The sequence below is a fragment of the Streptomyces sp. NPDC002306 genome (assembly GCF_053593435.1).
The window spans coordinates 57,672-114,355 of the sequence record NZ_JBSFCK010000014.1 but is presented as its reverse complement, the minus strand read 5'-3'; the positions used below and the strand labels follow the sequence as shown (position 1 = coordinate 114,355).

General features: G+C 71.9%; 46 protein-coding genes, 1 tRNA gene, 3 pseudogenes and 1 riboswitch (2 of these 51 cut by a window edge). Of the genes and pseudogenes, 19 read left to right on the top strand and 31 right to left on the bottom strand.

Going from position 1 to position 56,684, the window contains the following annotated elements; translation table 11 throughout:
* The 3 genes from ACWCQK_RS25830 to hutU all read right to left on the bottom strand — a co-directional run.
* Positions 1–433 carry the start of a formimidoylglutamate deiminase gene (locus ACWCQK_RS25830; protein WP_451158706.1) on the bottom strand. 914 nt of this gene lie to the left of the window's left edge, so 433 of the gene's 1,347 nt are visible here — the first part of the coding sequence; it begins with the start codon at positions 431–433; its stop codon lies off the left edge, out of view.
* On the bottom strand, positions 430–1,632 hold the full coding sequence (locus tag ACWCQK_RS25825; protein ID WP_451158815.1) for an allantoate amidohydrolase: 1,203 nt from the start codon (positions 1,630–1,632) through the stop codon (positions 430–432). Before ACWCQK_RS25825 ends, ACWCQK_RS25830 begins: the two co-directional genes overlap by 4 nt.
* 92 nt (positions 1,633–1,724) lie before the next feature.
* Positions 1,725–3,389, bottom strand: a complete 1,665-nt coding sequence (hutU, locus tag ACWCQK_RS25820) for a urocanate hydratase (protein WP_451158704.1) — start codon at positions 3,387–3,389, stop codon at positions 1,725–1,727.
* A 116-nt stretch (positions 3,390–3,505) separates the two neighbouring features.
* Here hutU and ACWCQK_RS25815 point away from each other — a divergent pair, with 116 nt between their 5' ends.
* The 5 genes and pseudogenes from ACWCQK_RS25815 (at position 3,506) to ACWCQK_RS25795 (ending at position 7,624) form a co-directional block, all read left to right on the top strand.
* Positions 3,506–4,957 carry a diaminopimelate decarboxylase gene (locus ACWCQK_RS25815; protein WP_451158702.1) on the top strand — a complete coding sequence of 484 codons (1,452 nt, stop codon included), beginning with the start codon at positions 3,506–3,508 and terminating at the stop codon, positions 4,955–4,957.
* Between the two features lie 169 nt (positions 4,958–5,126).
* Entirely contained in the window at positions 5,127–5,534 is a 408-nt protein-coding gene (locus ACWCQK_RS25810) for a hypothetical protein (protein WP_451158700.1), read from the top strand.
* Complete coding sequence (locus ACWCQK_RS25805) at positions 5,531–6,376, top strand: transcriptional regulator (RefSeq protein ID WP_451158698.1); 846 nt, start codon at positions 5,531–5,533, stop codon at positions 6,374–6,376. Before ACWCQK_RS25810 ends, ACWCQK_RS25805 begins: the two co-directional genes overlap by 4 nt.
* A 46-nt stretch (positions 6,377–6,422) precedes the next feature.
* Positions 6,423–6,998: pseudogene (locus tag ACWCQK_RS25800) on the top strand (roadblock/LC7 domain-containing protein); the annotation flags it as partial.
* Between the two features lie 251 nt (positions 6,999–7,249).
* Complete coding sequence (locus ACWCQK_RS25795) at positions 7,250–7,624, top strand: roadblock/LC7 domain-containing protein (RefSeq protein WP_152890494.1); 375 nt, start codon at positions 7,250–7,252, stop codon at positions 7,622–7,624.
* Positions 7,625–7,752: 128 nt separating this feature from the next.
* On the opposite strand, the gene ACWCQK_RS25790 is transcribed toward ACWCQK_RS25795, so the two are convergent.
* From ACWCQK_RS25790 to ACWCQK_RS25780, 3 genes are all read right to left on the bottom strand, one after another.
* Positions 7,753–8,355, bottom strand: coding sequence for a hypothetical protein (locus ACWCQK_RS25790; RefSeq protein WP_451158696.1), 603 nt, complete (start codon positions 8,353–8,355; stop codon positions 7,753–7,755).
* Between the two features lie 76 nt (positions 8,356–8,431).
* Positions 8,432–9,316 (bottom strand): MurR/RpiR family transcriptional regulator, encoded by an 885-nt coding sequence (locus ACWCQK_RS25785; RefSeq protein ID WP_451158694.1) that lies wholly within the window; start codon positions 9,314–9,316, stop codon positions 8,432–8,434.
* Positions 9,316–10,830 carry an aromatic amino acid ammonia-lyase gene (locus ACWCQK_RS25780; RefSeq protein ID WP_451158692.1) on the bottom strand — a complete coding sequence of 505 codons (1,515 nt, stop codon included), beginning with the start codon at positions 10,828–10,830 and terminating at the stop codon, positions 9,316–9,318. Before ACWCQK_RS25780 ends, ACWCQK_RS25785 begins: the two co-directional genes overlap by 1 nt.
* A 141-nt stretch (positions 10,831–10,971) precedes the next feature.
* Between ACWCQK_RS25780 and ACWCQK_RS25775 the strand changes: the two are divergent.
* The 3 genes and pseudogenes from ACWCQK_RS25775 to ACWCQK_RS25765 form a co-directional block, all read left to right on the top strand.
* Positions 10,972–11,100, top strand: a pseudogene (locus tag ACWCQK_RS25775) (ATP-binding cassette domain-containing protein); the annotation flags it as partial.
* 2 nt (positions 11,101–11,102) lie between these two features.
* A pseudogene (locus tag ACWCQK_RS25770) lies at positions 11,103–11,789 on the top strand (ABC transporter substrate-binding protein); the annotation flags it as partial.
* 224 nt (positions 11,790–12,013) lie between these two features.
* Positions 12,014–12,436 (top strand): hypothetical protein, encoded by a 423-nt coding sequence (locus ACWCQK_RS25765; RefSeq protein WP_451158813.1) that lies wholly within the window; start codon positions 12,014–12,016, stop codon positions 12,434–12,436.
* Positions 12,437–12,832: 396 nt separating this feature from the next.
* On the opposite strand, the gene ACWCQK_RS25760 is transcribed toward ACWCQK_RS25765, so the two are convergent.
* A complete protein-coding gene (locus ACWCQK_RS25760) occupies positions 12,833–14,221 on the bottom strand; it encodes a cystathionine beta-synthase (RefSeq protein ID WP_451158690.1) in 1,389 nt (462 codons plus the stop codon).
* 148 nt (positions 14,222–14,369) lie between these two features.
* Here ACWCQK_RS25760 and ACWCQK_RS25755 point away from each other — a divergent pair, with 148 nt between their 5' ends.
* The 3 genes from ACWCQK_RS25755 (at position 14,370) to ACWCQK_RS25745 (ending at position 17,967) form a co-directional block, all read left to right on the top strand.
* Complete coding sequence (locus ACWCQK_RS25755; protein ID WP_451158688.1) at positions 14,370–15,395, top strand: SGNH/GDSL hydrolase family protein; 1,026 nt, start codon at positions 14,370–14,372, stop codon at positions 15,393–15,395.
* A gap of 243 nt (positions 15,396–15,638) precedes the next feature.
* Positions 15,639–16,859: an acetyl-CoA C-acetyltransferase gene (locus ACWCQK_RS25750; protein WP_451158686.1), complete on the top strand. Its 1,221-nt coding sequence runs from the start codon at positions 15,639–15,641 to the stop codon at positions 16,857–16,859.
* A gap of 322 nt (positions 16,860–17,181) precedes the next feature.
* On the top strand, positions 17,182–17,967 hold the full coding sequence (locus ACWCQK_RS25745) for a hypothetical protein (RefSeq protein WP_451158810.1): 786 nt from the start codon (positions 17,182–17,184) through the stop codon (positions 17,965–17,967).
* A gap of 13 nt (positions 17,968–17,980) precedes the next feature.
* Here the strand turns inward: ACWCQK_RS25745 and ACWCQK_RS25740 are convergent, their stop codons facing one another.
* A complete protein-coding gene (locus ACWCQK_RS25740) occupies positions 17,981–18,292 on the bottom strand; it encodes a hypothetical protein (protein WP_451158684.1) in 312 nt (103 codons plus the stop codon).
* 103 nt (positions 18,293–18,395) lie between these two features.
* Here ACWCQK_RS25740 and ACWCQK_RS25735 point away from each other — a divergent pair, with 103 nt between their 5' ends.
* Positions 18,396–18,626 carry a DUF4287 domain-containing protein gene (locus tag ACWCQK_RS25735; protein ID WP_152890507.1) on the top strand — a complete coding sequence of 77 codons (231 nt, stop codon included), beginning with the start codon at positions 18,396–18,398 and terminating at the stop codon, positions 18,624–18,626.
* An 89-nt stretch (positions 18,627–18,715) separates the two neighbouring features.
* Here ACWCQK_RS25735 and ACWCQK_RS25730 read toward each other — a convergent pair whose 3' ends face one another.
* Both ACWCQK_RS25730 and ACWCQK_RS25725 read right to left on the bottom strand, forming a co-directional pair.
* The gene (locus ACWCQK_RS25730; protein ID WP_451158682.1) at positions 18,716–19,627 is read right to left on the bottom strand and encodes a Bax inhibitor-1/YccA family protein; all 912 of its coding nucleotides are present in this window, start codon (positions 19,625–19,627) and stop codon (positions 18,716–18,718) included.
* A gap of 199 nt (positions 19,628–19,826) precedes the next feature.
* Complete coding sequence (locus ACWCQK_RS25725) at positions 19,827–21,002, bottom strand: 4-hydroxybenzoate 3-monooxygenase (RefSeq protein ID WP_451158680.1); 1,176 nt, start codon at positions 21,000–21,002, stop codon at positions 19,827–19,829.
* A 304-nt stretch (positions 21,003–21,306) separates the two neighbouring features.
* Between ACWCQK_RS25725 and ACWCQK_RS25720 the strand changes: the two genes are divergently transcribed.
* Complete coding sequence (locus ACWCQK_RS25720) at positions 21,307–21,639, top strand: hypothetical protein (protein ID WP_451158678.1); 333 nt, start codon at positions 21,307–21,309, stop codon at positions 21,637–21,639.
* 139 nt (positions 21,640–21,778) lie between these two features.
* On the opposite strand, the gene ACWCQK_RS25715 is transcribed toward ACWCQK_RS25720, so the two are convergent.
* A tRNA-Leu gene (locus ACWCQK_RS25715) sits at positions 21,779–21,861 on the bottom strand.
* A gap of 392 nt (positions 21,862–22,253) precedes the next feature.
* Between ACWCQK_RS25715 and ACWCQK_RS25710 the strand changes: the two genes are divergently transcribed.
* Entirely contained in the window at positions 22,254–23,054 is an 801-nt protein-coding gene (locus ACWCQK_RS25710) for an ABC transporter ATP-binding protein (RefSeq protein WP_451158676.1), read from the top strand.
* A gap of 79 nt (positions 23,055–23,133) precedes the next feature.
* Positions 23,134–25,662, top strand: a complete 2,529-nt coding sequence (locus ACWCQK_RS25705; RefSeq protein WP_451158674.1) for an ABC transporter permease — start codon at positions 23,134–23,136, stop codon at positions 25,660–25,662.
* Positions 25,663–25,738: 76 nt separating this feature from the next.
* Here the strand turns inward: ACWCQK_RS25705 and ACWCQK_RS25700 are convergent, their stop codons facing one another.
* From ACWCQK_RS25700 to ACWCQK_RS25630, 15 genes are all read right to left on the bottom strand, one after another.
* The gene (locus ACWCQK_RS25700) at positions 25,739–27,043 is read right to left on the bottom strand and encodes a class I SAM-dependent methyltransferase (RefSeq protein ID WP_451158672.1); all 1,305 of its coding nucleotides are present in this window, start codon (positions 27,041–27,043) and stop codon (positions 25,739–25,741) included.
* A 253-nt stretch (positions 27,044–27,296) separates the two neighbouring features.
* Positions 27,297–28,706: an NAD(P)/FAD-dependent oxidoreductase gene (locus ACWCQK_RS25695; protein ID WP_451158670.1), complete on the bottom strand. Its 1,410-nt coding sequence runs from the start codon at positions 28,704–28,706 to the stop codon at positions 27,297–27,299.
* 445 nt (positions 28,707–29,151) lie between these two features.
* Positions 29,152–30,093 (bottom strand): Ppx/GppA phosphatase family protein, encoded by a 942-nt coding sequence (locus ACWCQK_RS25690; protein ID WP_451158668.1) that lies wholly within the window; start codon positions 30,091–30,093, stop codon positions 29,152–29,154.
* Positions 30,090–30,743 (bottom strand): DUF501 domain-containing protein, encoded by a 654-nt coding sequence (locus ACWCQK_RS25685; RefSeq protein WP_451158666.1) that lies wholly within the window; start codon positions 30,741–30,743, stop codon positions 30,090–30,092. The genes ACWCQK_RS25690 and ACWCQK_RS25685 overlap by 4 nt, the downstream gene beginning before the upstream one ends.
* Before the next feature lie 19 nt (positions 30,744–30,762).
* Positions 30,763–31,239 (bottom strand): FtsB family cell division protein, encoded by a 477-nt coding sequence (locus ACWCQK_RS25680; RefSeq protein ID WP_451158664.1) that lies wholly within the window; start codon positions 31,237–31,239, stop codon positions 30,763–30,765.
* Positions 31,240–31,384: 145 nt separating this feature from the next.
* Positions 31,385–32,671, bottom strand: coding sequence for a phosphopyruvate hydratase (gene eno, locus ACWCQK_RS25675; RefSeq protein WP_327429282.1), 1,287 nt, complete (start codon positions 32,669–32,671; stop codon positions 31,385–31,387).
* Positions 32,672–32,982: 311 nt separating this feature from the next.
* A complete protein-coding gene (locus ACWCQK_RS25670) occupies positions 32,983–33,660 on the bottom strand; it encodes a transglycosylase family protein (RefSeq protein WP_451158662.1) in 678 nt (225 codons plus the stop codon).
* Between the two features lie 4 nt (positions 33,661–33,664).
* Positions 33,665–33,833, bottom strand: a riboswitch (cyclic di-AMP (ydaO/yuaA leader).
* A 264-nt stretch (positions 33,834–34,097) separates the two neighbouring features.
* Positions 34,098–35,018, bottom strand: a complete 921-nt coding sequence (locus tag ACWCQK_RS25665; protein ID WP_451158660.1) for a transglycosylase family protein — start codon at positions 35,016–35,018, stop codon at positions 34,098–34,100.
* A 144-nt stretch (positions 35,019–35,162) separates the two neighbouring features.
* Positions 35,163–36,434, bottom strand: a complete 1,272-nt coding sequence (locus ACWCQK_RS25660; RefSeq protein ID WP_451158658.1) for a cytochrome P450 family protein — start codon at positions 36,432–36,434, stop codon at positions 35,163–35,165.
* A gap of 305 nt (positions 36,435–36,739) precedes the next feature.
* Positions 36,740–37,729, bottom strand: a complete 990-nt coding sequence (locus ACWCQK_RS25655) for a nucleoside triphosphate pyrophosphohydrolase (RefSeq protein ID WP_451158656.1) — start codon at positions 37,727–37,729, stop codon at positions 36,740–36,742.
* A 76-nt stretch (positions 37,730–37,805) separates the two neighbouring features.
* Positions 37,806–38,450, bottom strand: coding sequence for a SurA N-terminal domain-containing protein (locus ACWCQK_RS25650; RefSeq protein ID WP_451158654.1), 645 nt, complete (start codon positions 38,448–38,450; stop codon positions 37,806–37,808).
* 170 nt (positions 38,451–38,620) lie between these two features.
* Complete coding sequence (locus ACWCQK_RS25645) at positions 38,621–39,448, bottom strand: glycoside hydrolase domain-containing protein (protein ID WP_451158652.1); 828 nt, start codon at positions 39,446–39,448, stop codon at positions 38,621–38,623.
* Positions 39,449–39,627: 179 nt separating this feature from the next.
* Positions 39,628–41,112: a protein kinase domain-containing protein gene (locus ACWCQK_RS25640; RefSeq protein WP_451158808.1), complete on the bottom strand. Its 1,485-nt coding sequence runs from the start codon at positions 41,110–41,112 to the stop codon at positions 39,628–39,630.
* A 38-nt stretch (positions 41,113–41,150) separates the two neighbouring features.
* A complete protein-coding gene (locus ACWCQK_RS25635) occupies positions 41,151–41,807 on the bottom strand; it encodes a hypothetical protein (protein ID WP_451158650.1) in 657 nt (218 codons plus the stop codon).
* Positions 41,808–42,017: 210 nt separating this feature from the next.
* The gene (locus ACWCQK_RS25630) at positions 42,018–44,216 is read right to left on the bottom strand and encodes an N-6 DNA methylase (protein ID WP_451158648.1); all 2,199 of its coding nucleotides are present in this window, start codon (positions 44,214–44,216) and stop codon (positions 42,018–42,020) included.
* Positions 44,217–44,415: 199 nt separating this feature from the next.
* Between ACWCQK_RS25630 and ACWCQK_RS25625 the strand changes: the two genes are divergently transcribed.
* Complete coding sequence (locus ACWCQK_RS25625; protein ID WP_451158646.1) at positions 44,416–45,117, top strand: hypothetical protein; 702 nt, start codon at positions 44,416–44,418, stop codon at positions 45,115–45,117.
* Between the two features lie 178 nt (positions 45,118–45,295).
* The gene (locus tag ACWCQK_RS25620; protein ID WP_451158644.1) at positions 45,296–46,069 is read left to right on the top strand and encodes a hypothetical protein; all 774 of its coding nucleotides are present in this window, start codon (positions 45,296–45,298) and stop codon (positions 46,067–46,069) included.
* A 159-nt stretch (positions 46,070–46,228) separates the two neighbouring features.
* On the opposite strand, the gene ACWCQK_RS25615 is transcribed toward ACWCQK_RS25620, so the two are convergent.
* Both ACWCQK_RS25615 and ACWCQK_RS25610 read right to left on the bottom strand, forming a co-directional pair.
* Positions 46,229–46,978, bottom strand: a complete 750-nt coding sequence (locus tag ACWCQK_RS25615; protein ID WP_451158642.1) for an N-acetyltransferase — start codon at positions 46,976–46,978, stop codon at positions 46,229–46,231.
* A 139-nt stretch (positions 46,979–47,117) separates the two neighbouring features.
* Positions 47,118–47,837, bottom strand: a complete 720-nt coding sequence (locus ACWCQK_RS25610) for an HNH endonuclease family protein (RefSeq protein ID WP_451158640.1) — start codon at positions 47,835–47,837, stop codon at positions 47,118–47,120.
* A gap of 241 nt (positions 47,838–48,078) precedes the next feature.
* Here ACWCQK_RS25610 and ACWCQK_RS25605 point away from each other — a divergent pair, with 241 nt between their 5' ends.
* The gene (locus ACWCQK_RS25605; RefSeq protein ID WP_451158639.1) at positions 48,079–48,264 is read left to right on the top strand and encodes an antitoxin; all 186 of its coding nucleotides are present in this window, start codon (positions 48,079–48,081) and stop codon (positions 48,262–48,264) included.
* A gap of 194 nt (positions 48,265–48,458) precedes the next feature.
* On the opposite strand, the gene mfd is transcribed toward ACWCQK_RS25605, so the two are convergent.
* The 3 genes from mfd to ACWCQK_RS25590 form a co-directional block, all read right to left on the bottom strand.
* On the bottom strand, positions 48,459–52,016 hold the full coding sequence (mfd, locus tag ACWCQK_RS25600) for a transcription-repair coupling factor (RefSeq protein WP_451158637.1): 3,558 nt from the start codon (positions 52,014–52,016) through the stop codon (positions 48,459–48,461).
* A gap of 303 nt (positions 52,017–52,319) precedes the next feature.
* Positions 52,320–54,899 carry an ABC transporter permease gene (locus tag ACWCQK_RS25595; RefSeq protein ID WP_451158635.1) on the bottom strand — a complete coding sequence of 860 codons (2,580 nt, stop codon included), beginning with the start codon at positions 54,897–54,899 and terminating at the stop codon, positions 52,320–52,322.
* The gene (locus ACWCQK_RS25590) at positions 54,896–55,684 is read right to left on the bottom strand and encodes an ABC transporter ATP-binding protein (protein ID WP_451158633.1); all 789 of its coding nucleotides are present in this window, start codon (positions 55,682–55,684) and stop codon (positions 54,896–54,898) included. The genes ACWCQK_RS25595 and ACWCQK_RS25590 overlap by 4 nt, the downstream gene beginning before the upstream one ends.
* A 501-nt stretch (positions 55,685–56,185) precedes the next feature.
* Here ACWCQK_RS25590 and ACWCQK_RS25585 point away from each other — a divergent pair.
* Positions 56,186–56,684: the 5' portion of an MFS transporter gene (locus tag ACWCQK_RS25585; RefSeq protein ID WP_451158631.1), read on the top strand. It continues 1,139 nt past the right edge of the window; only the first 499 of its 1,638 coding nucleotides appear in the window; the start codon lies at positions 56,186–56,188; its stop codon lies beyond the right edge, outside the window.

Here is a 56,684-nt window from a genome sequence, read left to right as displayed (position 1 = left end):
TCAGCGCCTCGCCCATCGCGTTGGGGTCGGCGTAGGGGGTGCCGCCCGGCGCGTGGTGCACGTAGTGGAACTCGCCGACGGCGGTGATGCCCGCCAGCGCCATCTCGGCGTACGCCGCGCGGGCGAGCGCGTGGTAGGTGTCCGGGGTCAGCCGGTCCGCGAAGCCGTACATGGCCTCGCGCCAGGTCCAGAAGGTGCCGGAGCCGACCTGGACCGTGCCGCGCAGGGCGCGGTGGAAGGCGTGGCTGTGGGCGTTGGCGAGGCCGGGGAGGGTGAGGCCGCGCAGGATCTCGGCGCCGGGCGGCGGGGCGTCGACGCCGGTGCGGACGGCGGCGATCCGGCCCTCGGACACCTCCAGGGTCACCCCCGGCTCGACGTTGGTGTCGAGCCAGGCGTGCTCCAGCCAGTACGTCCGGGTGTGGGTCTGCGTCACCTGCGGGCCAGCCCTTCCAGTGCGTCGGCGAGCGCGCTCACCCCGGCCACGCAGTCGTCCTCGGCCGCGAACTCGGCCGGGGAGTGCGAGACGCCCGTGGGATTGCGCACGAACAGCATGGCGGTCGGGATGCTCCCGGAGAGGATCCCGGCGTCGTGTCCGGCCCCGGTGCCGAGGACGGGCACCCGCAAGTCGGTGTGGGCGCCCAGGACGCGGGCGAGTTCGTCGCGCAGGGCGTGGTCGAACTCGACGACCGGCGTGAACGACTCGCGGACGACGTCCAGGTCGATGCCGTGGGCCGCCGCGTGGGCGCGGGCCGCCTGCTCGATGCCGGTGACCACGGTGTCGAGGGTCTCCTGGCCGGCGGCGCGGGAGTCGAGCCAGCCGCGCACCAGGGAGGGGATCGCGTTGACGCCGTTCGGTTCGACGGAGATCTTGCCGAAGGTGGCGACGGCTCCGGCGAGCGCGGCCTCGCGGCGGGCGGCGAGGACGGTCTCGGCGTACGGCAGCATGGGGTCACGCCGGTCCGCCAGGCGGGTGGTGCCGGCGTGGTTGGCCTCGCCGCGGAAGTCGAACCGCCAGCGTCCGTGCGGCCAGATGGCGCTGGCGATGCCGACGCGGTCGCCGGACAGGTCCAGTGCCCGCCCCTGCTCGACGTGCAGTTCCACGAAGGCGCCGATGCGGGCGAGCCGTTCCGGGTCGGGGCCGATGGCCTCGGGGTCGTGGCCGGCGGCCGCCATGGCCTGCGGCAGGGTGATCCCGTCGGCGTCGGTGAGGCGGTGCGCCTGCTCGACGGTGAGCTGCCCGGCGGTGAGCCGGGAGCCGACGCAGGCGAGCCCGAACCGGGCGCCCTCCTCGTCACCGAAGTTGACGAGGGCCAGCGGCCGGTCGAGCCGCGCGTTCCTGGCGCGCAGTTCGTCGAGGGCCGCGAACGAGGACACCACGCCCAGGGGGCCGTCGAAGGCCCCGCCGTCGGGCACGGAGTCGAGGTGCGACCCGGTGACGACGGCGTCGCCCTGGTCCGGGTCCCCGAGCCAGGCCCACTGGTTGCCGTTGCGGTCGACCTCGTAGGACAGACCGCGGGAGCGGGCCTGCTGCTCGAACCAGGCCCGGCACTCGGCGTCGGCGGCGGTCCAGGCGAAGCGGCGGTATCCGCCGGAGTCGGCGTGCCGGCCGATGGGCAGCAGTTCGCGCCACATCTCGTGGAAGGAGGCCGCGGCCGGCGCCGGGACGCCGGCCCCCGCCGGGGAGCCGCCGTCCGGAACCGTCCGCGACATGTCGTGCCGCTGCGTCACGCGTCGTCACCCTCGCGCATGGGAATCCGCACGCCCCGCTCGTCCGCGACCGACTCGGCGATGTCGTACCCGGCGTCGACGTGCCGGATGACGCCCATACCGGGGTCGTTGGTGAGCACGCGGCGGATCTTCTCGCCGGCGAGCGGGGTGCCGTCGGCGACGGTGACCTGGCCGGCGTGGATGGAACGGCCCATGCCGACACCGCCGCCGTGGTGGATGGAGACCCAGGACGCGCCGGAGGCGACGTTCACCATGGCGTTCAGCAGCGGCCAGTCGGCGATCGCGTCGGAGCCGTCGAGCATGGCCTCGGTCTCCCGGTAGGGGGAGGCGACGGAGCCGCAGTCGAGGTGGTCGCGGCCGATGGCGAGGGGGGCGGCCAGTTCGCCGCTCGCGACCATGTCGTTGAAGCGCTCGCCCGCCTTGTCGCGCTCGCCATAGCCGAGCCAGCAGATCCGGGCGGGCAGGCCCTGGAAGTGGACGCGCTCGCCGGCCAGCTTGATCCAGCGGTGGAGGGACTCGTTCTCCGGGAAGAGGTCGAGGATCGCCTTGTCGGTCTTGGCGATGTCCGAGGCCTCGCCGGACAGGGCGGCCCAGCGGAAGGGGCCCTTGCCCTCGGAGAAGAGCGGGCGGATGTAGGCGGGGACGAAGCCGGGGAAGGCGAACGCCCGCTCGTACCCGGCGAGCTGGGCCTCGCCGCGGATGGAGTTGCCGTAGTCGAAGACCTCGGCGCCCGCGTCCATGAAGCCGACCATCGCCTCGACGTGCTTGGCCATGGACTCGCGGGCGCGGGTGGTGAAGCCCGCCGGGTCCTTGGCCGCGTACGAGGCCATGTCGTCGAAGTCGACGCCGACGGGGAGGTAGGCGAGCGGGTCGTGGGCCGAGGTCTGGTCGGTCACGATGTCGATGGGGGCGCCCTCGGCAAGCATCCGCGGCAGCAGTTCGGCGGCGTTGCCGAGCAGGCCGATGGAGAGCGGCCTGCGCTGGTCGCGGGCCTCGACGGCGAGCTGGAGGGCGTGCTCCAGGGAGTCGGCACGCACGTCCAGGTAGCGGTGCTCGATGCGGCGCTCGATGGCGCGCGGGTCCACGTCGATGCAGATCGCGACGCCGTCGTTCATGGTCACGGCGAGCGGCTGGGCGCCGCCCATGCCGCCGAGGCCCGCGGTCAGGGTGATGGTGCCCGCGAGGGTGCCGCCGAACTTCTTGGCGGCGACGGCGGAGAAGGTCTCGTAGGTGCCCTGGAGGATGCCCTGGGTGCCGATGTAGATCCACGAGCCGGCGGTCATCTGCCCGTACATGGTCAGGCCCAGCTGTTCGAGGCGCCGGAACTCCTCCCAGTTGGCCCAGTCGCCGACGAGGTTGGAGTTGGCGATGAGGACGCGCGGGGCCCACTCGTGGGTCTGCATGACGCCGACCGGGCGGCCGGACTGGACGAGCATGGTCTCGTCCTGCTTGAGGGTCCGCAGGGTGCGCACCATGGCGTCGAAGGAGCGCCAGTCGCGGGCGGCCTTGCCGGTGCCGCCGTAGACGACGAGCTTGTCGGGGTGCTCGGCGACCTCGGGGTCGAGGTTGTTCTGCAGCATCCGCAGGGCGGCTTCCTGCTGCCATCCCAGGGCGCTCAGTTCCGTACCACGCGGGGCTCGTACGGGGCGGGGTCCTGACATGGTCTGCCTCCTGGCGCCTGATTGGCTGTCGATATTCACATCCTGACTACCTGAATAGAACTAGTCAATACAGGGGCGCTTCGACGTGCGCGGGTCGCGGATGTTTGGCTGGATGTATGAGCACGGACATCGACCTCTCGGGGGACGTCGTGAGCGACGGCACCAGCAACGAATCAGACATCGACACCACCGTCCCCGACGGCGACGGCGGGCCGGGCGGCGCCGAGCGGGTCGCGCGGCGCGACAAGGCGGTGCGGGCCGCGGTGGAGCAGGGCCTGCTCACGCCGGACGCTCCCGTCGTCGGGCTGCTCGACGTCACCGGCATACGGGAGTCCGCGACGGCGCTGCGCGCCGCTTTCGACGCGGTGGTGGCGCCGGGCACACCCGTGCTGCACGCCTTCGCAGTGAAGGCGAGCCCGCTGGTGGCGGTGCTGCGACTGCTGCGCGAGGAGGGCATCGGCGCGGAGGTGGCGAGCCCGGGCGAACTGGCGCTGGCCCGGGCGGCCGGGCTGTCACCGGCGCGTACCGTGCTCGACTCGCCCGCGAAGACCCCGGCCGAGCTGCGCGAGGCACTCGCGCTCGGCATCGCCGTCAACGCCGACAACCCGCAGGAGCTGCACCGCATCGACGCGCTGATGCGGTCGGCGAGCAGCCGCTCCCCGCTCGGCATCCGGGTGAACCCGCAGCTCGGGGCGGGTTCCATCGAGGCGATGTCCACGGCCACGGCGACCTCCAAGTTCGGGGTGGCGCTGCGCGACGAGCGGGCGCGCGAGTGGGTCGTCCAGGCGTATCTGGACCGGCCGTGGCTGAGCCGGCTGCACTCGCACACCGGGTCGCAGGGCATTCCGCTGGACCTGATGGTGCGGGGCGTGGCGGAGACGTACGCGCTCGCCGAGGAGATCAACGGGCGGATCGGGCGGCCGCAGATCGACACCATCGACATCGGCGGCGGACTGCCGGTGAACTTCTCCTCCGACGCGACGGATCCGACGTACGCGCGGTACGCGCGCCTGCTGAGCGAGGCGGTGCCGGGGCTGTTCGACGGGCGGTACGGGCTGGTGACCGAGTTCGGGCGGTCGCTGCTGGCCAAGCACGGCACGGTGGTGGCGCGGGTGGAGTACGCCAAGAGCGCCGGCGGGCGGCCGATCGCGGTCACCCACGCGGGCGTACAGGTGGCGGCGCGCACGGTCTACGCGCCGGAGGCCTGGCCGCTGCGGATCGCCGCCTACGACGCGAAGGGGCGGCCCAAGCAGGGCCCGGCGGTCGTCCAGGACGTGGCCGGTCCGGCCTGTTTCGCGGGCGACCTGCTGGCCCGGGGCCAGGCGCTGCCGCTGCTGGAGCAGGGCGACCACGCGGCGGCCCTGGACACGGGCGCGTACTACTTCGCCCACCACTACGCGTACAACTCGCTGGTCAGGCCGGGTGTCTACGGCTTCGCCCCGGACGGCGACGGCGGTACGGCCTTCGCGACGGTGCGCGAGCCGCAGACGATCGAGGAGATCGTGGCCGAGTCGGGAGGGGCGCACGCCTCGGCGCTCACCACCCTGGGCACAACCGGACGCCGTTGACGCACGCACACGGACATGCAGGTCATCTGATAGGAAAACCAGCACAGCCGACCCACCTTAGCCACCCGCCGCATTTTCCACTGGAAAATGCCGGATCCCTCACCCGCCGCCCACACGGTGCGTAGCTTCGTCGTCACTCAGCCGAACCCCAGGCGGGAGGGGAGCGACGGTGCCCGGAATCGACGAGTGCTTACTGGAAGCGATGCGGCTGCCCGGTGCCCGGGGCGCGGCACTGGTGGACTGGACGAGCGGCCTGGCCCTGGGGGTGGTCGGGGAGTCGCCGGGCGGCGACCACGAAGCGGCGGCCGTCGAGGCCGCGGAGCTGGCCCGGCTGGCCGCCGAGCACCGGGCGTTCGCGCCCGGTGACGGCGCGGACCAGGGTGCGGACGACGGCACGGCGCCGCCGGTCGAGGATCTGATCCTCAGCAACCGGGACAGCTACCACCTGCTGCGGTTCGTGCCCACGCCGTTCGACAGCAGCGTGTTCCTGCACGTGTGGCTGGCCCGCGCCGAGGGCAATCTCGCGCTGGCCCGCATCCGGCTGGGCGAGATGGCCGGACGGCTGGTGCTGGGATGACCGTGCTCGGTACCACTCCGCCGCCCCGGCTGCCGGTGCGGGACAGAGCGGCGGCCCACGCCGGGGCGGGCGGCCTCTCGCCGATGCTGACCCGGCTCGCCGCCGAACGGGCCACCGGCGTCCTCGTCCGCGAGCACGGCTCGCTCCACCTCGCCGAGGGCGAGGTCGTGCACGCCGAGAGCCCGTACGCGCCCGGTTTCGACGTGCTCCTGACGGCCCGCGGCACGCTCGACGCCGCGGCCTGGCAGCAGGCGCTGACGCAGACCGGCAGCAAGCCCGGCGCGGGGCGACTGGTGGTCGACGGCGGCCGGGTCACCGCGGGCGCGCTGGAACTGTGCCATCTGGGGGCGCTGTTCGACGCCGCGTACTTCGCCCTGGCGCCGAGCAGCACCCCGGGCAGCTTCCACTACGGGAGCGGGCAGCCGCCGGGCGCGGTCCGGCCGGTGGCCGTGGCCGCCGTGGAGCGCGAGACGGTCCGCCGCCGCGAGCTCCTGCGGCGCGTCTGGCCGGATCCGCTGCCCGACACCGCGCCACTGGTCCGGATCGCCCCGCCCGCGGCCCCCGCGGTCACCACCCGGCAGGCGGCCGTGCTCGCCCGGGTGGACGGGGTGCGCACCGCGATCGACATCGCCCGCGAGCTGGGCCGGCAGGCGTTCCACACGCTGGTGGACGTACGGCGGCTGGCGGCGGCCGGGCTCGTGGTCCCGCACCGGCCGCCCGCCCGCCTGTCGCCACCCGCCCAGCCCGCCGCTCCCGGCCCTGCCGCCCCGTCCGTCCTCTCTGTCCCCGATCCCACCATCACGCTGCTGAAAAGGCTCAGGGATGCGCTGGAGGCCCTTTGAGCGGCAGAGCCCGCGACAGCGACCACGCGCCGAGAGGAGAGAGCTGATGGCGGCCGAGCCCGACATACGCGAGGAGCTGTCTCGGCTGCGGGCCCGGGTGCCCCAGCTGACCGGCGCCCTCGCGGCGAGCATGGACGGCCGCGTCCTCGCCCAGGACACCCCCGGCGTCGCGCCGGACACCGTGGCCGCGCTCACCGCCACGGCGCTGGGCGTCGCGGCCCGGCTGGCGGACGCGACCGGCCAGGGCGACCTCCGCGAACTGCTCGTGCGCGGGGTGTACGGCTATGTCGCCACCTACGCGGCGGGCCGCTCCGCCGTGCTCACGGTGCTCGCGCAGGACCGCGTCAGCGTCGGCCGGCTGCACCTGGAGGGCCGTCGCGCCGGTATCCGGATCGGCGAGCTCATCGACGCGGAGGCGGCGGCCGCGGCTCTGGCGGCCTCCGCCACCGCCACCGCCGCCCCCACGGCCGCCGACCCCACGCCCACGCCCACGCCGACACCCACCGCCAAGCCCGCGCCCAAGCCCGCTCCCAGGACCTCCAAACCCGCGCCCGCCAAGGCCGCCAAGTCCGCCGCACCCCGGCGCACCGGGCCGCCCCCGGCCGAGCCGCCGCCCAGGCCGCCCACCGCCCCACGGGACGACCCGAAGAGCGACTCGCGCGGCGCCCCGCGGAAGGAGCCGCGGCCCGGTCCGCCGGACACACCGCCGGCCGGACCACGCCCGGGGCCACCGACCGAAACCCCGGCCAAGGCGCCGGCCACCTCACCGGCCAAGTCCACGGCCGCCCGTACCAGAACCCCGCGCGCGCCACGCAGCACTGCGACCAACGCGCGTACCACCACCGATAGTTAAGAGAACGAGGAGACTCAGTCATGGCCAACACCGAGACCACGCTGAAAGAGGCGCTCGCCTCCATCGAGGGCGCGACCGGGGTCGCGCTCGTCGACTACACCAGCGGGATGGCCCTGGGCACGATGGGCGGCAGCAAGGGCTTCGACCTGAACGTCGCCGCCGCCGGGAACACCGACGTGGTCCGCGCCAAAATGCGCACGATGGAACATCTGGGACTCAAGGCCCAGATCGAGGACATCCTGATCACCCTGTCCGACCAGTACCACCTGATCCGTCTGATCAGCGGGCGCGGCGGCAACGGCCTGTTCATGTACCTGGTGCTCGACGCCAAGCGGGCCAACCTGGCGATGGCCCGCCACCAGTTGAAGAGGATCGAGGAGGACCTCGAGGTCTGAGCCCGGGGATCCGGGTCCTCCCGCACGGTCCGCCATCCGGTCCGCCACCTGGGCCGACGGACCGGCCACACCGGCGGAAGGACCCGCCCCACCGGTCGAAAGACCGCTCGCGCCGGCCGAAAGACCCGCTACACCAGCGCCGCGGCGCGGCGCCGGGCCCCGCCCGGGGCCGCGTCGCCCGCCGCGATGCCGGTACCGCGGTAGCCCTTGACCGCCTTGCCCGCCGGACGCCCGCCCCGCGCGTCGAGCCAGTCGACCCGCACCCACAACAGCGCGTCCTCGGCCCGCTCGCGCCGTCCGAGCCAGGCGGCCTTCAGCCACAGCCCGGTACCCAGGCCGGCCAGCAGCATGCCGCCGGCCGCGGGCACGGCGACGGAGCTGCCCAGCGCGACCACGACAGCCGGCAACAGCCACCAGCGGTGGCCGTGCCGCCAGTTGCGTACGGTCACCGCGCGGTCCTGGAGCACGTCGTGCTTGCCGGCCCGGGCGGCGCCGCGGGCCAGGGCGGTGTAGCGCCCCCGGCGGCGGTACGCCATGACGGCGACCGCGACGACGAACAGCGCCGCCCCCGCCATGACGCCGATCCGGCGGCCGGTGACACCCGGCAGCAGAGCGCCGACACCCGCCGCGAACACCCCGGCCCACCACAGCGGCGCCGCTCCGGCCCGTACGACGACGGCCACCCGCACCAACCCCTGGCCTCCACGTACCACGTCACGCCTCCTCGTCATCCGGCACAGTTCCGTTGGCCGGACACGCTAGCGAGCGAAGGTGAGACGAGTCTGAGAGCGTGCGGACGCCCGCGGGTCACTCCACGAACAGCCCCCGGGCCGCCGCCCGTACGTCGAACTCCTCCAGCCGGGCCTGCGCGTCGGGCAGGTCGTCGCACATGGCCTCCAGCAGCACCCGCCCGAGCAGCATCGGCGCGCACGCGGTGTCGAAGGCGAGCCCGGTGCCGACGGCGGCGGGCAGCAGCAGGTCGGAGACCTTGGCGACGGGCGCGAACGCGGAGTCGGCGACGGTCACCACCGCCAGGCCGGCCTCCCTGGCGTAGCCGAGGGTGTCCACGACCTCGCGCGGGTGCCGCGGCAGCGCGAAGCACAACAGCGCCGAGGCGCCCGCCCGTACGGCGGCGTCGATCCGGTCGTGGACCATCGTGCCGCCCTCGTGCAGCAGCCGTACGTCGGGGTGGACCTTGGCGGCGAAGTACGCGAAGCCGTAGGCCTGGGAGGCGGCGGCGCGCAGGCCGAGGACGGGCAGCGGACGCGAGGCGGCGAGAAGGCGGCCGGCCCGCCGCACCGGCCGCGGGTCCGCGAGCACCTCCGCGAGGTGCTTCAGATTCTCGATCTCCGCCTCGACGGCCTGCTGGTACTCGTTGTACGAGGCCGAGAGCGCCGCCTGTTCCACGGGCGCGACCTCGCGCAGATGCCGGCGCAGGGCGGGGTAGCCGTCGAAGCCGAGGGCGACGGCGAAGCGGGTGACGGACGGCTGACTGACCCCCGCGAGTTCGGCCAGCTCCACGCTGGACAGGAACGGCACGTCGGCGGCCCGCCGCACCATGCTGTGCGCGATGCGCCGCTGGGTCGGCGTCAGCCGGTGCCCCTCGAAGAGCGCCTGCAACCGTGCGGCGGGACTGTCCGGCACCCCCACGCCCCGGTCCACACCCCGGTCCGCGCTCGTGTCCGCGGTCATCACTCGCTCCCCCTCCAGATCTCCGTGAACCGGTCCAGCAGCCCGGTCGCCGCCGTCACGTCGTCCGTGAGCGGCCGGTCGGCCATGTCCTCGTCGAGCGCCGACTCGGCGAACGCCAGCGCCCGGCCCACCGGCAGCTCCGGGTCGGGCCGAAGGCCGCGCAGCCGCAACGCCCGTACGGCGGCGACGAGTTCGCAGCCCACCACGAGACGGTACGCGCCGCACGCGCGCAGTGTCTGGCGGGCGGCGAGCGAGGCGAAGCTGGCCTGCTCCTCGACGCCCCGGGAGAGTACAGCGTGGCCCAGCGAGGCGGGCGCCGAGCAGGCGCGCAGCTCGCCGAGGGCGGCCCCGGCGGCGTACTCCAGGATCATCACGCCGGACGAGGCGGGTTCCTGGTCGGCGAGGAACGGCTTGAGGCGGGTGAAGCCGGGCTCGTTGAGGGTGGACAGCCGGGACGTGGACAGCCGGGCCACCTGGGTCACCGCCAGCCGGAAGTGGTCCAGGGCGAGCGCGAGCTGGGCCATGTAGAAGCCGCCGTGGTGGTAGGCGGCCATGCCGTCGGGAGAGATGAGGGGGTTCTCGGCGGCCGCGTTGATCTCGACCCCGAGGACCTCCTCCAGCGCGTCCGCCGCGTCCTGCGCGGGACCGTGGATCTGCGGCAGGCAGCGGAAGCCGTACGGGTCCTGGATCCGGCCGAGGGGAGGCGTCGGCCGGTCCTCGGCGCCGATCAGCTCCCGCATCCGGCGCGCGACCCGGCCCGATCCCCGGTGCGGGCGGGCCGCGTGCACGGGGGCGGCGTACGCCTCGTGCGAGCCGTCGACCGCGAGCAGGGACAGGCCGGCGACGACCTGGGTGGCCTCGATCAGCCCGCGCAGTTCGTGCAGGGCCAGCGCCGACTGGCCGAGGGTGAGGGCGTTGCTGCTGATGAGGGCCAGCGCGTCGTTGTTGTCCAGGGGCTGGGCCGCCGGTGCGCCCGCCCCGCGCCACGGGTGCTCCCCGGCGAGCGCCAGTCCGAGCTGGGCCAGTGAGGCGATGTCGCCGGTGCCGACCGAGCCGAACTCGTTGACGACCGGGTACGCGCCGTTCTCCAGCGCCTCGCACAGGGCCGTGATCACGCTGGGCCGCAGCCCGGCGCCGCCCGCGAGGAGTTGGTTGGCCCGCACGGCGAGCATCGCCCGCACCTGCCGGGCCGGCAGTTCCTCGCCGATGGCGCCGGCGTGACTGCGCAGCAGCCGCAGACCGTGCCCGGCGGCGGCCTCGGTGGGCACGTCCTCGTTCCGGTTCGCGCCCACGCCGGTCGAGCGGCCGTACACGCGACCGGTCGCCGCGATCTGCCGGGCGGCGTCCCAGGACGCCTCGGCCCGCCGCATCGCCTCGCTCCCGGGGACGGGCCGGGCGCTCCCGTCGGCGAGACGGGTGACGTCCGCGACGCCGAGTCCGACCCCGTCGAGGACCACGAGGCCGGCGGGGCCGGAACGCACGATCTCCGGCGCGTCCACGATACGAGACGGCATAAGGCCCAAGCTCCCCTCAATCCGGACATTAGATCTCGCCTGCCGGTCATCGGTTACCTCGGATTAACACCGGAGCATTGACAACCTATTCAGACACCAAGAACTCTGCATGACGTTATACAGCCGGGCAAGGGACATCTCATGATCCAGTTCGATGCGGTCCACAAGCGTTTCCCGAACGGCACGACAGCAGTCCACGATCTCTCCCTGGAGATGCCGGAGGGCGGTGTGACGGTCCTGGTCGGATCCTCCGGTTGCGGCAAGACGACCCCCGGGAGATCCTCATCCCCGCCCTCAAGGGCGGCGACATCGACCTCCTGCCCGAGTACCAGGGCGCCCTGCTGCACTACCTCGCGCCCAAGGCCACGCAGACCGAGGAGGGCGCGATGCAGAACGCCCTCGCCGTCGCCCTCCCGTCCGGCCTCCAGGTCCTGCCGTACGGCATGGCCGAGGACTCCGACGCCTTCGTCGTCACCCGCGAGACCGCGCGCGAGTACGGCCTGACCTCCCTCGCCGACCTGACGAAGCAGAACGGCAGGCTGGTCGTCGGCGCCGCGCCCGAGGTGAAGAAGCGCCAGGTGGGCGTGGTCGGGCTGAAGGACGTGTACGGGGTGGAGTTCAAGGAGTTCAAGTCCCTCGACTCCTCCGGGCCGCTGGTCAAGGGCGCCCTGAAGAAGGGCGACGTCGACGTGGCGAACCTCTTCACCACCGACACCGACATCCAGGCCAACGACTGGGTGGTGCTGGCGGACCCGAAGAACCTCGTCCCCGGCCAGCACATCGTGCCGCTCATCGCCGACCGCAAGGCCGACTCCACCGTCCGCAAGGCCCTCGCCCGGCTCGGCAACACCCTCACCACCGAACAGCTCACCGAGCTCAACCGCCAGGTGGACAAGGACAAGAAGGATCCCGAGGACGTGGCGAACGCCTACGCCGAGCGGCACGGGCTGGCGAAGTAGCCGGCTGAGCGCCGCTGTACCGGCTGCTCGCGCGGCGCGACACGGCGTACGTCCCGGAGCGGACGGCGTACGCACGGGGAGACCGGCCCGGGCCGGTCTCCCCGCTGCCCCGGACAGGCCGGGGCGCGGGGCCCGGCGACCGGGCCGAACAGGGGGGCTACCCCCAGTGCGGCGGGCGCGTCCGCTGCCTACCGTGGGTTTCCATGACGGCAAGGGAGACCATCATGGACGCGCGGGACGCCGACCTGAAGAAGGAACTCGACGCCACCCTGCACGCCCGCAGGGAACTGGGCGAGGAGTACGAGTCCGCACTGGTCGACTCGTTCCTGGAGAAGATCGACCAGCGCATCGACGGCGCGGTCGAGCGCCGGGTGCGACGGCAGCTGGCCGAGCGGCAGATGACGACGGCCCGGGGCGCCCGGGCACCGAGGGCCACCGACTCCTGGGGCGAGCGTTTCGGCTTCGGCATCGTCTCGCTGGTCCTGGCGGTCCCGCTGTCCGCGATCGGCGCGGGGACCGCGCATCTGCCGGGCCTGATCGCGTCCTGGATCGGCATCGTCGGCGTCAACGTGGTCCAGGCCGCCCGCACGACCCCCGGATTCTTCGGCCGCCGTGGGACGTCCCGGGACAGCGACTGGGAGGACTGACGGCGCCACCGGTGCCGTAGGCGCCGGGCGCCGGGGCGGGCAGGCGGGGGGGAAAAGCTGTGCGCGGGGACCGCCGCACCCCCGTTGCCGGGGGGCGGGACGACGGCGGTCCCCGCGAGGGACGCGTGCCGGGTCAGGGCCGGGCGTGCGCGTCCTTGGCGCCGGTGGAGGTCCGGGAGCCGCTCCGGAGGTCCGTGACGCCGTTTTCGGTGCCGGCGGGGGCGGGGAGCCGCTCCCGCCCTGCCGACACCCACCAATGTGCCGGACTCGTGTTAAGCCGGTGCTGCGCGGACGTGACACCCTCGTACCACTTCCGCGAAGTCACCCCTTCCGCAGGTCACCCTGAGTTCGCGTCGGACACGGACCGTTCAGCGGCGCTTCGCGTCCACGTCGCGTCTACTTCGCGCCCTTGGCGAGGAACGCCAGCAGGTCCTGCCGGCTGACCACGCCGGTCGGCTTGCCCTCGACAAGCACGATCGCCGCGTCCGCGCGGCCCAGGACGGACATCAGGTCCGCGACCGGCTCGCCGGAGCCGACCTGCGGCAGCGGGGCGGACATGTGCTTCTCCAGCGGGTCGTCGAGCGAGGCGCGCTGGGTGAACAGGGCGTCGAGCAGCTCGCGCTCCACCACGGACCCCACGACCTCGGCGGCCATGACGTCCGGGTGTCCGGCGCCCGGCTTCACGATCGGCATCTGCGAGACGCCGTACTCGCGCAGCACCTCGATGGCCTCACCGACGGTCTCGTCGGGGTGCATGTGGACGAGGGAGGGGATGATGCCGCCGGCCTTGTGGCTGAGCACGTCGGCGACACGGGCGCTCGGCCCGGCGTCCTCCAGGAAGCCGTAGTCGGCCATCCACTCGTCGTTGAAGATCTTGCTGAGGTAGCCGCGCCCGCTGTCCGGGAGCAGGACGACCACGACGTCGTCCGGGCCGAGCCGCTCGGCGACGCGCAGCGCGGCGACGACGGCCATGCCGCAGGAGCCGCCCACCAGCAGGCCCTCCTCCTTGGCCAGCCGCCGGGTCATCTGGAAGGAGTCCTTGTCGGAGACGGGGACGATCTCGTCGGCGACCGTCCGGTCGTAGGCGGTCGGCCAGAAGTCCTCACCGACGCCCTCGACGAGGTAGGGACGCCCGGAACCGCCGGAGTACACGGACCCCTCCGGGTCGGCGCCGACGACCTGGACCCTGCCCTCGCTGGCGTCCTTCAGGTAGCGCCCGGTGCCGGAGATGGTGCCGCCGGTGCCCACGCCCGCCACGAAGTGCGTGATCCTTCCCTCCGTCTGCTCCCACAGCTCGGGGCCGGTCGAGTGATAGTGGGAGAGCGGGTTGTTGGGGTTGGAGTACTGGTCGGGCTTCCACGCGCCGGGCGTCTCGCGCACCAGCCGGTCGGAGACGTTGTAGTACGAGTCCGGGTGCTCGGGGTCGACGGCCGTCGGGCACACGACCACCTCGGCGCCGTACGCGCGCAGTACGTTGATCTTGTCCGTGGAGACCTTGTCGGGGCACACGAAGATGCACTTGTACCCCTTCTGCTGCGCCACGATCGCGAGCCCCACGCCGGTGTTGCCGCTGGTCGGCTCGACGATGGTGCCGCCGGGCAGGAGTTCTCCGCTCTTCTCGGCCGCCTCGATCATGCGCAGGGCGATGCGGTCCTTCACGGATCCGCCCGGGTTGAAGTACTCCACCTTGGCCAGGACGGTCGCCTGGATCCCCGCGGTCACGTTGTTGAGCCTCACCAGCGGGGTGTTGCCGACGAGGCTGATCATCGAGTCGTGGAATTGCACCGTTGTCTCCGGTTGCTGCAAAAGAAGTGGTCGTAGTGGTTCCGCCAGCCTACGGCCCACGGAAGACGTTCACTCCTGGTTGAGATTGACCGACGGGCTGTACGGGGCAAGGAGTGGTTGTACGGCTACGAGGAGGTGGCGGCGACGCATGACGAGCATGTCGAGGGCGCGGGTGGCCCGGCGGATCGCGGCGGGCGCCGCGTACGGGGGTGGCGGCATCGGGCTGGCGGGCGCCGCGGCCGTCGGTCTGCTGCTGGCGGAGGCGGAGCTGGCCCGGCGCCATGTGGGCAACGGCGCGCTCAACCACGTACCGAGCGCGGAGGGCCGCTACGGCCATGGTTACGACGTCCCCGGCGAGCCGCCGCTGCGGCTGACGATGCTGGGTGACTCCACGGCCGCGGGCCAGGGCGTCCGCCGGGCCGGCCAGACGCCGGGCGCGCTGCTGGCCTCGGGGCTCTCCGCGGTGGCCGAACGGCCGGTGGTACTGCGGAACGTGGCCCTTCCCGGGGCCCAGTCGGACGACCTCGACCGTCAGGTGGCCCTGGTGCTCGCCGACCCGGCCCAGGTACCCGACGTCTGCGTGATCATGATCGGCGCGAACGACGTGACCCACCGGATGCCGCCGACCCGCTCGGTGCGTCATCTCTCCTCGGCGGTACGGCGACTGCGCACGGCCGGCGCGGAGGTCGTCGTCGCCACCTGTCCCGACCTGGGCACGATCGAACCGGTGCAGCAGCCGCTGCGCTGGCTGGCCCGGCGGGCCTCCCGGCAGCTGGCCGCCGCGCAGACGATCGGGGCGGTCGAGCAGGGGGGCCGGACGGTGTCGCTGGGCGACCTGCTGGGCCCGGAGTTCGAGGCGAATCCGCGCGAGCTGTTCGGTCCCGACCACTACCACCCCTCCGCGGAGGGGTACGCCACGGCCGCGATGGCCATCCTGCCGACGGTCTGCGCCACCCTGGGCCTGTGGCCGGCCGAGGAGGAGCGTCCCGACGCGTCCCGCCGCGAGGGCTTCCTGCCGGTGGCCCGCGCCGCGGCCGAGGCGGCGTCCGAGGCGGGCACCGAGGTCACGGCGGCGATGCCGACCGGGCCCCGGGGCCCCTGGGCCCTGCTCAAGCGCCGCAGGCGCCGGCGCGTCCCGGAGACGTCCCCGGCCCCGGTCCACACCCCGAGCTGACCGATCCGGCCGGCATCGGCTCCCTCCCGGCGGGCGAGAAGCGGGGGCCGGGGTGCCGCGTGCCGTTCCCTCGCAGGGGCCTGGGAGGGAACGGCACGGGAAGGCGCGGTGGCCGGCACGGAAAGCAAGCGCTTGGAAACTGCGGTCAGAGTCACACGTCCATTCCCGTGACCCGGACCATACGGACAGGTAACTTCCCAGACAGTCCGCCTTCGCCCATCCCCGTACGCCAATGGAGCCGTGATGCCCGAAGCCGTCATCGTCTCGACCGCCCGCTCCCCCATCGGCCGCGCTTTCAAGGGCTCGCTGAAGGACCTGCGTCCGGACGACCTCACCGCCTTCATCATCCAGGCGGCCCTCGCCAAGGTCCCGGAGCTGGACCCCAGGGACATAGACGACCTGATGCTCGGCTGCGGCCTCCCCGGCGGCGAGCAGGGCAACAACCTCGGCCGTATCGTCGCCGTGCAGATGGGGATGGACCACCTCCCCGGCTGCACCGTCACCCGGTACTGCTCCTCGTCCCTCCAGACGAGCCGCATGGCCCTGCACGCCATCAAGGCCGGTGAGGGCGACGTCTTCATCTCGACCGGTGTCGAGATGGTCTCCCGGTTCGTCAAGGGCAACTCCGACAGCCACCCGGACACGCACAACCCCTTCTTCGCCGAGGCCGAGGCCCGCACCGCGGCCGTCGCCCAGCAGGAGGGCACGACCTGGCACGACCCGCGCGAGGACGGCGTCGTCCCGGACGCGTACATGGCGATGGGGCAGACCGCCGAGAACCTCGCCCGCTGGAAGGGCGTCACCCGTCAGGACATGGACGAGTTCGGCGTCCGGTCGCAGAACCTCGCCGAGGAAGCCATCAAGAACGGCTTCTGGGAGCGCGAGATCACCCCGGTGACCCTCCCCGACGGCACGGTCGTCGGCAAGGACGACGGCCCCCGCGCCGGTGTCACCCTCGACGGCGTCCAGGGCCTCAAGCCGGTCTTCCGCCCCGACGGCCTCGTCACCGCCGCCAACTGCTGCCCGCTGAACGACGGCGCCGCCGCGCTGGTCATCATGTCCGACACCAAGGCCCGCGAGCTCGGCCTGACCCCGCTCGCCCGCATCGTCTCCACCGGCGTCTCGGGCCTCTCGCCCGAGATCATGGGCCTCGGCCCGGTCGAGGCCTCCCAGCAGGCGCTGCGCCGGGCCGGGCTGACCATCGACGACATCGACCTGGTCGAGATCAACGAGGCGTTCGCCGCCCAGGTGATCCCGTCCTACCGCGACCTCGGCATCGATCTCGACAAGCTGAACGTCAACGGCGGTGCCATCGCGGTGGGCCACCCCTTCGGCATGACCGGCGCCCGCATCACCGGCACGCTCATCAACTCCCTCCAGTTCCACGACAAGCAGTTCGGTCTGGAGACGATGTGCGTCGGCGGCGGCCAGGGCATGGCCATGGTCATCGAGCGTCTCAGCTGATCCCCCGAGCCCACCCTCGAACGCACTCGCGACCGCTGAAAAGCCGTCAGTAGTCACCGTTCGACCCAGCGTCACGCATCGGCCCAGAACCCGGAAACCGCCAGGGTTCTGGGCCGATTTGTGATCCAATCTCCCTCAGGATGTGACCTATCTCCCCCGAGGGAGGGATCAACGCAGGTCAGCGCCGTTCCACCACCAAACCTCGAGGCCAAAGTCCGGCCCGTTTCGTGACGTTACGCACTGACAGCTGGATGGTCCGCCCTTCAAGCTGATGTAGGAAGTCGGGGGTCGACTTTGAACCGGGAGTACGTCAGTGAGCGCCATGCCGATCGCCCTGCTGCTCACCACGGTCGCCACAGGCGCCGTGGGCGTCGCCGTCCTGCGCACCCTCATGGTGCTGCGCCGGCAGGTGGCGGCGCTGCACACCGAGCTCGCCGCCCAGAACAACGCGGCCGCGGCACGGGGTCTGGTCCCGGCCGCCCGTCTCTCCGTGGACGCGGAGGAGATACGTTCGGCCGTCGCCGAGGCGCTCGCCGAGGAGCGGGAGCGAGAGCTGGCCGAGGCGCGGGCGTTCTGGGCCGCCCAGGAGGCTCGTGACGCCTCCGACGCCCCCTCCCTGCTGGGTCTGCCGGACAGTGAGCTGTTCCTGCCCCGCCAGGCCGATTTCGCGGGCCTGGACCACCTCGAACCGGTGGCCGAGCCGGGCGCCGACGCCGACGAGTTCGCCGGGGACTCCCCCGAACTGGCCGCGGCCCGCCGCCGCCACCCCTCGCACCCCGACTTCGTACCGGTCCAGTCACCGGTCGTGAACGACCACGAGCGCACGGTCGCCACCCTGGAGGAACTCGCTTCCTGCGGTGTCGAGCTGACCGACGTCCGCCCGGGCCCGCTGGGCACCCTCGACGTCTACGTCTTCGCCGACGGTACGACCCTGTGCATGACCCCGGGCCACCGCGAGACCGCGGAGCGTCTGGCCACCGCGCTGCGCACCGGCCGGACGCCGGTCCTGCTCGGCGGCTCGGGCATCTCGGGCGCGTACACGCTGACCTTCGCCTGCGGCGAGGAGACGGTGTACATCCTGGCGGACCGGGTCATCGCGTCCCTCTAGCCGCGCGTGGGCGTCACACCCCCGCCCGGGTCTGCGCCTCCTCCACCAGCCCCACCGCTTCGGCCACTTCGGCCTCGCTGCGCAGCACGACCGCCAGGTCGTGTGCCGCGACGGTGATCTGGTCGGCGACGGCGAACATCCCGGCGTCCGGCATCTCACGCGGTTCGGCGCCGGGTTCCTCGGCGCGTTGGGCCCGTCGTGCGAACTCCCGGGCCAACTCCAGTGCCGCCGCGGCGGCACTGCGCTGCAACCGGCTCTGGGGGGCGGCCCGCAGACGATCGGCGAAGTGATCCACCGCACGGCTCAGAGGCGTCGTATCAACCACGCCGCGAGACTACGCGCTGCCCCGGGACTGTTGCCAACGCGCCAACGCTCAGGCACCGTGACGTGAAGGACCGGCTTACACCCCATTGCGTCCGGAGGCGCCGATGTCCCACGTCCTCTCCGAGGAGACCCACCGCAACATGCTCGCCCGCATCCCCCACTGCACCGGTCGTGAGGTGTCCGACTGGCTGCGCACCGTCGACGAAGGCCCCTCCCTCTTCCGCTTCGAGGAGAAGGTCAGCTGGCTGCGTCACGAATACGACCTGGCGTACGGCCACGCCAAGGCGATCGTCCACGAGTACGACCTGAGGAGGGCAGCGCGCAAACTGCTCTAGGCGCGCACGGAGGGCATGACGAAGGGCCCCGGGCGGGTGCCCGGGGCCCTTCGTCGTCAGGTCTACGACGGCTCGTCGCCGTCGGGGATCTAGTCGTTGCTGTTGAGGATCGCGATGATCCGCAGGAACTCCATGTAAATCCAGACCAGCGTCACCGTCATACCGAAGGCGGCCAGCCAGGCCTCCTCGCGCGGGGCGCCGTACGCGATGCCGTCCTCGACCTGCTTGAAGTCGATGGCGAGGAAGCAGGCGCCGAGGATGATGCCGACGACACCGAAGATGATGCCGAGCGGACCACTGCGGAAGCCGAGACCGTCACCGCCGCCGAAGACCGCGAACAGCAGGTTCACCGCCATCAGCAGGATGAAGCCGAGCGCGGCCGCCATCACGAAGCCGACGAAGCGGCGGTTGACGCGGATCCAGCCGGCCTTGTACGCGATCAGCACGCCGGCGAACACCGCCATCGTGCCGAGCACGGCCTGCATGGCCGCGCCGCTGGCGATGCGGTTGTCGACGATGCTGGAGACCACGCCGAGGAAGACACCCTCGAGACCCGCGTAGGTCAGGATGAGGGCCGGCGAGGCCTTGCGCTTGAACGACTGCACGAACGCCAGCACCATCGCGACCAGCGCGGCGCCGATGCCGATGCCGTACGAACGGCTGATGTTGGCGTCGTCGACCGGCAGCAGCGCCCAGGCGAGCGCGGCCGTGCCGATCAGCAGACCGAGGGTGGTGGCGGTGCGCAGGACGACGTCGTCCATCGTCATACGGCCGGCGGTGGTGACCGGGGCCTGCGGCGCGCCGTGCTGAAGGTCCTGCTGGGCGTACGGGTTCTGCGCGTAGGGGTTGCCGGACGGCTGGGCGTACGGACCGCCCTGCGCGTACGGGTTCCCCTGCGTGCCGACAGCGGGTCCCCCGGCCTGCGGCGCGGTGTTGAAGCCCGCGTAGCCGTTGTCGCGGCTGAACCCCCGTCGCGAGAAGACCGGGTTTCTGCTCCTCATTTCACTCCTCCATGGCCACTCTGCGTGGGCCTTGGCTCAAGAGTAATAGGTAGGCAAAGGATTGACCCTAGTGCTTGGGGAGGATCTTTCCCTCGTCGTGCTGCCCAACACGCTACGCGGATCCCTGATTCCCGGCGGCCGAGGGGGGTCATTCATGACCAAGCCGCGACACGTCCGGAACCGGTAGGAGATCATCCGTTCACCCGAACGGGAATCCGGTGTATCCCTCGGCGAGGTCGCTCTCCGCCGCGCGCGAGCCCGTGATCCGCTCCAGACGGGCGAGCTGGAGGCGCTCCTCGAAGGGGGTGGCCCCGGGGAGCCGGTGCAGCATCGTGGTCATGTCGTAGGAGAACCGCTCGGCCTGCCAGACCCGGCGCAGACAGTCGGCGGAGTAGTCGTCGAGGAGCCGCGGCGAGCCCGTCTCCCTCGCGTACGTCAGCGCCCGCGCGAAGGTGACCACGTCACCGACGGCGAGGTTCAGCCCCTTGGCGCCGGTGGGCGGCACGATGTGGGCGGCGTCCCCGGCGAGGAAGAGCCGGCCGTGCCGCATCGGCTCGTGGACGTAGGAGCGCATCGGGGTGACCGATTTCTGGGTGATGGGCCCGCGGGCGAGCGTCCAGCCGTCGGCGGTCTCCAGGCGCCGCTCCAGCTCGGCCCAGATCTCGTCGTCGGCCCACGCCTCGGCGTCCGTCCCCTCCGGCACCTGGAAATAGAGGCGGGAGACGGTCGGGGAGCGCATCGACAGCAGCGCGAAGCCGCGGTCGTGGCGGGCGTAGACGAGCTCGTCGTGGGAGGGGGCGACGTCGGCGAGGATGCCGAGCCAACCGAAGGGATAGGTTCGTTCGAAGACGCGGGTCGCCTCGGCCGGTATCGCCTTCCTGGCGATCCCCCGAAAGCCGTCGCAGCCGACGACGTAGTCGCACTCCAGGACATCTTCGCGCCCGTCGTGCCGGAAGCGCACGCGCGGGCTGTCGGTACCGGCCCCCTCGACCGCCAGCGCCTGCGCCTCGAACAGCAGCGGGCCGCCCTCTTTCAGCTGGAGGGCGATGAGGTCCTTGCATACCTCCGTCTGGGCGTACACCGTCACCGCCCGGCCGCCGGTCAGGGAGGGGAAGTCGACGCGGTGGCGTCGCCGGGCGAAGCGCAGTTCGATGCCGTCGTGCCGCAGACCCTCGCGGTCCAGGCGTTCCCCGGCGCCGGCCGCGCGCAGCACGTCCACCGTCCCCTGCTCCAGGATCCCGGCCCGCTGCCGCTGTTCGACGTAGGCCCGGTCCCGGCTCTCCAGGACGACCGCGTCGACGCCCGCGTTGCGGAGCAGCCGGGCGAGGAGGAGGCCGGCCGGCCCTGCGCCGATGATGCCGACGGTGGTGCGCATCGGACGTTCCCTTCGGATGGGCGTCGGTGCCGTGTCGCGCGGGTCCGCGGGTCCGTTGGTTCGTCCGATGAAATTTCTTCATCTCACTCGGCCGCGAGTCTGCGCTCCCGCGTGACCGGTGTCAACGGTCCCGCGACGAGACCGTCGATCCGCACCGCGAAAACCGCCCCTGACCTGGGCGGACACCTGCCGGCCCAGACGGCGGTCCGCCGCTCGGATGGTACGTTCCGTCGATCCGGTGTTACCTGGTGCGAGGGGAGAGACCGGAGGGGTGTGAACACCTCGGGGCTAAGGAGATTCTCATATGCGCAGGAACCCGGTCATACGAATTCTGGCTACCGCCCTTCTCACCGGCGGCGCGATCGCGGGAGTGGGAGCGGCCGCAAGCCCGGCCTCGGCCGCGACGGCGCCGAACGGCATCAACGCGGTCTCGCACAACATCCGGACGAACGGCGGCGGCGGCTGCGGATTCGGAGTCGGCTTCAACAACGGCTTCAACCCCTTCTGCGGCGGCGGGTACGGCTTCGGGGGCTACGGGGGCTACGGCTACGGCAACGGCTTCGGAAACATCGGCTACTACCCCTACACCGGCGCCTACGGGTACGGCAGCACCCCCGTGGTGATCATCGTCCGCTGACGCGCCGACGGCGCGGAAGCGGCGAGGGACCGCGGACAGCAACTGGAAGAGGGTCGCCGCGCCGCCGCGCGGCGGCCCTCCGCGGCTGAGGCGACGGCGACAGGCCGTTCCCACGGTTCACTGAACGTGACCGCGGAAGTGCCCGGAACCGGACTCGAACCGGTACGCCCGCGAGGGGCAGCGAGGTTTAAGCTCGCCGTGTCTGCATTCCACCATCCGGGCAGGCCATGGCTCCGCGTCGAGGCCCCGAGCCTATCGGGACGCATCCCTCGAACAGCGGGCGGGCGGACCGATGTTGTCTTATTTTATTGACGTCTGAGGGTGCATCAGCACACGGAACACGCCATCCGCACTTGCCAATAGCGTGGCGTGCGCGCGATGAGCCCGTATGCGGAATGACGGAATTTCACCGCCGGAACAAGGGTGCCCCACCCGTTATTCACGCCCGGCGCGGTCAGGGTCACCCGTCATCCCCAGGTATGACTCGGCGTGGCGTGGTCCGCCCGAAGTCTGCCCCCGGAACCGGAACAGCGGCTGACTACACGACGAGCCGCGGACGCGACGATGGTGCACGTCCCCGATAAACATCGTCGTCCCGCGAGGAGCGCCTTCCCGTGACCACCACACCCGTCGCCGGCCGGACCACCACCGTGGCCGCGCGCGCCACGGAGCTGTCGAAGATCTACGGACACGGCGAGACCCAGGTGGTCGCCCTCGACCGGGTCTCCGTCGACTTCCGGCAGGCCGAGTTCACCGCGATCATGGGCCCGTCCGGCTCCGGCAAGTCCACGCTGATGCACTGCGTGGCCGGTCTGGACACCTTCAGCAGCGGCTCCGTGCGCATCGGCGAGACCGAGCTGGGCTCGCTGAAGGACAAGAAGCTCACCAAGCTGCGCCGGGACAAGATCGGCTTCATCTTCCAGGCGTTCAACCTGCTGCCGACGCTGACGGCCCTGGAGAACATCACCCTTCCCATGGACATCGCCGGCCGCAAGCCGGACCAGGCGTGGCTGGACACCGTGATCCGGATGGTGGGGCTCGCCGACCGGCTCGGCCACCGGCCCTCCCAGCTCTCCGGCGGACAGCAGCAGCGGGTCGCCGTGGCCCGCGCGCTGGCCTCACGGCCGGACATCATCTTCGGCGACGAGCCGACCGGGAACCTCGACTCACGATCCGGCGCCGAGGTGCTGGGCTTCCTGCGCAACTCGGTGCGGGAACTGGGCCAGACCGTGGTGATGGTGACCCACGACCCGGTGGCCGCGGCGTACGCGGACCGGGTGGTGTTCCTGGCGGACGGCCGGATCGTCGACGAGGTGTACGAGCCCACGGCGGACTCGGTGCTCGACCGCATGCGGAACCTTCCCGGCGGAAACCCCCAGAGCCCCGGCCTCGACGCCGAGAGCCTCGCGGGCTGAACCGAGAGCCTCGCGGGCCGACGCCCGCCGTGGCCCCCTGACGCTCCCTCACCCTCGTACACCTGGACTGAGACAACCCATGTTCCGTACCGCCTTGCGCAACGTACTCGCGCACAAGGCCCGGCTCCTCATGACCGTGCTCGCCGTGATGCTCGGCGTGGCGTTCGTGTCGGGGACCCTGGTCTTCACCAACACCATCTCGGACGCCTTCCAGAGGAGCTCCGCCAAGGGCTTCGGCCAGGTCGACGTGGCCGTGCGGCCGGAGGGCCGGAAGGCCGACGGCGACACGCTGAGCAAGACGCCCGAGCTGACGCAGGCCCTGCTCGACCGGAGCGCGCGGGTGCCCGGCGCCGCGTCCGCCGTCGGTGTCGTCAACGGCTTCACCGCCCTCGCCGACAAGGACGGCAAGCTCGTCGGCGGCGGCTTCCAGTCGCAGGGCGGGAACTACTGGGGGCCGAAGGACGCCCGCTATCCGCTGGTCAGCGGGCACGCGCCGCAGGGCGAGGACGAGGTCCTCATCGACTCCGAGACCGCGAAGCGCGCCGGCTACCGGGTCGGCGACACCGTGCGCCTCTCGGTCGACGGCCCGGTGCTGACCCCGACCGTCACCGGCGTCTTCACCACCGACGACGGCAACGTCGCCGCGGGCGGCAGCCTCGCCCTCTTCGACACGGCGAGCGCCCAGCGGCTGTTCGGCAAGACCGGCACGTACGACGAGATCGACGTGACGGCGAAGACGGGCGTCAGCCAGGCGGCGCTCAAGGCCGAACTGGACAAGGCGCTGCCCGCGGACAGCACCGAGACCACCACCGGCCGGCAGCTCGCCGACGACCAGGCCGAGATGATCGCCTCGTCGATGAGCGGGCTGAAGCAGGGGCTGCTGGTCTTCGCCGGGATCGCGCTGTTCGTCGGCACGTTCATCATCGCCAACACCTTCACCATGCTGGTCGCCCAGCGCACCAAGGAACTGGCCCTGCTGCGCGCCGTGGGTGCCTCGCGCCGCCAGATCACCCGGTCCGTGCTGATCGAGGCGTTCGTGGTCGGCGCGGTGGCCGGGGTCACCGGGCTGGTCGCGGGCATCGGCATCGGAGCCGGACTGCGGTCGCTGATGGGCACGCTCGGCGCGACCGTCCCCGACGGACCGCTGGTCGTCTCCCCCGGCACCGTCTACGCGGCCCTCGGGGTCGGCGTCGTCATCACCATGCTCGCCGCGTGGCTGCCGGGCCGCCGGGCCGCGAAGATCCCGCCGGTCGCCGCGATGAGCAGCGTGCACGCGAAGGCGACCACCAGGTCGCTGGTGCTGCGCAACACGATCGGCGCGCTGTTCTCGGCCGCGGGCGTCGCGGTGGTCCTCGCGGCCACCACGATGGACGGCTCCGACGGGCAGGCCCCGATGGGCCTGGGCGCGGTGCTGCTCATCATCGGTGTGTTCATCCTGACGCCGCTGCTGTCCCGGCCGCTGATCGCGGCCACGGCCCCGGTGCTGCGCGCGTTCGGGGTGGCGGGCAAGCTGGCCCGCCAGAACTCGGTGCGCAACCCCCGCCGTACGGCGGCCACGGCCTCCGCGCTGATGATCGGGCTCACCCTCATCACCGGGATGACGGTGATGGCGGGCAGCCTCCAGCACGCAATCGACAAGATGGCGTCGTCCGCGATCAAGGCCGACTACATGGTGTCGATGGCGAACGGCAACTCCCTCTCCCCGGAGGTCGGCGAGAAGCTGAAGGCCACCGACGGGGTGACCGACACCAGCCCGCTGCGCAACGCGCCCGCCCGCATCGAGGGCGAGACCGAGTTCCTGACCGGTGTCGACGGCTCCGCCATCGGCAGGCTGACCGCGCTGACGCTGGACAGCGGCGCCTTCGAGGTCGGCGGCACGCGGGTCGTGGTCGACGACGACACGGCCAGGTCGCACGGCTGGAAGGCCGGCTCGGACTTCACCGTCGGATACGAGGACGGCAAGAAGCAGCGGCTGAGCGTCGCCGGGGTCTACCAGGCCAACGAGATGATGCGCGGCATCATGCTCGACAACGCCACGCTCGCCCCGCACCAGTCGGACCCGACCGACATGCAGGTCATGGTGAAGATGTCCGACGGCGCGTCCGACGCCACCAAGGACCGCCTGGAGAAGGCCCTCGGCTCCAATCCGGCCATCAAGGTGCAGAGCAAGAAGGACATCTCCGAGGAGATCGCGCAGATGTTCACGCTGATGCTGAACATGCTCTACGGCCTGCTCGCCATGGCGGTGATCGTCGCCGTCCTCGGTGTCATCAACACCCTGGCCATGTCGGTCTTCGAGCGCTCCCAGGAGATCGGGATGCTCCGCGCGATCGGCCTCGACCGCAAGAACATCAAGCGGATGGTCCGGCTGGAGTCCCTGGTCATCTCGCTCTTCGGCGGCGTGCTCGGCATCGGTCTGGGCGTGTTCTTCGGCTGGGCGGCCGGTGAGCTGCTGGGCACGAGGATGACGACGTACGAGCTGGTCCTGCCGTGGGCGAGGATGGCGGTGTTCCTGCTGCTGGCCGCGACGGTCGGCGTGCTGGCGGCGCTGTGGCCAGCCCGGCGGGCGGCCCGCCTGAACATGCTGGCGGCGATCAAGTCGGAGTAGCGGCAGCAGCGGTACGCCGTACGTGTGAGAGGGGCCCCGTTCCGGTGCGGAACGGGGCCCCTCTCACGTCGTGCGGTCAGTTCCAGACGCGGGCCCTGAGCGGCATCCGGGAGGTGCCCGACTCGGGGGTGCGGACCGCCAGGACCTGGTTGACGCCGATGCGGTTGCGTTCGAAGGACACCGCGGAGGCCGCCATGTACAGGCGCCAGACGCGGGCGCGTCCCGGTCCGGTGAGCCGCGCCGCCCGGTCCCAGTCGGCCTCCAGGTTGGCGACCCAGCGGCGCAGGGTGAGGGCGTAGTGCTCACGGATCGACTCGACGTCGCGGACCTCGAAGCCCGCCCGTTCCAGCTGGGTGACCGTGGTGCCGAGGGGGGCGAGTTCGCCGTCCGGGAAGACGTAGGCGTCGATGAACTCGTCCACCTCGTAGGACGATTCGTCTCGGTGCGGGCGGCGGGCGATCTGGTGGTTGAGGAGCCGGCCGCCCGGCTTCAGCAGGGCGTGGAGGTTCTCGGCGTACTCCAGATAGCGCTCGGCGCCGACGTGTTCGGCCATGCCGATGGAGGAGATCGCGTCGTAGGGGCCGTCGCGGACGTCCCGGTAGTCCTGGACGCGGATCTCCACCCGGTCCGTCAGGCCCTCCTCGGCGACGCGCTTGCGGGCGTAGGCGGCCTGTTCCTGGGAGAGCGTGACGCCGACGACGCTCACGCCGTGCTCGCGGGCCGCGTGGACGGCCATGGCGCCCCAGCCGCAGCCGACGTCGAGCAGTCGCTGCCCGGCGGTCAGGCCGAGCTTGCGGCAGACGAGTTCGAGCTTGTCGCGCTGGGCGTCCTCGAGGGCGGCGGCCGGCGCGGAGGACTCCCAGTACGCGCACGAGTAGACCATCGACGGGCCGAGGACGATCTCGTAGAAGTCGTTGCCGACGTCGTAGTGGTGGCTGATGGCGTGCCGGTCGGTGCGCCGGGTGTGCAGATGCAGATGACCGCGGGGTCTGCGGACCTCCTCGCGGGGCGGGGCGGGCGGCAGCGCGGGGCCGGCGAGCTTGACCAGGCCGCGCACGGCGGCGCGCACCTGGGGCTCGCGCAGGGCCTGGGCGAGGGTCCTGGCGTCGTCGCCGCGCTCCCAGAACAGGCCGGAGAGCGCGTCCAGCGCGCTGTACAGATCGCCCTCGACGTCGAGGTCCCCGGCGACCCAGGCGCGGGCCAGTCCCAACTCGCCCGGTTTCCACAGCAGTCGGCGCAGCGCGCGCCGGTTGCGTACGACCAGCGTCGGGGCACCCGGCGGACCCGCCTGCGAACCGTCCCAGGCGCGAATGCGCATCGGGAGAGGTTCCCCCAGCAACTGTTCGACGAAGCCCTTGAGCCGCAGCGCGGCGTCAGCCATGGCGCACACCTCCGTGAGAGCCGATCCCGGATGTCCGGACACCACGTAAACATCAGCGTGCCCGCGGCGCAGTCCCGCATTGGAGTTACAAACAGGCAAAGTGGATGTAGCCAACATCAATATCGTCGGGCTCCGGGCCGCGTGCGAAGAGCGCGCGGCGGGCGCCGCGGCGGGCACGTGGGCGGACGCCGAAGGGGCCGTCCGCACCACGGATGGCGGACGGCCCCTTCGGGGATGGTTCGGTGACCGCAGGTCAGGAGGCCTTGGCCTTCTCCCCGGTCTTCCCCGCCCGCTCGGCCTGTGCGGCCTTCGGCGCGGCGGCGACCGGGGCCGGCTTGGCGGCCTCGTAGAACTCCTCGCGCGGGGTCTCCAGCGCGCCGAGCGCGACGACCTCGCGCTTGAGGAACATGGCGAGCGTCCAGTCGGCGAAGACCCGGATCTTGCGGTTCCAGGTCGGCATGGCCAGACCGTGGTAGCCACGGTGCATGTACCAGGCGAGACGGCCCTTGACCTTGATCTTCATCTTGCCCATGACGATCATCGCGACGCCCTTGTGCAGGCCGAGGCCCGCCACCGCACCCTTGTTGGAGTGCGAGTACTCCGCCTGCGGGAAGCCCCGCATGCCGGAGACCACGTTGTCGCCGAGGACCTTGGCCTGACGCAGCGCGTGCTGGGCGTTCGGTGGGCACCAGGCGTTCTCGACACCGGCCTTGCGGGCGGCGACGTCGGGCACCTGGGCGTTGTCGCCCGCGGCCCAGATGTAGTCGGTGCCCTGGACCTGGAGGGTCGGCGCGCAGTCGACGTGACCGCGGGGACCCAGCGGCAGGCCGTAGCGGGACAGGACCGGGTTCGGCTTGACGCCGGCCGTCCACACGATCGTGTGGGAGTCGACCTCGAGGCCGTTCTTCAGCACCACGTGACCGTCGACGCAGGAGTCCATCGAGGTGGAGAGGTAGATCTCCACACCGCGGCTCTCCAGGTGCTCCTTGCCGTACTGGCCGAGCTTGGGGCCGACCTCGGGAAGGATCTTGTCGGCGGCGTCGACGAGGATGAAGCGCATGTCCTCGCGGGACACGTTCTTGTAGTACTTGGCCGCGTCCCGGGCCATGTCCTCGACCTCACCGATGGTCTCCGCGCCGGCGAAACCGCCGCCGATGAAGACGAAGGTGAGCGCCTTGCGGCGGATCTCCTCGTCGGTGGTGGAGTCGGCCTTGTCGAGCTGCTCGAGGACGTGGTTGCGCAGGCCGATGGCCTCCTCGATGCCCTTCATGCCGATGCCCTGTTCGGCGAGGCCGGGGATCGGGAAGGTGCGGGAGACCGCGCCGAGGGCGACGACCAGGTAGTCGAAGGGCAGCTCGTACGCCTCGCCGACCAGCGGGGCGATCGTGGCGACCTTGCGGTCCTGATCGATGGTGGTGACCCGGCCGGTGAGAACCTCCGCCTTGGGCAGCACGCGTCGCAACGGGACGACGACGTGGCGCGGGGAGATGCTGCCGGCGGCGGTTTCGGGGAGGAAGGGCTGGTAGGTCATGTACGACCGGGGGTCGACGACCGTGACGGTCGCCTCGCCGTAGCGCATCTTCTTGAGAATGCGCCGAGCTGCGTACAGGCCTACGTACCCACCGCCTACTACGAGGATCCTGGGACGCTCCGTGGTGCTCATGGGATCGAGTATCCACCCGCCCCTGGGGGGTCGCTCGTGCGCCCCTTCACAAGCTTCGGTGAGGGGTGTGCTATCCTCCGCGACTCACCTGATCCGGATCGTGGCGGCGACCGGAAACCGGTGTCCGGGATGGACCGTTGTCAATGCCGTGTGAGCTGCCACTCCGGGTGTTCGGACACCCTGCGGACCCCCCGCGGGAGACGCGCCCGACACCCGCGCGAAACCCCCTCGACATGCTCCACTGAGCGGGCCCACCGGGCTGTTGAGCCCCCTGAAGGGCCAACCGGGGGCCCCTGATCCACCGACACGGCCCAATTCCTTGTGAAGAACTTCACGAAGTTTCGCGCCGAGGTGTCCCCCACGTGGGTCACACGACCCCCCGGACCCGCTCATACGTCGTCGGACCTGCTCAGCGGAGTGCCGCCGAGCAGGTCCCGAAGCCGGCCTACGCCACGGACCAGGCGATCCCGTCGAGGATGTCGTGCTCGCTCACCACGACCTCCTCGGCCCCGATCCGCTCCATGATCGAGAGCAGTACGAGGGCGCCCGCCCCGATCACGTCCACCCGGCCCGGGTGCATCGAGGGGATCGCCGCGCGCTCGGCGTGGGTGGAGCGCAGCAGCCACTCGGTGATCTCGCGGACCCGGTCGCGGGAGACGCGGGAGTGGTGGATGGCGACCGAGTCGTAGGCGGGCAGTTCCTGCGCGATCGCCGACACGGTGGTGACGGAGCCGGCCAGGCCGACCAGGGTGTGCGCCTCCCGCAGCGGGACCGTCTCCTCCGCGAGGTCGAGGGCCGCCTCGATGTCGGCGCGCATGGCGGCGATCTGCTCCTCGGTGGGCGGGTCGGTGACGGCCCCGTCCCGGACCAGGTGCCGCTCGGTCATCCGTACGCAGCCGATGTCGACCGAGCGGGCGGCGCGCACCGCGGCGCCGCCGACGACGAACTCGGTGGAGCCGCCGCCGATGTCCACGACCAGGTAGGGCCGGGCGAGGTCGTCGCGCCCGGTCAGTTCCCGGGTGGCACCGGTGAAGGAGAACTCGGCCTCCTGGTCGCCGGAGATGACCTCCGGTTCGACACCGAGGATGTCCAGCACCCCGCGCACGAAGTCGTCGCGGTTCTCGGCGTCCCGGGAGGCGGAGGTGGCCACGAAGCGGAGGCGCTCGGCGCCGTGCTCCTTGACGACCTCCGCGTACGCGCGGCAGGCGGCGAAGGTGCGCTCCAGCGCCTCGGGGGCCAGCCGGCCGGTGCGGTCCACGCCCTGGCCGAGGCGGACGATGGTCATCCGCCGGTCCAGGTCGACCAGCTCGCCCGTCTCCGGGTCGGCGTCGGCCACCAGGAGCCGGATGGAGTTCGTACCGCAGTCGATGGCGGCGACCCGGGTCACTGGCCGGCCTCCCCGGACCCGGCGGACCCGGCGGACCGACCGGGCTCGGCGGACTCGACCGCCCCGAACGCGTCGTGGCCGGCGGCGGCGCCCTCTCCGGTCGTCCCCGCCTGCCCCTCCTCGCCGGACGGCGGCACGGCCGGGGTCACACAGGCACCCTTGCTCCACCACCGCGGCAGCATCGCGAGCGCCTCGTCGCCGAGCGGGTTCACACCCGGTCCGGCCGCCAGCGAGTGCGCGACCAGGACGTGCAGGCACTTCACCCGGTCCGGCATGCCGCCGGCGCTCGGGAAGCCCGTCAGCTCCTCGATCTCGTCCCGCCGGCGGACGTAGTCCTCGTGCGCCGCGCGGTACGCGTCGGCCAGCTCCGGGTCGGTCTCCAGCCGGGCCGTCATCTCCTTCATCACGCCGTTCGCCTCCAGCGTGCCGATCGCCCCGGAGGCCTTGGGGCACGTCAGGTAGTACAGCGTCGGGAAGGGCGTGCCGTCGGGCAGGCGGGGCGCCGTCTCGACGACGTCCGGCTGTCCGCACGGGCACCGGTGCGCGATGGCGCGCAGCCCGCGCGGCGGCCGCCCGAGCTGCTGCTTGAAGGCCTCGACGTCCGCGTCGGTGGGCTCGGTGCGCGGGGTGGGCGGCGGGGGCGTTTCCATGCCTGTCTCTTCTATCCGTTCACTGGTCTGAGGCGTCGGACTTGTCGACTCCGTCCCAGACGTTCGAGTACCAGGGGCGGTGGGCCGCCCCCAGGGGGGCGCGCGACTGCTTGACCGCGTCCGGGTCGATCACCACGTAACCGGTCTCCCCGGGCATCACGTAGTGCAGCCGCTGCCGGATCTGCTGCTCGGCGTACGCGTCGTCCTGCCAGCGTGCCTTGAGGTCGCGCAGTTGCTCCACGCGCTCACTGGCCTGCTGCTTCTGCCGCCGCATGTCGGCGATCTCGGCGCGCTGGGAGACGTACTGCCTTATGGGATAGGCGAGGGCCACGATCAGCGAGCACAGGACGAGGGCGAGCAGCGCGGCCCGGCCGGTGAGCCGGGAGCGGCGGGCCTGGCGTCTGGTCTGGGAGCGGTAGACCCGCGCCGCCGTCTGCTCGCCGAGCAGCCGCAGTCTGGTCGCGGTGGAGAAACGGTCCCGGTCCTTCACGGCCATCTGGCTCTCCGCCTCCCCTTCGCACCCGTCACACGCGCGTACGTCCCCGGACACGGTACGGGACCGAGTACGGGGACGTACGTACGACGCTTCCCAAGCGCCGGCGCTCAGCCCCTCGGAGCGGGGGAACGCCGAGCGCGGGGCGTCAGCCCTTGAAGCGGGGGAACGCGCTGCGGCCGGCGTACACCGCGGCGTCGTCGAGGATCTCCTCGATGCGCAGCAGCTGGTTGTACTTGGCGACGCGGTCCGAGCGGGCCGGGGCGCCGGTCTTGATCTGACCGCAGTTCACGGCGACCGCGAGGTCGGCGATGGTGACGTCCTCGGTCTCGCCGGAGCGGTGGGACATCATGCACTTGAAGCCGTTGCGCTGGGCCATCTCGACGGCGTCCAGGGTCTCGGTCAGCGAACCGATCTGGTTGACCTTGACGAGCAGGGCGTTGGCGGAGCCCTCCTCGATGCCGCGGGCCAGGCGCTCCGGGTTGGTGACGAAGAGGTCGTCGCCGACGATCTGGACCTTGTCGCCCAGCTTGTCGGTGATGACCTTCCAGCCGGCCCAGTCGTCCTCGTACAGCGGGTCCTCGATGGAGACGAGCGGATACGCGGAGACGAGCTCCTCGTAGTACTCGGTCATCTCGGCGGCCGAGCGGGACTTGCCCTCGAACTCGTACTTGCCGTCCTTGTAGAACTCGGACGCGGCGACGTCGAGCGCGAGCGCGATCTGCTCGCCGGGGACGTAACCGGCCTGCTTGATGGCCTCGATGATGAGGTCGAGGGCGGCGCGGTTGGACTCCAGGTTCGGGGCGAAGCCGCCCTCGTCGCCCAGGCCGGTGGACAGGCCCTTGGTCTTCAGCACCTTCTTGAGGGTGTGGTAGACCTCGGCGCCCCAGCGCAGCGCCTCGGAGAAGGACTCCGCGCCGATCGGGGCGATCATGAACTCCTGGATGTCCACGTTGGAGTCGGCGTGCGAGCCGCCGTTCAGGATGTTCATCATCGGAACGGGCAGCAGGTGCGCGTTCGGGCCGCCCAGGTAGCGGAACAGCGGCAGGTCGCTGGCCTCGGACGCGGCGTGCGCGACGGCGAGGGAGACGCCGAGGATGGCGTTGGCGCCCAGCGAGCCCTTGTTGTCGGTGGCGTCCAGGTCGAACATCGCCTGGTCGATCAGGCGCTGCTCGGTGGCGTCGTAGCCGACGAGCTCCGGGCCGATCTGCTCGATGACGGCGAGGACCGCCTTCTCGACACCCTTGCCCTGGTAACGGTTGGGGTCGCCGTCACGGAGCTCGATGGCCTCGAAGGCACCGGTGGAGGCGCCGGACGGAACGGCGGCACGACCCGTGCTGCCGTCGTCGAGGCCGACCTCGACCTCGACCGTGGGGTTGCCTCGGGAGTCCAGGATTTCCCGGGCTACGACGACGTCGATGGACGGCACGAGCATCTCCTTCTGGGATGTGACGCGAGCTACGCCGGGCCGGGGGGCCCGGTGGTGCGCGGGCCTGTGGTGGCCACGCGGGACTGAGCCTAACCGCCTCCGGGCGATCGGCCGGCCTTCGACCGCCCCGGGCGCGGAACCGAGAGTAAATTGTTTCCGAACGGAACAAAGCCGGATCACAAAAATCCCCGCTCCGGTGCGTACGGGGGAACACGCACCGGAGCGGGGAGCCCGTGGGGACGGGGGCGGCCCTAGGAAGGCCTCCACTCAAGGAGACACGGACAGGGGAGCGCTGTGGTTCAGCCGCGAGCCGGAACTCACTTCAGGTGCAGCTGCTGACCGGGGTAGATGAAGTCGGCGTCGGCGACGATCTTCTTGTTCAGCTTGAACAGCGCCTGCCAGCCGCCCTTCACCTTGTGCTTCTCGGCGATGGCGCTGAGGGTGTCCCCCTTGACGACCTTGTACTCGCCGTCACCCTTCTCGACCTTCTTGCCGGCCGGGGTGGTGACGGTCTTCGGGGCGACCGGGCGCGCGGTGGAGCGGGAGGCGGCCTGTCCGCCGGTCGAGCGGGTGGCGGGCTTGGTGGACTTGCTCGGCGTGCCGGCGGCACCACCGGTGTACGCGGCACCGGACAGGCCCTTGCCGCAGGTGGGCCAGGCGCCCTTGCCCTGCGACGCGAGGACCTTCTCGGCGACCGCGATCTGCTGGGCCTTGGAGGCCTTGTCGGCGGTGGCCGCGTACTGCGTGCCGCCGTAGGCCGCCCAGGTGGAGGCGGAGAACTGCACACCGCCGTAGTAGCCGTTGCCGGTGTTGATGGACCAGTTGCCGCCGGACTCGCAGCGGGCCACGGTGTCCCACTCGGAGGCGGTGGCGGCGGAGGCTCCGCCGGCCGCCATCAGCGGAGCGGCGACGGCGACACCGGTGACGCCGGCGAGCGCGGCGACGCGGGTGGCCTTGGACGGACGACGGTGCTTGCCCTTGCCGGAAAACAGCATGCTTGGATCCCCTCACCGACGCCTGCGAGGTGAGCTGTCGGGTTCGGGTCGGTTGAGTTGCCCGGCCGCGCCCCTCCCGGGACGCGGCTTCACCCCAAGCCTGGGCCGGCTTCAACTGCCGGTCCTGGCACTTACCTTGGGTCCCCCGCTCCTGCCTACGGCGCTTGACGCGTCGACTGTTCCCGGACGGCCGCTGGCAGGATTCGGCGTTGCGGCAGCCGGGGCCCGCAGTAGCGAGCGGTCACGACCGTAGACACGGGATCGGCCGAATTCCAAAGACGATCAGGGCGTCTGAGACTCATCCCACACTTTCACCAAAACGGACATTTAACGGCGAACCAGGGCGTCAACTCCGGCTGCTTTTCGCCCGTTTAGGCACCGACTCGTCCCCTCTGACCAGCAGTGGACCCGCCGGTCGCCGTGGTACGAGAGCCGGTCTACGAGCCGTCCGCGGCGTACGAGGTCGAGGCGTGCCGGCCGATGAACGAGAAGGCCGACTCCGCCGCGTCCGCCGCTTCCTCGTCGGCACTGCCGCCGCGATGGCGGCCGGTGCCCGACGTGGCCGCGTCGGCGCCGGTGCCGTCGTCCTCGGCACTGTCGGCGACGGCGGTCAGCGAGCCCGTGTCGACGAGGCCCGAAGTGCCGATGGACTGACGGAAGTTGTCGGCGCTGCCGACGCTCGCCCCGCTCTTGGACGAACCGTCACCACCGCGCACGTCGTCCGCGGCGGAGTGCGACGCCTCGCCGGAGCCGGCCGTGCCGGCCGTCGCGTCCGAAGAGGGAGCGGACGGGGAGGAGGACGGCTCACCGGAAGGCAGGATCGAGGTGTCGGCGGAGGACCCGCCGGACGGCTGGGCCGACGGATCGCCGGACGCGTCACCGGAAGAGCCGGACAGACCAAGCGAGTCGGACAGTGAGGGCGTATCGGACTTTCCGCCCGAAGAGCCGTCCAGCACACCCGTGTCGACGGCCGCCGACGCGGAGTCCTTGGCCAGGCCCGAGAGCAGTCCGCACGTGGACCACGCCTCGACTCCCCGGTCGTCGAGGATCTTCTCGGCGACGGCTATCTGCTGGGAGCGGCTGGCCAGGTCGGCCTTGGAGGCGAAGTCGAGGCCGCCGTACCGCTCCCAGTCGTCCTGACTCAGGTGCAGGCCGCCGAAGTACCCGTTGCCGGTGTCGGCGCTCCACGAACCGCCGGTCTCGCACTGGGCGACCTGGTCCCAGGTGCTGCCCTCCGCGGCGCTCGCGCCGGTGGCGGCGAGGAGCGGGATGGCGATGGCGGAGCCGGTCACTCCTGCCGCGACGAGCAAGGCCGGGGCCTGGCGGGGGCGACGGTGACGACCGTTCCCGGAGAGCATACGAAGACCTTTCGCGCGACAGCGGTGAGCGGCACGGAGAGTGAAGCCAAGGCCCGTGCTACGGAGTGAACGTATCGGCAGACGATCACTTGTCACAAGTTAATGCCGCGTAGATCACGTGAAGATCACATTGTTGAACGCTCGTCATCTTTGGGCCGTGAACTCCACGGGCAGGGTGCGCAGTCCGCGCATGATCAGCCCGCCCCGCCAGCGCAGCTCGGCCGGATCCGCCCCGAGCCGCAGATCCGGGAGGCGGGTGAGGAGCGTGGCGAGCGCGGCCCGCCCCTCCAGCCGGGCCAGCGGCGCGCCCAGGCAGTAGTGGATGCCGTGGCCGTATCCGAGGTGCTGGTTGTCACGGCGGGAGAGGTCCAGCACGTCCGGGTCGGCGAACCGCTCCGGATCCCGGTCCGCGGCCGCGAGGACGACGAGAACGGGGTCGCCGGCCGCGATGTCCTGGCCGCCGATGCTCAGCGGCCGGGTGGCGAACCGCCAGGTGGCCAGCTCCACGGGGCCGTCGTAGCGCAGGAGTTCCTCGATCCCGGTGGCCAGCAGGCCGGGTTCGCCGGCCGCCAGGGACGACTGGAGGCGGGCGCGCTGGCCGGGGTGGGTCAGCAGGGCGTACACGCCGTTGCCGATGAGGTTGACGGTCGTCTCGAAGCCGGCGAACAGCAGGATGAAGGCCATCGCGGCGGCCTCGTTCTCGGTGAGGTGCTCGCCGTGGTCGGAGGCGCGGATGAGCCCGGAGATGAGGTCCTCGCCGGGCGCGGCGGTGTCGGACAGCGCCTCCCGCTTGCGGTGGATGAGCTCGGCGAGATAGCCGCGCATCTTCTTCACCGACCGCGCGACCCCGCCCCGCGGACCGCCCCCGTGCCGGATCATCATGCCCGCCCAGTCCCGGAAGTCGTCCTGGTCCTCGCGCGGGACGCCCAGCAGGTCGCAGATGGCGTAGATGGGCAGCGGGAAGGCGAACTCGTGGATGAGGTCGGCCTCGCCCCGGTCCGCGAACCCGTCGATGAGCCGGTCGGTCAGCTCCTGCACCCGGGGCACGAACTCCGCGACCCGGCCCGGCGTGAACGCCTTGCTGACCAGCCGCCGGAGCCTGGTGTGGTCCGGCGGGTCGATGTTGAGCAGGTGGGTCATCAGCTCGGCCTTGCGTTCCCCGGGGATGCCGGTCTTCCCCTTGGCGTGCGCGGGCTCGTCGTGGTGCGCCGGGTTCTTGCTCAGCCGCTGGTCGGCGAGGGCCTGCTTGGCGTCGGCGTACCGGGTGACCAGCCAGGCCTCGACCCCGCTGGGCAGTTTCGTCCGGTGCACGGGGGCGTGCTCGCGCAGCCAGGCGTAGGCCGGATACGGATCGGCGGCGAACTCCCAGGTGAAGAGCTCGGGGGCGGGGGGCGGCAGAGGGGGCTGGTCGGTCACTCCTTGACGGTATCCGGCTTCACCCGGCGGGCGGCCCCGCGGCTGTCTCCCAGGGGGCGGTCCAGGGGGCGGGCCGGCGCGCGGGCCGCGTCCCGGCCCGCGCGGCCCGGGTCGGCCGGTGAACCCGCGGAGGGCTCTGGAGCGAATCCGCGCTCTCGTACCCCGGAACCAGAGCCTGCCGTCTGTGGCGCGGCATCTTCAGGAGCCCCTCGCCGGCCGCTCCAACTCCCGCTCCGTGCGCGCCCCCACGCACAGCGGCCACTCCTACGAGCAGCACTGCCGGCGCCTGATCCGCCGGGCGGTCCCTACGGCATCACGCCTTCGGTGGCCCGGATCGCGTCCCGGTAGGCTCGGGCCGCCGCGCGCAGGGCCGTCTCCGGGTCCACGCCCTCGGATTCGGCGCGGGCCGCCAGGGCCAGCAGTTCGTAGCCGATGCCCTCGGTCCGCGGGAGCGGGACGTCGAGGCCGGCCGCGCGAACGCGGGAGGCCAGCTTGGCGGCGAGGGCCAGGCCGGGCTGGTGCAGGGGGATGCCCTCGGTGACGGAGGTGCGCCGCTTCTCCTGGGCCTTGGTGCGCAGCCAGTGCTCCTTGACCTCGTCGGGAGTGGAGGCGGTCGCGTTGCCGAAGACATGCGGGTGGCGGTGGATGAGCTTGGTGACGATGCCGGCGGCCACGTCGTCGATCGAGAACGGTGGCTCGCCGTCCTCGGCCCGGCCGTCCTCGGCGATACGGGCGTGGAAGACGACCTGGAGGAGGACGTCACCGAGCTCCTCGCGCAGCTCGTCCCGGTCGCCGTCCTCGATCGCCTCGACGAGTTCGTACGCCTCCTCGATGCCGTACTTCGCCAGGCCCTTGTGGGTCTGCTGGGAGGACCAGGGGCACTCGACCCGGATGCGGTCCATGACCTGCACCAGGTCCAGGAGGCGGGCGCCCGGGAGGTCGTAGGAGGCGGGGAGCAGTTCCAGCTCCGGCATCGCCACGCGGCCGGAACCGGCCAGCCGGGCGAGGCCGTCGGTGAGGGCCGGCTCGCCCTCTCCGGTCGCCACGACCACCACCGTACGACCGCCCGCGCACGCCTCGACCAGTTCCTCGGCCGTCGGGGACGCCTCGTCGACGGCGGTCCCCGCCTCGCGCAGATACGGCAGCTGCGGGTGCGCCCCGTCCGCGCACAGCACCCGGTCGGCCGCTCGCAGCGCCTGCCAGGCCGGCCAGGACAGCAGTCCGGGGGCGACCCGGTGGCTGGTGGTGAGCAGGACGATGCGGCCGGTCGCGGCTTCGGGGCTGGGTGTGTTCACGCTTCGAACGTAACGCACGGCGCCGGCAGTCCCCCGGCCGTCCACAGGCGGCGGCCGGGCGGCGGCGCCGTGCCCGTCACGCCGGCTGCTGCGCGCCGGTCGTCGACACCTCGCGCACCCACGGCGTCTTCGCGTCGACCCGGCTGACCTTCTGGACGTCCCAGCTGCCGTAGCGCGGGTTGAGGTCGACGTGGAGTTCCTTGGACGCCTCGGACAGCGCCTTCCAGAACGCGGGCTGGTTGGTGTCGGTGCCGAGGCGCGCGGCCAGCTTCTGGGCCTCCAGCTGGAGGCGGAGGTTGTCGTCGAGACGCCGGGGCGGGATGTCGTACTGCTGGAGCCAGGCCGCCTCCAGCCCCTCGGCGCCGCCCGCCTGCTGCTCCAGGCCGGCCCGCATCCGCTGGATCTCGTTGCGGGTGACGCTGATGCCCGCGTCCCGGGCGGCCCGCTGGAGCACCCGGTCCAGGACCATGCCGTGCAGGGTGTCCCGGGTGAGGTTGCCGGTGGCGGCGATGGTGCGGGCGTACTGCGCGTCGTCCGACACCGCCGCGCGCTGCGCCGAGCGCACCTCCCGCACCCTGCTCTCCAGCTGCGACACGGTGATCCGTTCATCGCCGACGACGGCCGCGGCGCCGGGATGCGCCTCGCTCCCGCAGGCGGTGAGGAAGGGCGCTGCGACGATCGCGGCGGAGAGGAGGAGCGCGGTGCGACGGCGGCGGTGCAAGGAAACCTCCCGAGGAGATTGTGCGACGGTGCACAAAGTCTTGCGGTGATCGATGGTAGGCAGTGGCCACGCTCTGGCCAACCCATTCGACCAACGATTCACCGGGACTTACGGCACCGCCGCGCCCGCACCGGGTCGACGGCCGCGTACGCGGTCCCCGTACGCGGTCCTCAGCCGGTGATGGCCACCGGGCCGTCCCAGGTGTTGCGGTCCACCGTGATCGTGTAACCGCCGATGGTCTCCTTGCTGTTGACCATGTACTGGTGGCCCCGGCTGTGGTTCGTCCACTGGGTCGGGCCGAACGGCCAGTCGGCGGTGGTGGTGTACTGCTTGTCCCACAGCGCGTACCACATGTTGCCCGGCAGGTCCGTCCTGTCGGTGGCGTCGGCGATCGCCTTCGCGCTGGAGGCGGCGAAGCCGTAGTAGCCCGACCGGTACGTCTTGGCGCGCAGGGCCTTGTCGAAGGCGCGCACATACGTCAGGACGGCGTCGTTGCACGCCTTGTTCGCGATGTCGTACGGCTCCATGTCGAGGTAGACCGGGCTGCCGGCCTTCATCCCGAGGGCTGAGGCCTTGACCACCGCGTCGGCGGCGTCCTTGGCGCCGAGCGAGGCCGCGGTGGAGGCGCTGATCTTCTCGGGGCTGGAGCCGGTCTGGCAGGGCGGCTGGGCGCCCACGTAGATCGGGATGAGCTTCCAGCCGACCGTGCTGACGGACTTCACCCAGGACGCGGTGAGGTTGGCCTGGGCGCAGCCGCGGTTCTTGCCGCCGATGTAGACGGCGGCGGCGCCGTAGGTGCCGTTGTGCCACGCCTTCATCGCGGACAGGGAGGGCGCGGCGCAGGTGTCGAAGGCGCGGCCGGTGAACGTCTTCTGCGCGGGCCAGACCGTGGCGGCCATGGAGGCCTGAGCGGCGACGCCCGCCCCGGCGACGACGGCGGCCCCGGCCGCCGCCCACGCGATGTATCTGCGCTTCCTCGACTGACGATGGCTGGACATGTGTGACCCCACCCCTTGGATCTGCCGGGGACACCGGCAGGTTGTGCGACGACGGCGCGTGCGGCACGAGAACCGACCGCGATCTGGCGAAACGGATCGCAACCTAACCGGCTGCGCACCTCAGTTCGGGAAAAAGCGCCCCCAGGAACTCACAAGTCTCCCTGGGAGCACGGCAAAATCTAGCCACGCACCTGTCCCAGCCACTGCAACGTCCGCCGGATCTCCACCGCGAGCGGATGTCCGGGGCCGTGCAGCCGCTCGACGTCGTGCAGCAGCCGGGCCAGCATGTCGTGGGCGGCGGCGCGGTCGCCGAGCGCCAGCAGCAGATGGCCCATCCGGCGGCGGACGTCGAAGGCGAGCTCCGGGTCGCCGGCGACGTACTGGTTCTCGTAGTACGGCAGCAGCGCGCGGTACTCGGCGAGCGCGGCCGCCGGCTCGCCCAACTGCTCCAGGCACTGGGCGGCTTCGTAGCGGTAGCGCAGGGACTGCGGGTCGGCCTGGCCGGCCTCGGTGGAGCGTTCGTCGGCGAGGCGGCGCAGTTCGGGCAGTGCCCGCCGGTACTGGCCGTCGTCCATGAGCGTGGCCGCGTACTGCTTGCGCAGGGTGCGCACCACCGGGGAGTGCTCGCCGTGCTGCTGTGCGGCGGCGGGCAGGATCGCGCCCAGTATGTCGACGGCCTGCGTGATACGGCCCTCGCCGAGGAGACGCTTGACCTCGTCGACGGCGCGGGCGACATCGGGTTTCTCGGCGACCGGCGCGACGGAGGCGGGCTGGGGCGCGGGCGTGCGCGCCCGGTCCGGCCAGGGGGCGTGCGGGCGCAGGAAGGGACGGGTGGGGTCCAGGGGCGCCCCGCTGGGCATCCCCCGCGCGGGCAGCAGCAGCGCCAGGTGTTCGTACACCTCCTGCGCGGAGGCGGGGCGGTGCTGCGGGTCCTTGGCGAGCAGGCGCAGGACCAGGTTCTCGAGCGCCTCCGGGACCTCGGGGCGCAGCCTGCGCACCGGCAGCGGCGGCTCGTACAGATGCCGGTGCAGCACGCCGAGCGCCGTCGAGCCCGCGAACGGCACGTCACCGCTGAGGAGTTCGTGCATCAGCACACCGAGCGCGTACAGGTCGGTGTACGGGCCGACCGCACCGCCCATGGCCTGTTCCGGCGCCATGTACGCGGGCGAGCCGATGGGGGATCCGGTGTGCGTGAGGCGGGTGGTGTCGGTGTCCATGACGGAGGCGACACCGAGGTCGAGAACGGTGACCGTGCCGTCCTGCTTCACCATCACATTGCGCGGCTTGAGGTCGCGGTGGACGATCGGCACGGCGTGCACGGCGCTGAGTACGGCGCACAGTTGCGCGGCGACCGCGACCGCCCACTGCCATGGGTACGGGTCGTGCTCGGCATGGTGGTCGGAGAGGTCCGCGCCGTCGACGTACTGCATGACGAGGAACAGCTCCTCGCCCTCGCTGCCCGCGTCGTGCACGGTGACCAGGCCGGGGTGGTCGACCTGCGCGGTCACCCGGCACTCGCGCACGAAGCGGCGGCGCAGTTCGTCCGCCTCCTGGCCGGCGACCTTGTCCGGGCGCAGCAGCTTCACCGCCACGCGCCGGTCGAGGCGCTGGTCGTAGGCCGTCCAGACCTGGCCCATGCCGCCCTGCCCGATGAGCGTGGCCAGTTCGTACCGGCCGGCGACGACGCGTCCGGTCGCCACGGTCACCTTCCGCCCTCGTGGTCGCCGGTGCCGTCCTGCGAGTCCCCGTGCTTGCGCAGGTAGTCACTGAGCTCGTCGAGCTCCGCGCGCACCTGGTCGATACGGGCGGGCGCGGGGCGCTGCGCGGGCGGGGACTGGGGTATGGGGGGCTGCGGCACGGGGGCCTGGGGCACCGGGGGGTTCGGTATGTAGGCCCGCCCCGCGGGGGGTTGGGGCAGGTGCGGCTGCGGTACGGGGGTGCCCGGGTACGGCGGGGCGGGCTGCACGGGCTGCGGGTAGCCGTACGGCACGTGGACGGTCTGCGCGTGCGGCGGCGCGTAGCCCGCGAACCGGCGCCCCGCCTGGTGCAGGCGGATGTCCGTGGCCAGGTAGTAGGCGGCGCTGCCGGCGCCGAGGATCAGGACCACGGCCAGCGCGACATCGCTGCGGGTGTCGGTCTCCGGCACCGTGCCGACGACCGCGAGCGCGGCGACGGACAGCGGCAGGGACACCCAGGCCGCCGTCCAGTCGAACCACCGTCCGCGCAGGATCGCGACCCGGAACAGCGGAACACAGGCCAGCAGTCCGCACGAGAGGACGCCGGCGGCGGCGAACAGCACGCGCAAGGTGATGACGGTAGCCGCGCTACGGGTGGGCGGCGCCGCGCCGTGGCCGTACATGACTGCTCCTGGGCCTGGGTCCGATGTCGAGTTCGAGCGTATAGGCCGACACGGACAAGCGGTCCCGGGTTGTACCGAACCGTTGTCATGCTGATCACTTCCCACGACGGCGCAGGTGGCGTCGGGGCCGGACCGGGACCCGGGGAGGGGCCGGGACGGGGCCCGGACCGGGAGCCGGGGCAGGGGCCCGACCGGGAGCCGGGGCGGGGTTCAGTCCGGGGCCACCGTCCCGTCCGTCAGCCCGTCGTACATGCCGCGTACGAGCTGGTCCCCGAGCCGTCCCGCGTGCCGCAGCGCCCGCTCGAACGCGTCGAGCGCGCGGAACCGCTCGCCGTAGCTCCGCTGCTCCTCCAGCGGGAGCCGGGGCAGGTGCAGCCGGCGCACATCGAGGCGGGTGGCGGTGGACGCGTAGCTGCTGGCCTGGCGGTTGTTGGCGGTGCCGCGCAGGAACCCGGCGAGGAACCAGGGGTCGAGCGCCGCGTGATCGGGGCGCAGGAGCACGAGGTTGCGCCCGAGGGCGGCGCCTGCCGTCGCGTCGTCGATCACGCGTGCCACCGAGCCGCCGCCGAGCACCGGCACGACCACGTCCCCGGCCCGCGTCAGCACGGCCTCCTCGTCGCTCTCGGGCAGCGTTCCCGAGGGATCCGTACCGGCGAGCACGTCGTGGTCGGTGAGGACGGGCACACGCGCGTGGCCGCCGTTGCCGCCCGTGCGCAGCACCAGGGCGCCGCCGCGGGCGAGTTCACCGACGGTGGTGAGCGGCCAGCGGACGGGCCGCGCGGTGACCGCGGGCGGCGGGGTGAGGCCGGCGGTCAGCCGCAGGGTCTCGCCGAGGCGTTCGCGCACGTCGGCGAGCTCCTCCGCGCCGTCGGCCGCCGCCGGGGGCGGGAGGTGGCGGGCCGGGGCGAGGTCGACGTCGTCGTCGAGGAGTTCGATGACGGGCACGGAACGCGCCAGGCCCGGCCGTTCCTGAAGGGTGCCGTCCCGGTCGTAGGCCCGCCAGGCGTCGAGCACGGCGTCCCTGACGGCCTGCCAGTCGGGTCCGCCGCGCCCCTCGCCCGCGAACTGCCCGGTGTCGGCGAGCAGCACCTCGGGCTGTGCGGGCGCCTTCTCGGGCCGGCGCAGTACCCACAGGTGCAGGGGGATGTTGTGCGGGGGCGCGGCGCCGACCGGCAGGGCGATGACGGCCCGCAGCGCGCCGCGACGCAGCAGGTCGGCGCGGATCCGGCGCCCGGAACGGCGGGAGGCGGTGGCGGGCGGCATGAGCAGGACGGCGGTGCCGCCGTCCCGGAGCCGGGCGAGCGCGTGCTGCACCCAGGCCAGCTCGGACTCGGCGCGGGCCGGGAAGCCGTACTCCCAGCGGGGGTCGTAGGCGAGTTCGTCGTGGCCCCAGTTGCGCTCGTTGAACGGGGGGTGGCACAGGACGGTGTCGGCGCGCAGCTGTGGATGGGCGTCGGCGCGCAGGGTGTCGCCTACGGCGCCGTGCACGACGGCCCGGCCGTGCAGGGCGAGCCGGAGCGTGGTGAGCGCGGCGAGTTCGGGGGCGCTGTCCTGGGCGTAGAGCTCGTGGTCGGGGCGGGCGTCGAAGGCACGCAGCAGGGTGCCGGTGCCGCAGGCCGGGTCGAGGACGGTACGGGCGGGTCCCGCGAGGTCGGCCATGAGGCGGGCGAGCTCGGTGGGGGTGAGCGTGTACTGGCGCGGGTTGGCGTCGAGCAGCCGGGCGAGCAGGAACTCGAAGGTCTGCCGGGCGCCCAGCTCGGCGGCGAGTTCGGCGGCGCCGCGCAGGAGGGGGGCGGAGGGGAGGAGCTGGGGGCCGGTGGGGACGTGAGCCGCGGGGGCGGCGGCCGGGGTCTGCGAGGCGGCCGGGTGTGGCGGCGCTGGGTCGGAGGAGTTCACAGCGACCGGTCGGTTCACAGCTGCGGCTGCCGCTGTTCTCGCCCCACCGTGAACACCCTGCGCGCCGTGAACACCGTGAACGCCGTGAACGCCCCGAACTTCGCGATCGCTCCGCGCCGGGCCGAACCTCGGGGTGACCACCTGCTCCAGCGCGGCCGGAAGCATCGCGGCGAGGCGCTCGTCGGAGCCGGCGCTCACCTCCAGCCAGACGGTCGGCCGGTCATGGATGAGCAACAGGACGCAGCCGGCGTGGGTGAGCGCGGTGACCGGCCCCTCGGGGTGGCCCGCGAGCTGCTGCCAGACCCGTTCCCGCAACGGCACTTCGGCGAGTTTTCCCTGGTGACGGAGCCAGGACTCGACCTCGGCGAGCGCGAAGGACGGACTGGTCTCCGTGCCGCCCACGGGTTTGGGGAAGTCGGCGTGCCGGCGGCGCCAATTGCTCACGGCCGCGCGGCCGACCCCGGCGAGCCGCGCGATCCCGGCGGCGGTCACCTCTGTCGCGTTGTCCTGCACCCGGCCCCGCTCCTCTCGTCCCGACCCGTCCCCTGTGTGACGTCGAGCATACCGACGTACGCAAGATCTAACCCTTCACGACGTGAACGCCAGACATTCTGTGAACCGTGTTGACTCGGTTCACAAGCTCTGGTCTTATTGACCCAGCGAACGAGTGGCCGCCACGGAGGCGGCCGCCGCGCCAGGGGAGGGAACAGTCATGGGCATGAAGGGCAAGGTCGCGCTGGGCGCCGTCGTGGGGATCGTCGTCATCGGTGTCGCCTCGGCGAACTCCGGTGACAACGGCGACGGCGGTACGGCCGGCACCGCCGGCAAGGGCCCTTCGGCATCCGCGGCGCAGCAGTCCGGCGGCAAGAAGAACACCACCGACGAGGCCAAGGCCGTCGCGAAGAAGAAGGCCGCGATCGCGGGGGACGGCGAGTTCCAGGTCGGTTCGGACGTCAAGCCCGGCACCTATCGCACCACCGGCAACAGCGATGGCATGTGCTACTGGGAGCGCGCCAAGGACGCCTCGGGCGAGTTGGACTCGCTGCTGGCCAACGACAACGTCAGCGGGACCAGTTACGTCACGATCAAGGCCACCGACAAGCTCTTCAAGTCCAGCGGCTGCACGGACTGGGAGGCCGTCGACACCAAGGCCAAGGCCAAGGGCTCCCCGGCCGGCGCGATGGACGGCGACGGCGGCATGTTCAGGGTCGGCTCCGACATCGCCCCCGGCACCTACAGGTCCCCCGGCAACGCCGACGGCTCCTGCTACTGGGAGCGCACCAAGGACGCCGGCCACGGCCTGAACTCGATCATCGCGAACAACAACGTCACCGGTACGGCCGTCGTCACGATCAGCGCCAAGGACGCCTACTTCAAGACGTCCGGCTGCGGGGACTGGAAGAAGGCCGGCTGACCGGCGCCGCGCCCTCGCGGCCCACCGCACCGTCGCAGCCCACCGCACCGCGGCACTGCACCGCACCGCACCGCACCGCCCAGGTTCACCGCGCCGCCGCCCGGCCCGGCCCGTCCCCGCAGCGTTCCGTCCCGCATCGTCCCGTCCCTCATCGTCCCGTCTTCATCGAGGAATTCCCATGCGTCGTACCGCACTCGCCGCTCTCTGTCTCGTCACCGCGGCCGCCGCGGGTCTCACCGGCTGCCTGTCCGACCAGGACAAGGCGCAGGACAAGCCGGGCTCCGCGCGGTCCGCCAAGCCGAAGGAACCGTTCGCCGGACTGACCGGCGGGCAGATCGCCGACCGGGCCCTGAAGGCCACCACCGCCGCCTCCTCCCTCCGTATGAAGGGGGACGTCGCCGACGACGAGAGCGCCGGCACGATCCGGATCGACATGGCCCTGAACACGCGGGGCGAGTGCGCCGGCACCATGAGCATGGGCGGCCAGGGCAAGGCCGACCTGATCAAGACCGGCGACACCGTGTACATGCGGTACGACGAGGAGTTCCTGCGCGCCCAGAGCAAGGGCGAACCGAAGGCGGACACCGACGCGGCCGTCGCCTTGCTCGCCGGGAACTGGACCAAGATGGCCGCGAAGGGCCAGGACGCCAAGGACATCGCGGGCTTCTGCGACCTGGACGCGGTGCTCGGCGGCGCGGAGGACGGCAACTCGAACGCCACCCGGGGACAGACCACCACGGTCGACGGCACGCCCGCGATCGTGCTGCACGAGAAGGACGGCAAGGAGCGGTACACGCTGTACGTCGCCACCGAGGGCGAGCCGTACCTGCTGCGGATCGACAGCAAGACCGCGACGGACCCGGGGACCGTGACCTTCAGCGACTACGACAAGCCGGTCCCGGCGAAGAAGCCCGCGGGCAAGATCCTGGACCTGGACGCGTTCTCCGGCTGAGAGAGGACCGTCCGAACGGGTCCGTTCCGACGAGCGGGCCCGCCGGCACGTACGGGCCCCTGCGCCCGAGTGGGCCCGTTCGCATGAGCGGGCCCGTTCGCATGAGCGGGCCCGTTCGCATGAGCGGGTCCGTGCCCGTCGCACGCGTGCGGGCCGTGTTCAAACGGCGTGCCGCATCCACACGTTGGGCTCGACGTACACCGCGTACCCGCGCTCCGGTTCGCAGCGCACCGGCACCAGCGCCCCGGGCACCTCGACGTCACCCCGGGTGGCGAAGGGCAGGCCCGTCCAGGCGCGCCACTCCTCCAGCGAGCCCGAGACGGCCATCGACGCCGGTGCCACCCCGTGCAGGGTCGCGCCGGCCCGGGCGTGGACGCGCAGCCACGGGTCGTGCGGCAGACCGTCGGCACGGGTGCGGTACGCGTACTCCTCGATCGGCGTGTGCGGTTCCAGGTGTTTGGCACTGGGCCGTACGGGCGCGACGACCTCGCGGAAGCCGCGCGCACGGGCGTTGTCGCGCATCGCGCGGAGCATGACCGCGGACAGACCGCGGCCCTGGGCGTGCGGGGCGACGACCACCGAGATCGCGCTCACGGTGTCGGGCAGGACACCTCGGCGCAGGTCGGAGAAGGCCCATACGAGCACCTGGTCCCAGCCGCGGGCGGGCAGTTCGCCGCGCCCCTCGGCGGCGAGGGCGAACGGCACGCTGTAGGCGTGGGCGACGACCTCGCCGTGCTCGTCCTGCGCGAACTGCACGTAGTGCGGGAGTTCGGTGGCGATCCGGCCGTAGTGGGCGTTGCCCACGAGGTCGTTGAGGGTGAACTCCGGCCAGCTGTCGGGCATGTCGACGATCCGCCCGAGCATCTCGGGGCGCTCGGCCAGACTCGACACCTGCCACTTCCACTCCATGCGCCCACCGTAGACGTGGGCCGGAACGCGGGAGAACCGGTTTTCCCGCGCTCCACACCGCCGGCCCCAGGCCGTCCCGCCCCACCCCGCCCCATCCGGTCCCGTCCGGTCCCGTCCGGACGGCGGTCGGCCCGGGCGGTCAGTCGGCGTGGAACCGTGCCGGAGCCTCGGTGGGGTTGCCCCCGGTGGGGAGTTTCTGGCCCGAGCAGCCGGAGAGGACCTTCTCCATCGCGGCCTTCTCGGCGGCGGTCACCCAGAGCTCGTACTTCTTCTTCACCGCGACCTGCGCGGCGACGTACGTACAGCGGTAGCCCTGGTTGGGCGGCAGCCAGGTCGCCGTGTCGCCGTCCCCCTTGCCGCGGTTGGTGCTCGCGTCGACGGCGAGGAGGTTGAGGGGGTCGTTGGCGAGGGCGATGCGCTTGCTCGCGTCCCAGTACTTGGCGCCCTTCTGCCAGGCGTCGGAGAGGGCCACGACGTGGTCTATGTCGACCAGGCTGCGGCCGCGCCGATAGGTGACGTCCTTGCCCGAGTAGGGGTCGGGATCGAGTACGCCGTAGGTCACCTTGCAGGTCCCGCCGGAGAATTTCAGCTCCTTCAGGTCCCGTTTCAGGATGTCGTCGCGGGTGTCGCAGCTGTTCGAGTCGGTGTCCGCCCAGGCGGTGCCGAACCGGTCCCGGTCGTACCCCGTCTTCGGCGCCCGTCCCTTGACGGTCAGCGCCCGGGCCGCGGTGAGCGCGGCTCCCCCGCCCCCGCCCCCGGTCTGTTCGGGCCCCGAGGAGCCCGTGGTCTGCTCCTTGCACCCGGCCACGGCCAGCACCGTCACGACGGCGATCGCCGCCCCACCCCTCAGACGCCTCACGGCGCGTCCCTCCCCTGTGTTCCCCGGCTTCGCTTCCCCGGCTTCGCTTCCCCGGACCGCTGTCCGGCTTCGTTTCCCCGGCCTGTTCCCCGGCTCCACCCCGCAAGGAGAGGGTGCCCGGAACGGACTCGTGCACACCGTAATCCCTGAGAGGACTAGACCAATCCAACGGGGTGATCAGGCATTCTTCACAAGTCGGGCGTATCGTCGTTGGTGAGTGCCTCCTCGGAAGGAGCTCTGGATGGGGATCTTCGACAGGTTCAGGAAGAGCGGCCAGGCGCAGGACAGGGCGAAACAGATGTCCGACGCCGCGGAGCGGAAGGCCAACGAGAAGACGGGCGGGAAGTACGAAAGCCAGATCGACGACGCCCAGCAGCGAGCCGAGGGCGCGATCGGGATGGACCGCGACCGGCCCGAACAGCGGTAGGACCTCCGGACCGACGGAGGAACGGGGCCCGCGGGGGCACCGACCGACACACCCGAGAATGAAGCCGTCCACGGAGGCACCGCCTCCCGGACGGCTTCGTCCGTACGGGACCGCCGGCCGCCGGAGCCCGACCTCGGCCCCGACGCCGGCCCGCCCCCGTGACCGCTACACGGCGCCGGCCCGCCCCGTGATCGCTACGACCCCAGCACCGTCGCGAGGAACTCCCCGACCCACCCGAGCAGTTCCCGACCGACCAGCGGCTTGCCGCCGACCTTCGCGGTCTTCGGGCGGGGTACCAGGATCTGATGCGCCGTCGGCTTGATGACCGTGCCGGGGTACAGCCGCTTCAGGCGCAGCTCCTGCGACTCGCGCAACTCCACCGGCGCGAAACGGATGTTGGTGCCCTGGAGCACGATCTCGCCGACCTCGCAGGCGCGCGCGAGCATCCGCAGCCCCGCCACCAGCAGCAGGTTCTCCACTGGCTCGGGCAACTTGCCGTACCGGTCGACGAGTTCCTCGCGGACGGCCTTGACGTCCGCCTCCGAGTTGGCCGAGGCGATCGCGCGGTACGCCTGGAGACGCAGCCGCTCGCCCGGCGCGTAGTCGTGCGGGACGTGTGCGTCGACGGGCAGCTCGATCTTGACCTCGAGCGGCGGCTCCTCCTCGACCCCACCGGTCTCCAGCTGACGCCGGTAGTCGGCTACGGCCTCGCCCACCATGCGGACGTACAGGTCGAAGCCGACGCCCGCGATATGGCCGGACTGCTCGCCGCCGAGCAGGTTTCCGGCGCCGCGGATCTCCAGGTCCTTCATCGCCACGTACATGCCCGCGCCCATCTCCGTGTGCTGGGCGATGGTGGCGAGGCGCTCGTGGGCCGTCTCCGTCAGCGGCTTCTCCGGCGGGTACAGGAAGTACGCGTAGCCGCGCTCCCGGCCGCGGCCGACCCGGCCACGCAGCTGGTGCAACTGGGACAGTCCGAAGGTGTCGCCGCGCTCCACGATCAGCGTGTTGGCGTTGGAGATGTCGATGCCGGACTCGACGATCGTCGTCGAGACGAGCACGTCGAACTTCTTCTCCCAGAAGTCGACGACGACCTGCTCCAGCGCCTGTTCCGACATCTGACCGTGAGCGGTGGCGATGCGCGCCTCGGGGACGATCTCGCGCAGCCGGGCCGCCGCGCGGTCGATCGACTCGACCCGGTTGTGGATGTAGAAGACCTGGCCCTCGCGCAGCAGTTCGCGGCGGATCGCGGCGCCGATCTGCTTCTCCTCGTACGGGCCGACGAAGGTGAGCACCGGGTGGCGCTCCTCCGGCGGGGTGGTGATCGTCGACATCTCGCGGATGCCGGTGACCGCCATCTCCAGGGTGCGCGGGATCGGGGTCGCGGACATGGTCAGCACGTCGACGTTGGCGCGCAGCTTCTTCAGCTGCTCCTTGTGCTCGACGCCGAAGCGCTGCTCCTCGTCGACGATGACCAGACCGAGATCCTTGAACTTCGTCTCCGCCGAGAACAGCCGGTGGGTGCCGATGACGACGTCCACCGAGCCCTCCCGCAGGCCCTCCAGGACGGCCTTCGCCTCGGTGTCGGTCTGGAAGCGGGACAGGGCGCGCACGTTCACCGGGAACTGCGAGTACCGCTCGCCGAACGTGCCGAAGTGCTGCTGCACCAGCAGGGTCGTCGGCACGAGCACGGCCACCTGCTTGCCGTCCTGTACGGCCTTGAAGGCGGCGCGGACCGCGATCTCCGTCTTGCCGTAGCCGACGTCGCCGCAGATCAGCCGGTCCATCGGGACCGTCTTCTCCATGTCGTCCTTGACCTCGGCGATGGTGGTGAGCTGGTCGGGCGTCTCCGCGTACGGGAAGGCGTCCTCCAGCTCGCGCTGCCAGGGGGTGTCGGTGGCGAAGGCGTGGCCGGGCGCGGCCATGCGCGCGCTGTACAGCTTGATCAGGTCGGCGGCGATCTCCTTGACCGCCTTCTTCGCGCGCGCCTTGGTCTTGGTCCAGTCGGCGCCGCCGAGCCGGTGCAGCGTGGGCGCCTCGCCGCCGACGTACTTGGTGATCTGCTCCAGCTGGTCGGTGGGGATGTAGAGGCGGTCGCCGGGCTGGCCGCGTTTGGCGGGGGCGTACTCCACGACGAGGTACTCGCGGGTCGCGCCCTGCACGGTGCGCTGCACCATCTCGATGTAGCGGCCGACGCCGTGCTGCTCGTGCACGATGTAGTCGCCCGCCTCCAGGGTCAGCGGGTCGATGGTCTTCCTGCGGCGCGCGGGCATCCGGGCGCCGTCCTTGCCGGCCGCCTTCTGGCCGGTCAGGTCGGTCTCCGTCAGGACGGCCAGCTTCAGCGCCGGGTCCACGAAGCCGTAGTCGATCGAGCCGCAGGCGACGTGCACCAGGGACGGGGAGATCTCCGCGAGGTCGGTGTCGAGGCGGGCCGCGATGCCCTCGCCGCCGAGCACCTCGACCGTACGGGCGGCCGGCCCGTGGGCCTCGGTGACGAAGACCGTGCGCCAGCCGTCGGCGAGCCAGCCCTTGGTGTCGGCCAGGGCTCTGGCCGTGTCCCCCCGGTAGGTCTCGGGCGCGTGCATGCCGAGCTTGAGGGTGTCCCCGGGCGCGTCGGCGCCGTAGGTGTCGGTCAGTTCGTCGTCCGCCGCGAACGGCGACACCGACCACCACATGGTTCCCAGCTCGCGGGCCCGCTCGCGGACGTCCGCGATGGACCGCAGGGAGGCCGCGCCGACGTCGATGGGCGCCTCGCCGCCGCCGGCCGTGGCCGCCCAGGAGGCCTGGAGGAACTCCTGCGAGGTCGCCACGAGATCGGCGGCCCGGGTGCGGACCCGCTCCGGGTCGCACACCACGGCCATGGCGCCCGCGGGCAGGACGTCGAGGAGGAGCTCCATGTCGTCGACGAGGACCGGGGCGAGGGACTCCATGCCCTCGACCGCGATGCCCTCGGCGATCTTGCCGAGGAGTTCGCCGAGCTCGGGGTGCTCCTCGGCGAGGGCACCCGCGCGGGCGCGCACGTCGTCCGTGAGCAGCAGCTCCCGGCACGGCGGCGCCCACAGGCCGTGCGCGGCGACCTCCAGGGAGCGCTGGTCGGCGACCTTGAAGTAGCGGATCTCCTCGACGTCGTCGCCCCAGAACTCGATGCGCAGGGGGTGTTCCTCGGTGGGCGGGAAGACGTCCAGGATGCCGCCGCGCACGGCGAACTCACCGCGCTTCTCGACCAGCTCCACGCGGGAGTACGCGGCGGCGGCGAGGGCGGCCACGATTTCGTTCAGATCGGCGGTCTGTCCGGTGCGCAGGGCCACGGGCTCCAGGTCGCCCAGCCCCTTGACCTGCGGCTGGAGCACCGAACGCACCGGGGCCACGACGACGGAGACCGGGCCGGTCTCGGGGTCGTCGGCACGGGGGTGGGCGAGGCGGCGCAGCACGGCGAGGCGGCGGCCCACGGTGTCGCTGCGCGGGCTGAGCCGCTCGTGCGGGAGGGTCTCCCAGGACGGGTACTCGGCCACGCCGTCCGGCGGCAGCAGCGAGCGCAGGGCGGCCGCCAGGTCCTCCGCCTCGCGGCCGGTCGCCGTCACCGCCAGCACCGTGCGGCCGGTCTCGCGGGCGAGCGCGGCGATCGCGAGGGGACGGGCGGCGGGCGGGCCGACGAGGTCGACATGCGTCCGGTTGCCGTCGGCGGCCGCCTTGATCGCTTCCGCGAGGGCGGTGTCCTTGACTACGGCGTCGAGCAGACCGTGCAGGCTCATGGAGGGCTTTCCGTCCGGGGTGGGCAACGCGAAGGACCCGACACGTGTGACGGGCCGGGGGTGTCCAGGGTACGACGGTGCGCCGCCACACGCCGGAGCTGTGGACAACCACGGCCCGGCGCCCCGCCCGGACAGCCACCGGACGGCCCCGCGCCCCACACCGGACGAGCCCTCCCGAACCAGAACTGTTCCCAGCCGGAACGGGACCCGGCCAGGACGGAAAAAGGCCCGGCGCCGGAGAGTCCCCCAAGACTCTCCGGCGCCGGGCTGTCCCCCGCAACCCCCGTATGCGGTGGCGTCGGGCTACTCCGTGGCGATCGCGTTCAGTACGTTCATCCGCCCTGCCCGGAAGGCCGGCACGAGGGCCGCGAACAGGCCCACGAAGGCCGATCCGACGAACACCCCGATGATCGTCGGCCACGGGATCTCCAGGACCTTCAGGCCCTCCAGAGCCAGCAGCTTCTGCGCGGTCGCGCCCCAGCCCATGCCCAGCCCCAGACCCAGCAGGGCGCCGAAGAGGGCGATGACGACCGACTCCATGCGGATCATGCGGCGCAGCTGTCGGCGCGAGAGGCCGATCGCCCGCATCAGGCCGATCTCGCGGGTGCGCTCCACGACCGAGAGGGCCAGGGTGTTGACCACGCCCAGGACCGCCACGACGATCGCCAGCGCCAGCAGGCCGTAGATCAGGTTCAGCAGCTGCCCGATCTGGTCCTTCATGGCCTGCTTGTAGTCGCTCTGGTCGCGGACCTTGTACTGCGGGTAGTCGTGCAGGGCCGACTTCAGCGACGTGTACGCGGCCGCCTGCTGTCCGTCCTTCGCCGAGGCGAAGACGAGCTGGTCGAGCGGCATCTTCTCGGCGGGCACGTACTTGGCGAGCGTGGCGGTGGAGATGTACTTCGAGCCCGCGTCGATGACGACGTCGCTGCTGGTGATGGCCCGGACCGTCAGAGCGGCGGTGGCGCCGTCCTTGAAGGCGACCTTGATCTTCGAGCCGAGGTGGATGCCGTGCTCCTCGGCGAACTTCTCGTGCACCGACATCGAGTCGGGCAGGTAGGCGTCCTCCAGGTTCCCGGCGACGGTCTTGGTGCGCAGGTCGGTGGCGTACGACGGGTCGGCGGCGGTGATGTCCGTGCCCTTGAGCGTCTTGCCGTCGGGAGTGGTGTAGTCCGCCTCCGCGACCCGGTACTCGGTGACCCGCGCCAGCCCCGGCGTCGACTTCACCGCCCGTACGGCCTGCGGGGTGATCGGCTGACCGCCGTCGTTCTGGATGATGAAGTCGGTGCCGACGCTCTTGTCGAGCTCGTCGGACGCGGAGGCGACCATGGAGGAGCCGACCACCGACAGGCAGGCGACCAGCGCGAGGCCGATCATCAGGGCGGCGCCGGTGGCGCCGGTACGGCGCGGGTTGCGCAGGGCGTTGCGTTCGGCCATGCGTCCCACCGGGCCGAAGGCCCGCAGCAGCACCGCGCCCAGCACCCGCACCACACCGCCCGCGAGGATCGGGCCGATCACCACGAACCCGATCAGGCTCAGGACCACGCCGATGCCGAGCCACAGCGAGCCCTCGCTCGCCTTGTCGGCGGCGGCCGCCAGGTAGAGGCCGCACCCGCCGGCGCCGGTGAGGAGCAGGCCCAGCGCCGCCCGTACGACACCGGCCCTGGCGTCGGACGGGGCGCCCGCGTCGCGCAGGGCGGCCATCGGGGAGACCTTGCCGGCCCGGCGGGCGGGCAGGTAGGCCGCCAGGACCGTGACCACGACACCGAGGACCATCCCGATCACCGGGGTCGTCCAGGCCACCGTCAGATCGTCGGTGGAGAGGTTCATGCCGGTCATGCCCATGAGCTTCATCAGACCGACGGCGATGCCGATGCCCGCGCCGACGCCGAGGACCGAGCCGGCCACGCCGAGGAGCAGCGCCTCGGCGAGGACGGAACGGTTGACCTGCCGACGGCTGGAGCCGATGGCCCGCATCAGACCGATCTCGCGGGTGCGCTGGGCGACCAGCATCGAGAAGGTGTTGATGATCAGGAAGATGCCGACGAGGAAGGCGATCCCGGCGAAGCCGAGCATCGCGTACTTCATCACGTTCAGGAAGTCGCCCACGTCCTGGCGGTTGGCGTCGGCGGTCTCCTTGGCGGTCTGCACCTTGTAGGCGCCGCCGGTCTGCGCCGTCACGTTCTTCTTCAGCTGGGCGTCGCTGACCCCGGAGGCGGCGGTGACGTTGACGTTCGTGTAGACGCCGGTCTTCCCGACCAGGGTGCGCTGGGCCGTCGCGGTGTCCAGGTAGAAGATCGCGGCGCCGGGGTTGGTGACGGTGAAGGTGGCGATGCCGGAGATCTTCGCGGTGTGCGTGCCGACCGCGCTGATCACGCCGATCTCGTCACCGAGGCCGAGGTGGTGCTTGTCGGCGGTGTCCGCGTCGACCATGACCTGACCGGAGCCCTCGGGCGCGGCACCGGAGGTGATCTTCATGGTGCGGGCTTCGTTGGCGTTCCAGCTGCCGACGATGGTGGGCGCGCCGCTGGAGGGCGACAGGTTGTCCTTGTCGGCGTCGACGACGGTCACCGCGCTGGAGAAGACGGTCCCCTCCGCCGACTTCACGCCCCGCGCCGCGCGGACCTCGGCGAGCACGGAGGCCGGCATGACCGGCGGCCTGCCGTTGCCGGCCGTCGTCTCACCGGTGTCCGAGGCGCTCTTCGCGCTCACCGTCACATCGGAGGAGGTGGCCGCGAACAGCTTGTCGAAGGTGGTGTTCATGGTGTCGGTGAAGACGAGCGTCCCGCAGACGAACGCCACCGACAGCAGGACGGCGACGGCCGACAGGGCCATGCGTCCCTTGTGCGCGAAGAAGTTGCGCATCGAGGTCTTCAGCACGGTCATGACGTACGCCCCCGGGCGTCGAAGTCCTTCATGCGGTCGAGGACGGTGTCGGCGGTCGGCTTGTACATCTCGTCGACGATCCGGCCGTCGGCGAGGTAGAGCACGCGGTCGGCGTACGAGGCGGCCACCGGGTCGTGCGTGACCATCACGATCGTCTGGCCCAGCTCGTCCACCGACTGGCGCAGGAAGCCGAGCACCTCGGCGCCGGCCCGCGAGTCGAGGTTCCCGGTCGGCTCGTCACCGAAGATGATCTCGGGGCGGGCGGCGAGCGCGCGGGCCACGGCGACGCGCTGCTGCTGGCCGCCGGAGAGCTGGCTGGGCCGGTGCTTGAGCCGCCCGGCGAGGCCGACGGTGTCCACGACCCGGTCCAGCCACGCCCGGTCCGGCTTCCGTCCGGCGATGTCCATGGGCAGGGTGATGTTCTCTATCGCGTTGAGCGTCGGCAGCAGGTTGAACGCCTGGAAGATGAACCCGATCCGGTCCCGGCGCAGCTGGGTGAGCTTCTTGTCCTTCAGGCCGGTGATCTCGGTCTCGTCCAGGTAGATCTGACCGCTCGTCACGTTGTCGAGCCCGGCGAGGCAGTGCATCAGTGTGGACTTGCCCGACCCCGAGGGGCCCATGATCGCGGTGAACTGACCCCGGGCGATGTCCACGTCGACGTGGTCGAGCGCGACGACACGGGTCTCTCCGGACCCGTAGGCCTTGACGACCTGGCGCGCTCGCGCGGCAACGGCCGTACGCCCTCCAGTGCCCCCGTGCCTGGTGATGGTCACAGCCGATGTCACGGTATATCTCCTATATCAGTCTGCAGATGGACGCACCGGTCCCCGGTGCGCGTGTGTGCGTCGATGCGAGTCGATGCGTCGATGCGTGTGGGTGCGTCGATGTGTGTGTGCGTCGGTACGTGGTCGTCCCGCCGTCGGTCCGTCGTCGGACCGTCCTCGGTACGACACTCAGTCTGTCGGCGGACGCGGGGCCGGCGCGCTGGTGCCCGGCACCCTCTTTCCGGGGGGTTAACCCCACCCTCCGGCGGTGGCGGTGGGGCGCCCCGACGAAGTAGAGCCAGCCTAGGGACGGCACCGGGGCCGTCTCCTCCTCCGGCGGTACGAACCGTCCCCGAGCCGTTGTACGGAGATACCCCTAGGGGCGGTCCACCGCCGGGTGGAGAAGCCCGCCAGGGGCCGCTCCACCCGTCGGCCCGACCAGCGTCCGCCCTCCCGTCGCGTCAGGATCAAGTGGGAAGCTGTCGGGCGGGATCGTTGCATGGGGCACGGGAAGGGGATCCGGTGAGCGGTACGACACCTGCGATACGCGGCACCGCACAGCGCGCGGCCACCGGACAGCGGGGCGCGGTGGTCGCCGCGCTGATGCTCGCGATGGCGCTGGCGGCCCTCGACTCCACCATCGTCTCCACCGCCGTCCCGCAGATCGTCGGCGACCTCGGCGGCTTCTCCGTCTTCTCCTGGCTGTTCTCCGGCTATCTGCTCGCGGTGACGGTCTCCCTCCCGGTCTACGGCAAGCTCTCCGACACCTTCGGCCGCAAGCCGGTGCTGGTGGCCGGCGCGGCCGTCTTCCTGCTGGGCTCCCTGCTGTGCGCGCTCGCCTGGAACATGGCGGCGCTGATCGCGTTCCGCATCGTGCAGGGCCTGGGCGGCGGGGCGTTGCAGGGCACGGTGCAGACCCTCGCGGCCGACCTCTATCCGCTGGAGGAACGCCCGAAGATCCAGTCCAAGCTGTCCACCGTGTGGGCGGTGTCGGCGGTCGCGGGCCCGGGCCTGGGCGGGG

What these genes read in the sequence shown, in the direction of transcription:
- ACWCQK_RS25825 (WP_451158815.1), bottom strand. Translation starts at nt 1,632, where the DNA reads ATGTGGCGCGAACTGCTGCCCATCGGCCGGCACGCCGACTCCGGCGGA.
- hutU (WP_451158704.1), bottom strand. Translation starts at nt 3,389, where the DNA reads ATGTCAGGACCCCGCCCCGTACGAGCCCCGCGTGGTACGGAACTGAGC.
- ACWCQK_RS25815 (WP_451158702.1), top strand. Translation starts at nt 3,506, where the DNA reads ATGAGCACGGACATCGACCTCTCGGGGGACGTCGTGAGCGACGGCACC.
- ACWCQK_RS25805 (WP_451158698.1), top strand. Translation starts at nt 5,531, where the DNA reads ATGACCGTGCTCGGTACCACTCCGCCGCCCCGGCTGCCGGTGCGGGAC.
- ACWCQK_RS25795 (WP_152890494.1), top strand. Translation starts at nt 7,250, where the DNA reads ATGGCCAACACCGAGACCACGCTGAAAGAGGCGCTCGCCTCCATCGAG.
- ACWCQK_RS25790 (WP_451158696.1), bottom strand. Translation starts at nt 8,355, where the DNA reads ATGACGAGGAGGCGTGACGTGGTACGTGGAGGCCAGGGGTTGGTGCGG.
- ACWCQK_RS25785 (WP_451158694.1), bottom strand. Translation starts at nt 9,316, where the DNA reads ATGACCGCGGACACGAGCGCGGACCGGGGTGTGGACCGGGGCGTGGGG.
- ACWCQK_RS25780 (WP_451158692.1), bottom strand. Translation starts at nt 10,830, where the DNA reads ATGCCGTCTCGTATCGTGGACGCGCCGGAGATCGTGCGTTCCGGCCCC.
- ACWCQK_RS25765 (WP_451158813.1), top strand. Translation starts at nt 12,014, where the DNA reads ATGGACGCGCGGGACGCCGACCTGAAGAAGGAACTCGACGCCACCCTG.
- ACWCQK_RS25755 (WP_451158688.1), top strand. Translation starts at nt 14,370, where the DNA reads ATGACGAGCATGTCGAGGGCGCGGGTGGCCCGGCGGATCGCGGCGGGC.
- ACWCQK_RS25750 (WP_451158686.1), top strand. Translation starts at nt 15,639, where the DNA reads ATGCCCGAAGCCGTCATCGTCTCGACCGCCCGCTCCCCCATCGGCCGC.
- ACWCQK_RS25745 (WP_451158810.1), top strand. Translation starts at nt 17,182, where the DNA reads ATGCCGATCGCCCTGCTGCTCACCACGGTCGCCACAGGCGCCGTGGGC.
- ACWCQK_RS25735 (WP_152890507.1), top strand. Translation starts at nt 18,396, where the DNA reads ATGTCCCACGTCCTCTCCGAGGAGACCCACCGCAACATGCTCGCCCGC.
- ACWCQK_RS25730 (WP_451158682.1), bottom strand. Translation starts at nt 19,627, where the DNA reads ATGAGGAGCAGAAACCCGGTCTTCTCGCGACGGGGGTTCAGCCGCGAC.
- ACWCQK_RS25725 (WP_451158680.1), bottom strand. Translation starts at nt 21,002, where the DNA reads ATGCGCACCACCGTCGGCATCATCGGCGCAGGGCCGGCCGGCCTCCTC.
- ACWCQK_RS25720 (WP_451158678.1), top strand. Translation starts at nt 21,307, where the DNA reads ATGCGCAGGAACCCGGTCATACGAATTCTGGCTACCGCCCTTCTCACC.
- ACWCQK_RS25705 (WP_451158674.1), top strand. Translation starts at nt 23,134, where the DNA reads ATGTTCCGTACCGCCTTGCGCAACGTACTCGCGCACAAGGCCCGGCTC.
- ACWCQK_RS25700 (WP_451158672.1), bottom strand. Translation starts at nt 27,043, where the DNA reads ATGGCTGACGCCGCGCTGCGGCTCAAGGGCTTCGTCGAACAGTTGCTG.
- ACWCQK_RS25695 (WP_451158670.1), bottom strand. Translation starts at nt 28,706, where the DNA reads ATGAGCACCACGGAGCGTCCCAGGATCCTCGTAGTAGGCGGTGGGTAC.
- ACWCQK_RS25685 (WP_451158666.1), bottom strand. Translation starts at nt 30,743, where the DNA reads ATGGAAACGCCCCCGCCGCCCACCCCGCGCACCGAGCCCACCGACGCG.
- ACWCQK_RS25680 (WP_451158664.1), bottom strand. Translation starts at nt 31,239, where the DNA reads ATGGCCGTGAAGGACCGGGACCGTTTCTCCACCGCGACCAGACTGCGG.
- eno (WP_327429282.1), bottom strand. Translation starts at nt 32,671, where the DNA reads ATGCTCGTGCCGTCCATCGACGTCGTCGTAGCCCGGGAAATCCTGGAC.
- ACWCQK_RS25670 (WP_451158662.1), bottom strand. Translation starts at nt 33,660, where the DNA reads ATGCTGTTTTCCGGCAAGGGCAAGCACCGTCGTCCGTCCAAGGCCACC.
- ACWCQK_RS25665 (WP_451158660.1), bottom strand. Translation starts at nt 35,018, where the DNA reads ATGCTCTCCGGGAACGGTCGTCACCGTCGCCCCCGCCAGGCCCCGGCC.
- ACWCQK_RS25645 (WP_451158652.1), bottom strand. Translation starts at nt 39,448, where the DNA reads ATGTCCAGCCATCGTCAGTCGAGGAAGCGCAGATACATCGCGTGGGCG.
- ACWCQK_RS25635 (WP_451158650.1), bottom strand. Translation starts at nt 41,807, where the DNA reads ATGTACGGCCACGGCGCGGCGCCGCCCACCCGTAGCGCGGCTACCGTC.
- ACWCQK_RS25625 (WP_451158646.1), top strand. Translation starts at nt 44,416, where the DNA reads ATGGGCATGAAGGGCAAGGTCGCGCTGGGCGCCGTCGTGGGGATCGTC.
- ACWCQK_RS25620 (WP_451158644.1), top strand. Translation starts at nt 45,296, where the DNA reads ATGCGTCGTACCGCACTCGCCGCTCTCTGTCTCGTCACCGCGGCCGCC.
- ACWCQK_RS25615 (WP_451158642.1), bottom strand. Translation starts at nt 46,978, where the DNA reads ATGGAGTGGAAGTGGCAGGTGTCGAGTCTGGCCGAGCGCCCCGAGATG.
- ACWCQK_RS25605 (WP_451158639.1), top strand. Translation starts at nt 48,079, where the DNA reads ATGGGGATCTTCGACAGGTTCAGGAAGAGCGGCCAGGCGCAGGACAGG.
- mfd (WP_451158637.1), bottom strand. Translation starts at nt 52,016, where the DNA reads ATGAGCCTGCACGGTCTGCTCGACGCCGTAGTCAAGGACACCGCCCTC.
- ACWCQK_RS25595 (WP_451158635.1), bottom strand. Translation starts at nt 54,899, where the DNA reads ATGACCGTGCTGAAGACCTCGATGCGCAACTTCTTCGCGCACAAGGGA.